Source organism: Flavobacterium sp. TAB 87, from assembly GCF_001529295.1.
Lineage (GTDB): Bacteria > Bacteroidota > Bacteroidia > Flavobacteriales > Flavobacteriaceae > Flavobacterium.
Genome location: NZ_LLWK01000035.1, coordinates 57672 through 115342 on the forward strand (window position 1 = coordinate 57672; position 57671 = coordinate 115342).

Consider the following 57671-nt stretch of genomic DNA (forward strand, 5'->3'; position numbering starts at 1 on the left):
TTATGGATAAATGGATGATGGAACATCGCAGTTGGTATGAATTTGTAATTGAAACCTATAGAAACCGTTTTGAAGAAATTTTGGAAGTAGTAGATAATATTGCATTTAGATCCATGGATGAACGATTAGAGTTTTACTTAAAAAGGCACAAAGAAGCTTGCGGCTGTAAAGAAGTTAATTTATCGCACCAAGAAATTGCAACCGAACTGAACACCTCTAGAGAAGTTGTTTCTCGATTACTCAAAAAAATGGAACAGCGCGGCTTGGTCAAACTAAATCGAAATCAGATTGAGTTGCTTACTTAAGGTTCTTCTATACTTTAAAATTAGCAATCATACCAAATAAACCCAACAATTGTGCAATGTGACTAATGTTACTGTGCATAACGCTAAAATAACCAACCTTTGTTTAAAATTAATAAAGTATGGAATATTTAGGATATTTGGCTTCTATTGTAATTGGACTTTCCTTAGGATTAATTGGAGGTGGTGGCTCGATTTTGACTATTCCTATTTTGGTTTATTTATTTAAGGTCAACCCGGAATTAGCCACGAGTTATTCCCTATTTATTGTTGGAATAACGTCAATAACCGGAAGTTTTAGCCATTACAAAATGGGAAACTTGCAACTCAAATCGGCTTTAGTATTTGCTATTCCTTCGATAGTCTCCATTTTAATTATTCGTGAAGTTATTTTTCCACAGATTGCAAATACGTTATTTACTATTGCATCGTACACAGTTTCTAAGAATCTTTTAATAATGATTGTCTTCTCGGTTTTAATGATTCTTGCTTCTATTTCGATGATCAAAAAAAGACCCGAAAAAGATTCGTTTACTGAGACTAATTTTACGCAATTGGCAATTATAGGATTTGTAGTTGGTATTGTAACTGGGTTTTTAGGCGCTGGTGGCGGATTTTTAATTATTCCAGCCTTACTTTTCTTTGCTAATTTACCGATGAAACAAGCCGTTGGAACTTCACTACTTATTATATCGATCAATTCAATTATTGGATTTGCCGGCGACGTATATATAAGTACACCAATCGATTATAAGTTTTTAATCACAATTTCAATAATGGCCTTTATCGGAATGCTAATTGGCACGCAACTTTCTAAAAAAATCGACGGTAGCAAACTCAAACCCCTATTTGGCTGGTTTGTACTAGTCATGGGAATTTATATCATAGTAAAAGAATTATTCTTTTAATAAAATTAACCACACAAGTGTAACTCTAGTTACAAACGAAACAAAATAACAAACTTATCTTTGCAGGACTTTAAACGAAATGATTATGAAAATAGAACAAATTTATACTGGCTGTTTAGCACAAGGCGCTTATTACATCACTTCAAATGGAGAAGCGGCAATCATTGATCCTTTAAGAGAAATTCAACCTTATCTCGATCGCTTAGAACGAGATGACGTAAAATTAAAATATATTTTCGAAACCCACTTTCATGCCGATTTCGTGTCGGGTCATGTAGACTTAAGTAAAGCAACTGGAGCCCCAATTATCTACGGTCCCAATGCAACTTGCGACTTTGATTGCATTTCAGGAACTGATGAACAGGAGTTTAAGTTGGGAGAAGTAACTTTTAAATTATTACATACTCCTGGGCATACAATGGAAAGTTCAACCTTTTTATTGAAAGATAAAACAGGAAAAGACCATGCTATTTTCTCTGGAGATACTTTATTTATTGGAGATGTGGGGCGACCTGATTTAGCTCAAAAAGCCGCTTCGATGACCATCGAGCAATTGGCTGGAACGTTATACCATTCACTCCGAGACAAAATTATGACTTTGGCCGATGATGTAATTGTTTATCCAGCGCATGGTGCAGGAAGTGCTTGTGGTAAAAACATGAGTAACGAAACTGTTTCTACTATTGGCAATCAAAAAGAAACCAATTATGCCTTACGTGCCGATATGAGTGAGGCTGAATTTATTACTGAAGTTACAGATGGTTTATTGCCTCCACCCGCATATTTCGGAATGAACGTAGCGATGAACAAAGGCGGTTACGAAAGCTTTGAAACAGTACTTCACAACGGAATGACGCCTATTGAAGTTAAAGATTTTGAGGCTGTAGCCGAAGAAACTGGTGCTTTAATTTTGGATACGCGCGATAATGGAACTTTCAGCAAAGGCTTTATTCCACAATCGATCAATATCGGAATTGGTGGCGATTTTGCACCTTGGGTAGGTACTTTAATTGGAGATGTAAAACAACCGATTCTTTTGGTTACCGATTCTGGTTTAGAAGAAGAAACTGTTACTCGTTTAAGTCGTGTTGGCTTTGACCATATTATTGGATTTCTAAAAGGAGGATTTGATGCTTGGAAAGAATCTGAAAATGAAATTGATACCGTGAACCGAATTACTGTAGAACAATTTGCAGCTGATTTTAAACCGAATACAGATAAAGTAATTGACATTAGAAAAGAAACCGAATACGCTGCCGAGCATATTGCCGAAGCATATAATAAACCATTAGCCTATATTAATGACTGGGTAAAAGACATTGACCCAAAAGAACCTTTTTTCTTACACTGTGCTGGAGGATACCGAAGTATGATCGCAGCATCTATTTTGCAAGCAAGAGGTTTTAGAAACTTTACTGAAATTGAAGGTGGTTTTGGTGCAATTGCTAAAACAACTGTTCCAAAATCAGATTTTGTTTGTCAGAGTAAAGTATTAAAATAAAATAAGTTAAAGAGAAACCTGAAAAATCATTGAAACTCGCTCAAAAACTTTGCGTCTAAACAAAAACATAAATCTTAAAAAATGAATATCCTAGAAATCATCAGAGAACCTTGGCCTTGGTATATTGCTGGCCCACTTATCGGCTTAACGGTTCCCGTTTTACTATTAATCGGTAATAAATCATTCGGAATTAGTTCTTCATTGCGACATGTGTGCGCGATGTGTATTCCCGCAAATATTTCGTTTTTTAAGTACGATTGGAAAAAAGAAAGCTGGAATTTATTTTTTGTTTTCGGAATCTTTCTGGGAGGAATCATTGCCACCGCATTTTTATCGAATCCTAATGAAGTAATCGTTGCACCAGAATTAGCAACCGAATTAGCAACTTACGGCATTACTGATTTTTCGAAATTATTACCGCCCGAATTATTTTCTTGGGAAAGTTTATTTACGTTACGCGGATTTATAATGATCGTCATCGGCGGATTTTTAGTTGGTTTCGGTACGCGTTATGCCGGTGGTTGCACAAGCGGTCACGCCATTATGGGAATCTCTAATTTACAATGGCCGTCATTAGTAGCAACAATTTGTTTTATGATTGGTGGTTTTATTATGGCCAATTTAATTTTACCACTTATACTTTCTCTTTAAATTTAAAAAAATGAAAAACATAAAATATTTAATAGTCGGGCTTGTATTCGGAATCATATTCATTAAGGCCGAAGTTATTAGTTGGTTTCGCATACAAGAAATGTTTCGTTTGCAATCGTTCTTTATGTATGGAGTAATTGGAAGCGCAGTTATGGTCGGAATGCTATCGGTTTTCCTCATTAAAAAATTTGACATCAAAACGCTAGATGGCGAAAAGGTAGTTATTGAGCCTAAAACATTTAGTCAAGGACAAATTTACGGTGGTTTGTTATTTGGTTTTGGTTGGGCCATTACAGGAGCTTGCCCAGGACCATTGTTCGCACAAATTGGAAGTGGTTTTACTGTAGTAGCCATAACTTTAATTAGCGCAATCCTAGGTACCTGGGTTTACGGTTATTTTAAGGACAAATTACCTCATTAAAAATAAGACATAGAATGTACTAAAAAGCACTGCCAAAAGCAGTGCTTTTTTATTTCTTAAAAATTTAACACAAACACTTGTATATACAACTATGAATTGTTTTACATTTGTACCTACAAATTTCACAATTACAACTATGACAATTGAAGATGTATTACAGAGCACCGTGAAAATGGATAATCGTCAAAAAGTTATTCTAAATATTATGTTTACCCAAAACTTGCTGCAAGACAAATTTAGTGAAGTCATAAAACCATATGATTTATCTGGTGAGCAATATAACGTGTTACGAATTTTAAGAGGTCAAAAAGGAAGTCCCGCTAATATGTGCGTGATTCAAGACCGAATGATTGCGAGAACTAGTAATACCACTCGGTTGGTTGATAAATTACTTTTAAAGAATTTAGTTACACGCAATGTTTGCTCAGACAACCGTCGAAAAATTGAAGTTTTAATTACGCAAAAAGGTTTAGACATTTTAGCAGAAATCGATCCGAAGCTTGTGGAGTATGAAACAAATTTTTCAAATAATTTAAGCAGTGACGAACTGGAACAATTAAACTTTTTAATCGAAAAGTACAGACAATAATAAATACATAACCACAAATGAATACTTTTTTAGAAAATCAAAACTGGAGATACGCAACAAAGAAATTTGATGCTTCCAAAAAAATATCAGCCGACGATTTAAATTCGCTTAAAGAAGCAATTCGACTGAGTTCTTCTTCGTACGGATTACAACCGTATAAGGTGATTATTGTTGAAAACACAGAGTTGAGAGAAAAAATAAGACCGGTCGCGTGGGGACAAGCCCAAATTACAGAGGCATCACACTTATTTATATTTGCAAACAGAACTGAAATAAGTGAGTCAGAAGTAGATTCGTTCTTTGACAACATCAGTAAAACAAGAGAGATTCCATTAGATTCATTAGCTGGATATCAATCCTTTATGAAAGGAAAAATTAATGAATTATCTACAGATGACGTGAATACTTGGAATGCTAAACAAACATATTTAGCACTTGGAAACCTACTGAACGCCGCTGCTGAGTTAAAAATTGATGTAACGCCAATGGAAGGGTTTTCACCAGCCGACGTCAATGAAATTCTAGGTTTAAATGCGCTTGGTTTAACTGCATCGCTCATTGCAACTGTTGGTTACCGCCACGAAGAAGATGCGACCCAACACTTTAAAAAAGTTCGTAAATCAGAAAAGGATTTATTTATCACACTATAATTATCAATACCCATTCAAAATTAAACAAAAATGAAAAATTTTAAGACACTAGCATTAGCATTTGTATTCGTTTTATCTGGCGCAGCAGTTTCTGCACAAACCAAAAAAATTGATGTATCTAAAAGTACGATCAACTGGGTTGGTAAAAAAGTAACAGGACAACATTCAGGAACAGTAAATTTTAAAGATGGTGCCGTAGTTTTTAGCGGAAAAAAGTTAAAAGGTGGAAGTTTTACCGTAGACATGCCCTCTCTTAATGCAACTGATTTATCTGGTGAGTATCAAACAAAATTAAACGGTCACTTAAAAGCAGATGATTTCTTTGGTACTGACAAATATCCAACAGCTACTTTGGTTTTTAAAACGATTGGCGCAAAAAGTGCTGATTTGTATACTGTAACTGCAGACTTAACAATCAAAGGAATTACTAATCCAGTAACTTTTGATGTTGCTGTTAAAGGAAATACCGCTACAACTGCTTTTAAAGTTGATAGAACAAAATACAATATCAAATACAACTCTGGAAGTTTCTTTGAAAGTCTTGGTGACAAAACTATCGATGACAATTTCGAATTAAGCATAGTTTTGAAATTCTAAATACCACGCTTACTAATTTAAAATACCCCGCTAAAATTAATTTTTTATCGGGGTATTTTTTTTTTTAAAATTACAAGGAGAGTGTCAACAATATTAGAAATTACGATAGTACTATTAAAAATTAGCCTACTCGTTAATAAGTAAAAAATGCACTATCGCTTAGTAAACATCAGATTTACTTGTAGAATCTTACTTAAAGATAATTCCCGATTTCAAGCTTTATAAGAACAGTGTTTTTTCAGAGAACTGGTAAGTTCCATCACTTTAAATTTGTTTCTCAGCCCACTAGAACCAAATAATTTAACAAAACAGTCTCTAAATATTTGATATTTTCAAAATTTTATGTTTGATAAATCAAATTACCTTTATATATTTGTCATCAGTAAAAAAGAAATATGAAAACAATTACTAACAATACATGGTGGTGGAACAATTTACGTCGATAGTCGTGAACAAAGCTCCTATGGTATAATTAGTACACTATAAATATAAAAGGCTTGTCTTCACGACAAGCCTTTTTTTATACGCCAAATTCAACAACTTATTTTAAATTAAAACAAACCAATTTTGAAAACTATAGCACTGCAAACCCAATACAAACAAATTCTGGCAGATACCATTACTCCTGTTAGTGTTTATTTTAAAATTCGAGATAAATTTCCTAACAGTCTTTTACTAGAAAGTAGCGATTACCATGGTAACGACAATAGTTTTTCTTATATCTGCTGCAATCCAATTGCGAGTATTAAAATTGAAAACGAAACCATTATCAAAACGTTTCCTGATGGAACTTCCGAAAAAATAGTCATTGACAGCACTACTAATATTCCAGAAATTATTCAAAATTTCTCTAGTTTATTTAAATCAGAAAAAAATGATTTCAAATTTATCAACAACGGACTATTTGGTTACATTTCGTACGATGCAGTTCGTTACTTTGAGAAAGTAGCTATTGCTAAAAAAGATTCGACCACTTCAATTCCTGATGTGTATTATGCGGTATATCAAAACATTATCGCCATCAATCATTTTAAAAACGAGGCTTATATTTTTTGCCATAGTTTAGATGGAAGAAATAATATTTCGGAAATTGAGCAATTGATACAATCTCGAAATATTGCCGAATATAAATTTGCCAAAGATGGAGAAGGTTTCTCTAACTTAACCGACGAAGAATTCAAGCACAATGTGGCTTTAGCCAAAAAACACTGTTATAGAGGTGATGTATTTCAGTTGGTTTTATCACGTCGTTTCACGCAAGGCTTCAAAGGAGACGAATTCAACGTGTATCGCGCTTTAAGAAGTATTAACCCATCTCCTTATTTATTCTTTTTCGACTACGGCGACTTTAAAATATTTGGTTCTTCTCCCGAAGCGCAGATTATTGTAAAAGATAGAAAAGCCGAAATTCACCCAATTGCAGGCACATTTAAACGTACCGGAAATGACGAACAAGATGCCATTTTAGCCAAACAATTATCGGAAGATAAAAAAGAAAATAGCGAACATGTCATGTTGGTCGACTTGGCTAGAAATGATTTGAGCCGCAACGGTCATGACGTTAATGTCGAAAAATATAGAGAAGTTCAGTTTTTCTCGCATGTCATTCACTTGGTTTCAAAAGTAACGGGACATTTACATGAAAAAGCTACTACGATGCAAGTGGTTGCAGACACTTTTCCTGCAGGAACTTTAAGTGGCGCACCCAAACACCGCGCCATGCAACTCATCGAAGATTACGAAAAAACGAACCGTAATTTTTACGGTGGTGCGATTGGCTTTATGGATTTTGAAGGCAACTTTAACCATGCCATTATGATTCGTACATTTTTGAGTAAAAACCACCAATTGCATTGTCAAGCTGGCGCAGGAATTGTAGCGAGTTCTAATGAAGAAAGTGAAATGGAAGAAGTCTACAACAAGCTAAGAGCGTTAAATACGGCTTTAGAAATGGCAGAGAAAATTTAAAAAAATAATTTAATATTTTAAAGATTGTTCTATTTCCAAATTCTTCAATCTTTGCATCATTCAATTTTTCAATTATGAAAATAAAAAAAATAGTAGTCATAGACAATTACGATAGTTTTACTTATAATTTAGTTCACTATTTAGAAGATTTAAATTGCGAGGTAACCGTATACCGTAACGATGAATTTGAACTGGAAGAACTAGCTTCTTTCGATAAAATTTTATTGTCACCAGGACCTGGGCTTCCAGACGAAGCTGGATTATTAAAAGAAGTAATTCGTCATTATGCCCCCAGCAAAAGCATTTTAGGCGTTTGCTTAGGACAACAAGCCATTGGAGAGGTTTTTGGCGGAACATTATCTAACTTGGATAAAGTGTATCATGGCGTAGCCACCATCGTAAAAAAGTCGGTTACTGACGAACATTTATTTGACGGTCTGGCCGATGAGTTCGAAGTAGGTCGATACCACTCTTGGGTTGTTGATGCTAATTTACCTGATGTTTTAGAAGCGACTTCTTTTGAAGAAAACGGTCAAGTGATGTCTTTGCGTCACAAAATCTACGATGTTCGCGGCGTTCAGTTTCATCCTGAAAGTGTACTGACTCCAAACGGAAAGCAAATTTTAGAAAACTGGGTAAAGAATTAAAACTGAAGACTGAATCGTAAGTATAATTTTTAAAGTAAAAGTTTAAAAGCGCTAAAACTTTAAAAACCATCGAATTGTAAAAAAATGAAAAATATATTAAATAGACTAATCAATCACGAGGTACTTTCAAAAGAAGAGGCAAAAAATGTATTGATTAACATTTCAAACGGAAGTTACAATCAAAATCAGATTTCGTCATTTTTAACGGTCTTTATGATGCGTAGCATTACTATAGACGAACTTTCTGGTTTTCGCGAAGCCTTGTTGGATCTATGTGTACGCATCGACTTATCAGAGTACAACACCATAGACTTATGCGGAACGGGCGGCGACGGAAAAGATACTTTTAATATTTCTACATTGGCTTCTTTTGTGGCAGCAGGTGCTGGAATAAAAGTGGCAAAACACGGAAATTATGGTGTTTCTTCGATCTCAGGTTCCAGTAATGTGATGGAGAAAATGGGAATTAAATTTAGTAACGATTCTGATTTCCTTAAAAATTGTATGAATAAAGCTGGAATAGCAATTTTGCACGCACCATTATTTCATCCTGCCATGAAAAATGTAGGTCCAATACGTAAAGATTTGGCTGTAAAAACATTCTTCAATATGTTAGGGCCAATGGTTAATCCATCGTTTCCTCAAAATCAATTGGTGGGCGTTTTTAATCTTGAGCTTGCGCGCATGTATGCGTATTTGTATCAAAGTACCAATATGAATTTTACCATTTTGCATTCGCTAGATGGTTACGACGAAATTTCTTTGACTGGAGCAACCAAAACTATTACCAATTCGATGGAAGCAATGTTAAAACCTGAAAGTTTTGGTGTTCGTACAGTATTGCAAAGTGAAATTGAAGGCGGAAAGACGATAGACGAATCGGCTGACTTATTTATAAAAATTATTTCTGGAAAAGGAACTGAAGCTCAAAATAACGTGGTTTGCGCCAACGCAGCGATGGCGATTTCAACTGTTACCAAATGCAGTCCGGTAGAAGGATTTGAATTGGCAAAGGAAAGTTTGCTATCGGGAAAAGGATTAAAAGCATTGACTGCTCTACAAGAATTAAGTAAATAAAAACACAAATTCCAGAAATGTATACTAATTTTTGAATAAACTTTGAAACTCTGCAACTTAAAACCTAAGAAACTAAAATTAAATGAACATCCTAGATAAAATTATAGTCGACAAACGACAAGAAGTAATTCTTAAAAAATCTATTATTCCAGTAAAACAATTGGAAGCTTCAGTTTTTTTCGGAAAGAAAACAATTTCTTTAAGTCAAAATTTAAAAAACAGCAACACCGGAATTATCGCCGAACACAAACGCCGTTCGCCTTCAAAAGCTGAGATTAATTACAGCTTTACGGTCGAAGAAGTGGTAAAAGGTTATGAAAATGCAGGTGCTTGCGGAATTTCAGTTTTAACTGATGGCAAGTATTTTGGTGGTTCCTTGGATGATTTACTGTTAGCAAGAGCATCAGTGGCAATTCCGCTTCTGCGAAAAGAATTCATTGTAGACGAATACCAAATCCTAGAGGCAAAAGCACACGGAGCCGATTTAATTTTGCTAATTGCTGCTGTTTTAACACGCGAAGAAATTAAATCTTTATCAGAATTTGCCAAAAGTTTAGGACTCGAAGTTTTGTTAGAAGTACACAATCAAGAAGAGTTAGAAAAATCAATCATGCAAAGTTTGGACATGATTGGAGTGAACAACAGAAATCTAAAAACTTTTGAAGTAAGCTTGGAGTTCAGCAAACAATTGGCCGACCAAATTCCGAATGACTTTGTGAAAGTTTCTGAAAGTGGAATTTCGAACATCGAAGCTATAAAGGAATTAAAACCATTTGGATATAAAGGATTTTTGATTGGTGAAAATTTCATGAAAACCGATAATGCTGGAAAAGCTGCAACGGAATTTATTCAAGGACTTTAATCCCTGTAACGCCAAAATTCGGAACTGTTAATTTTGAGAAAAAATAAAATGATAGAATACGATTCATCTTCTAGTGCTACTTCCTCCGCTTCTGATAAAGCTGCGGTAGGAATTAAAATTTGCGGTATGAAATATCTCGACAATATAAAAGAAATAGGTTCGCTCCTACCCGATTATATGGGTTTTATATTTTGGGGAAAATCGGCACGTTATTTTGATGGTGTGATTCCGCCTGTAGCTGAAAGTATTAAAAAAACAGGGGTTTTTGTCAACGCATCGGTTTTAGAAATTTTAGAGAAAGTAAATAAATACGACTTACAAGCCGTACAATTGCACGGTCAAGAATCAGTTGAGTTTTGCAGTGAGTTAAAAAGTAAGCTTTCTAAAAATATAGAAATAATTAAAGTTTTCTCTATTATTGACACTTTCGATTTTGACGAATTAAAACCTTTTGAAGGTGTTTGTGATTTCTTTTTGTTTGACACCAAAGGTAAATTGCCTGGAGGGAACGGAACCACTTTTGACTGGAAGGTATTGGCTGACTATCCATCGCAAAAACCATTCTTTTTGAGTGGCGGTATTGGTCTTGAAGAATTAAATGATGTCAAACAAATATTAAAATTAAAATTACCCATTTATGCCATCGATCTAAACAGTAAATTTGAAATCGAAGCGGGATTAAAAGATAAAAATATATTGAGCGAGTTTCAGCAAAAACTGAAGCTTTAAACTTTAAACAAAAATACAATGAATTTTAATGTAGACGAAAAAGGATATTATGGCGAATTTGGAGGAGCATACATTCCTGAAATGTTGTATCCAAATGTAGAAGAATTACGTACTCAATATTTAGACATTATGGCTGAGCCCGAGTTTAAAGCCGAGTTCAACCAATTGCTAAAAGATTATGTTGGTAGACCAAGTCCGTTATATTTAGCCAAACGATTATCAGAAAAATACAATACCAAAATTTACCTAAAACGAGAAGACCTCAATCATACTGGCGCTCATAAAATCAACAATACGATTGGTCAAATTTTAGTAGCTAAAAAGTTGGGTAAAAAACGCATCATTGCCGAAACAGGCGCAGGACAACATGGTGTTGCGACCGCTACGGTTTGTGCTTTAATGGGCCTAGAATGCATTGTTTACATGGGCGAAATTGACATTGCGCGTCAAGCACCCAATGTGGCGCGTATGAAAATGCTAGGAGCCGAAGTACGACCAGCACTTTCTGGTTCTCGCACTTTAAAAGATGCAACCAATGAAGCCATTCGCGATTGGATTAACAATCCCGTAGACACGCATTACATCATCGGTTCGGCTATTGGGCCGCATCCTTATCCTGACATGGTAACCCGTTTTCAAAGTATCATTTCCGAAGAAATAAAAACACAATTACAAGAAAAAGAAGGCCGTGAAAATCCCGATTATGTAGTCGCTTGTATTGGTGGTGGTAGTAATGCGGCAGGAACTTTTTATCATTTCTTACATGAACCAGAAGTTGGCATAATCGCGGTTGAAGCAGCTGGAAAAGGCGTAAATTCGGGTCTAAGTGCAGCAACAAGTCAACTAGGTAAAGTGGGGGTTATTCACGGGTGTAAAACTTTATTAATGCAAACTCCAGACGGTCAAATTACAGAACCATATTCGATCTCGGCTGGTTTAGACTATCCTGGTGTTGGTCCCATGCATGCGCATCTAGCAACCTCGGGACGTGCCGAGTTTTTCTCAATTACCGATGACGCGGCAATGATAGCAGGTTTAGAGTTGACTAAACTCGAAGGGATCATTCCGGCTATAGAATCCTCGCATGCATTGGCTCTTTTCAACGAAAAAACGTTTAAACCAACCGATGTTGTTGTCGTTTGTCTTTCGGGTCGTGGCGACAAAGATTTAAATACGTACATTGATTATTTTAAATTATAAGAGAAAAATAATTTGGGCGTTACCCAAGGGCCGGGCTGTACACTAAATCTTTTTTGTGGAAGAGAAAACCACAAAAAAGGATACCGCTTCCATCCCTAACGCTCCTAAATAACGAATAAAATACAAATCATGGAACAGTTATTCTCCTACGGAACATTGCAATCAGAAGAAATTCAAATACAAGTTTTTAATAAATTACTAACCGGAACAGCAGATCAACTTTTGGGTTACAAATTAAAAGATCTAAAAATAGAAGAAGAATTTGGAATGGAAGACTATTTTGTCGCAATTCCGAGCGAGAATCCACAAGATGCCATTAAAGGTATACTGTTTGACATCTCAACTGAAGATTTAGACAAGGCAGATTTATTTGAATCTAAATCGTACAAACGAGTTGAAATCATACTAAAATCGGGAACAACTGCTTGGATTTTCATCGAAAGATAATACTCCGATACAAGAGATTTATTTAAAACGATTGCATCAGACAAAAAAATGTACCGTTCATTCAGTGTCGTTTGCAATCATTTTTAAATCAATCAAAATAAACACACGCGAGCCTACTACTTTTTATAAAAGGTGGAAGAAAAAAACCATAATAACATTACAATGAACCGAATAAATCAGAAATTACAAGAAGATAAAAAAATATTCTCCATTTACTTTACTGCAGGTTATCCTAATGTAAATGACACGGCAAAAATCATTCAAGATTTAGAAAAAAATGGCGTTGACATGATCGAAATTGGATTGCCCTTTAGCGATCCTCTGGCTGATGGACCAACTATTCAGGCGAGTTCTACTAAAGCACTTAGAGACGGAATGACTACCGAAATTTTGTTCAATCAGTTAAAAGACATTCGTAAAAGCGTACAAATTCCGCTTGTAATTATGGGTTATTTTAACCCAATGTTGCAATACGGTATTGAAGCTTTTTGTGCAAAATGTGCCGAAGTTGGCGTAGATGGTCTTATAATTCCAGATTTACCTGTTGATGTTTATGCTGATCAGTACAAAACAACATTTGATAAATACGGCCTTAAAAACATCTCTTTAATCACGCCACAAACATCCGAACAACGAATTCGTTTTATTGACAGCGTTTCTGACGGCTTTATTTATATGGTTAGTTCGGCCAGCGTTACTGGTTCACAATCGGGTTTTGGAAATGAGCAAGAAGAGTACTTTCAACGCATTGGAGCTATGAATTTAAAAAACCCACAAATAGTAGGATTCGGAATATCCAATAAAGAAACATTTCAGCAAGCCACTAAATTTGCCAAAGGCGCAATTATAGGGAGTGCTTTTATAAAACATCTAACTGATACAGGCACCGAAAAAATTTCAGAATTTGTAAGTGCTATTCGTTAAAATATAAAATTTAAAAAATGGGATTATTTTCAGCTTTATTAGGCAATGCAGGCGCAGTAAGCCAAGACGAATTGCAAAAAAAATACGGACAGTTATTGACCGACACCGAAACAATTGAGTTGGGTTTTAAACTCATTCGCGATACTTTTATTTTTACCAACAAACGATTGATTTTGGTAGACAAACAAGGAATTACAGGAAGTAAGACCGAATATAAATCGATCTCGTACAAGAGTATTTCTCGCTTTAGTATAGAAACTGCCGGGACATTTGAACTGGATGCCGAACTAAAAATTTGGGTATCGAGCGAATTACAACCTAGCATTCGCAAACAGTTTAATAAATCGGTAAATGTCTACGAAGTTCAAAAAATATTGGCACATCACGTTTTATAGACATCTTCAATTGTAATGGGACAAATAAAAGTATACGGTTTACGTTCAAACTTACATCCGATACGAGAAAAAGTATCGGAGATTATTCACGAATGTATGGTTTTAGCTTTTTCTTATCCTAAGGAAAAGAAAGCCCATCGTTTTATTTACATAGACGATGATAGCTATTTTTATTTTTCGGAAAGAACTCCAAAACACATCCTCATAGAAATGCTTGTTTTTGAGGAGAAGCATTGTAGCCAAAAAAAAGTTATACCAGTTCTTAGTTGAGTGCTTTCAAGAAGAGTTGCAAATTAACCCAATTGATCTTGAAATTACACTTATAGAAACGCCACTGCACAATTGGGGAATAAGAGGTAAAAGTGGAGATTATCTGCAGTTAAATTATTCCATCTCGGCTTAACTATTTTTAACCATACTATACAACCGCGAATTTTCATTTATTGAATTTTCGCGGTTTTTTGATGTTTTAATTTCAATAAAAAGAAAGACTATTCTTGCTTAATTATGTTAAAAATAAGTTAAAAATAAAATCAAACAACTGTTTAATTTAAACAAGCGTTTAATTTTGCAGTCAATCTCAACGATATGATTGTACTACCAGAACTAAACGAAAAGAAAATCAAAATTCTTGATGAGGCAGAAAAACTTTTCGCCGAAAAAGGATACGAAGGAACTTCCATTCGAGACATTTCGAAGGAAGCCAAAATAAACGTGGCTATGGTGTCGTATTATTTTGGTTCTAAAGAACGTTTGCTAGAGTCTTTGATCTTATATAAAATTTCTGATTTAAAAAATCAGTTGGAAAATTTATCAAAAGAAAACCTACAACCTATTGAAAAAGTTAATAAATTAATCGAACTTTACATAGCCCGAATCAACTGTAACAGAGGCATTTTCAGGATTATGCACTTCGAAATGACGTCGAAAAAGAATAACAAGCGCTTAAAAATATTTGCAGAAATTAAGAGAGAAAACTTAGCATCTGTCGATCAGATTATTAAGGAAGGCCAAGAAAAAGGAGTTTTTAGAAAAGATATTATCATTCCCTTACTGACTACGACAATTGTAGGAACTTTTTTTCAATTTCATATGAATAAACTTTTTTATCAAGAATTATTTAACCTACACAATGAATCCGATTACAATCAGTATATCAAAAACAGTTTAACAAAACACATTCAACAAACCATAAAAGCACTTCTTGTATATGAAAATTAATCCATTACTGCTCTTCAGTATTTTTCTTGCAGGGTTAACATCTGCTGCTGCTCAAGAAAAGACAAGTTTATCATTGGAAGAAGCCGTTCAAATTGCATGGAAAAAAAGTAACGAATCTGCTTTAGCAACTGCAAAAGTAAACTCCAAACAATACGAACTACAAACGGTAAAGAACAAGCAATATCCTGATGTAAAATTATCTTCACAGTACCAATATCTACCAACAGGAAATATTACCATTTTACTTCCACAAGATCCTAATGCTCCCGGATCGGCTCAGCCTCCAGCTGTAAATCAAATCTTTTTTGCACAAACTGCAGTTTCTATGCCGATATTTTCGGGATTTAAAATTCAGCGTAGTATCAATTTGTACTCCACTTTATATGAAGCAGAAAGTGCTACAGCATTAAAAACGAAGGAAGACATAGCCTTGCGCGTCGTAAAATATTATACCAATTTATACAAAGCACAAAAAACAGTAGAACTTTTAGGAGAGAATCAAAAAAGTGCACAACAACGTGTTAACGATTTTGTTGAATTGGAAAGTAACGGAATCATTCCTAAAAATGATTTACTAAAAGCGCAGTTGCAAGTATCAAAAATTCAACTGTCTGTTGATGAAGCCAAAAACAATCAGAACATTGTAAATTATTATTTGGTAACCTTATTAAAAATGGACCCAAATACTAAAATTACGATTACAGAAAGCGACTTGAGCAAATTTGAACCTCGTATTTTACAATCGGATACCGATCTAGCGTTAAGCAACAGAAAAGATCTAGAAGCGCTTCGCCTACAAGGAAAAGCGAGCGAAGAGAACGTTAAAATTGCCAAGAGCAATTATTATCCTTCGATAGCAATTATTGGCGGTTATGCCCTAATCGATATTAAAAATGCATTGGAAGCAACTAATTTGACCAATGTTGGTGTTGGACTTTCTTATGACTTATCCGGGTTAATAAAAAACAGCACTACTGTTAAAATGGCTCAAAGCAAAGCAGACGAAGCCAAGCACTCTGAAGAAATTCTAATCGATTATATCAAAGTGCAAGTACAACAAGCTGCAGAAGAGTACGACTTGGCTGTCAATCAAGATGTTGTTTACGAACAAGCATTAGCGCAAGCTTCTGAAAATTATCGAATAGTAAAAGATAAATATGATAATGATTTATCAGATACGAACGATTTACTTGAAGCCGACGTGGATCAATTAAGTGCGCAAATCAACAAAGCGGTATCAAAAGCCAATATAATTCAGAAATATTACGAATTACTTTCGGCTACAGGACAAATTTCTCAATCTTTCAATCTTTCAAAAATATAATCATAACTATCATGGAAAAGAAAAAATCAAATACCAAATTTATAATAATATTAGTTCTCTTGGTAGTTATAGGTGGAGGATACGGAACATACAAATACATGCACTCGTTAGGTCATGAAGAAACCGATGATGCACAAATTGAGAAAAACATGAACCCAATTATTCCGAGAGTCCCGGGATATATTAGCAAAGTGTATGTAAAAGACAACCAATTTGTAAAAACTGGCGATACCTTATTCTCTATTGATAAAAGAGATTATCAGTTAAAAATTGAAGATGCAAAAGCAGCTTTATTGGGAGCTGAAGGACAATATGCTGCCGCAAAAGCTGATATTGGAAGTGCTTATGCAAGCGTATCTGTATCTGATGCTAATATGAAGTCGGCTAGTGGAAACATTGAAACTGCAAAGATACGATTGACTCAAATTACAAATGACTACAACCGTTACAGTAATTTGTACAAAAATCACACAATCACCAAGCAGCAATATGAAAAAGCTTTGACAGCTAAACAAGAAGCTGAAAGTCAAATTCGCAATTTAGAGGCGCAACAAAAAGCAAGTTCTTTTCAGAAAAATGCAATTGAAGCAAAGTCTAAAGCATCGGACAAACAGACTGAAGTGGCTGCTGCAAATATTGAAAGAGCCAAAACAATGTTGGAAGTTGCCGAATTAAATTTAACGTATACCGTAGTTACTGCTGCTATCGATGGTCAACTTTCAAAAGTAGATATTCAGCCAGGACAGCTAGTACAACCAGGACAATCGTTGTTCTACATTATTAATAATGCCGAAGCTTGGGTTGTGGCTAATTTTAAAGAAACACAATTAAATAAAATGATTGTAGGTCAAAAAGTGACGATTAAAGTAGATGCGTATCCTGGTTATGAATTTAAAGGGACAGTGGGATCATTTTCTCCAGCTACTGGATCTCGATTTTCATTATTACCACCAGACAATGCGACAGGTAACTTTGTAAAAACGATTCAGCGTTTACCCGTTCGCATCACATTAGACGAATCGAATGATCCTGAAAAAATTAAATTACTTCGTTCAGGAATGAATGTTGACGTAGATGTACATTTAAAATAAATTTTAATCGCTGGCTGCTATCAAAACTGGTAGTAGGCAGTGTCACAATACTATCAAAAGATGGCGCAAACGGGACAAGATGATTTAGTAGAATATGGTTTTAGACGGGTTATTATAACCATTACTGCCGTACTCTGTGCCTTATTAGAAATTGTCGATACAACAATTGTGAATGTTGCATTAAATGATATGCGTGGGAGCCTTGGCGCTACACTTACAGATGTTGCGTGGGTTATTACTGCTTATGCAATTGCTAACGTAATTGTAATTCCGATGACCAGTTGGCTTTCCCAGCAATTTGGACGACGTAATTATTTTGCTGTTTCGATTGTCATCTTTACAGTTTCCTCGTTTTTATGCGGAAACGCGACCAATATTTGGGAACTAGTAGCCTTTAGATTCGTGCAAGGTCTAGGAGGTGGAGCACTTTTAGTTACGGCACAAACCATCATCACCGAAAGTTATCCCGTTGCAAAACGTGGAATGGCACAAGCAATTTACGGAATGGGTGTGATTGTTGGACCAACACTTGGACCACCTTTAGGAGGCTATTTGGTTGATAATTATAGTTGGCCTTATATATTTTATATTAATATTCCCTTGGGAATTATCGCTACGTTACTGACGCTTTCTTTTGTGAAAAGTCCGAAATACGGTGGAAAATTAAAAGCCAGCCAAGTCGATTGGTGGGGAATTGTATTTCTCGCTACTTTTATTGGTTCGCTTCAATTTATATTAGAACACGGGCAACAAGACGACTGGTTTAATGACGGTTTAATTGTAACCTTGACGGTAACAACTGTTTTTGGTTTACTCTTTTTCATTTGGCGAGAACTCACCTTTGAGCATCCTATTGTCAATTTACGAGTATTGAAAGATACCAATCTACGAGTCGGAACAATTTTAACCTTTATTTTAGGTTTCGGACTGTATGGCTCTACTTTTATAATTCCGATTTATACGCAATCTGTTTTGGGATGGACTGCTTTTCAAGCTGGAATGTTCTTGATACCAAGTTCACTAACCACAGCGTTCATGATGCCCATTATTGGAAAAATGATTCAGAAGGGATTGCCGCAATCGTACATGATTGCAGCTGGTTTCTTAACGTTCTTTTTCTTTTCATTTATTATGCGCAACGTGTTAACAGGTGATACAGGAACTGAACACATGTTTTGGCCGTTAATTATGAGAGGTTTGGGTCTTGGATTGTTATTTGTACCAATAACCACATTATCACTCTCTACACTATCAGGAAAAAGTATTGGTGAAGGTGCGGCATTTACAGGAATGACACGTCAATTAGGAGGTTCTTTTGGTATTGCTTTAATAACAACATTTATTACCCGCCAAACACAGACACATCGCGTTGATTTAGTTGCCAACTTAGATCCCACCAATTTCAACGTGCAGCAAACTATTCAGCAATTGCAAATGGGTTTCATGTCTAAAGGGTTTTCGATAAACGAATCACTTGCCAAAGCCTATCAAGTATTAGATCATAAAGTCACGACGCAAGCGACAATCTTGTCATTTCAAGATATATTCTGGTATTTAGCGATCTTATTTTTAGTATGTATTCCTTTTATGTTTTTAATTAAAAAAGGAAAAAATACCATTGATCCCGCTGATGCCATGCACTAAATAATAATATAGTTAAACAAAAAATCCGAATTCATTAAAAGTATGAATTCGGATTTTTTTTATTCAAATTTAGTCTAGACAAAGTTGTATCTAAACAATTTAGATGCATGCTAAATTCTATAGTACCTTTATTAAAAACTCTTGAACTTTGAAGATCTGAATCTCTGAACCTTCAAAAAAACTTATCGCGTAAAAATCAAATGATTGTCTTTGGATAAATTAGCGTCAAATTGATACCCATCATAATTGAAACCTTTCAAATCAGCAACTGTTTCGGCATTAGTATCAATAATGTAGCGCACCATCATTCCGCGTGCTTTTTTAGCATAAAAGCTAATTATCTTTAATTTACCCTCTTTATAGTCTTTAAAATCTGGTGTAATTACAGGCACTTTTAACCGTTTTTCGTCCACGGCCGAAAAATATTCTTTACTCGCTAAATTAACAAATAGCTCGTCTTTTTTTAATTCTTTATTTAAGGCGTTGGTGACAATTGGTTTCCAAAACTCATGAATATTTTTTGCATCATCAATAGGCAATTTAATTCCCATTTCTAAACGGTATGCTTGCATCAAGTCCAGTGGCTTTAAAATACCGTACAGGCCGGATAAAATACGAAGTTTATCTTGCAACGCATCTATTTTGTCAACCGGAATCGTGTAAGCATCTAATCCTGTGTATACATCTCCATCAAAAGTATAAATTGCCGGGCGCGCATTTTTAGTAGTAAAAGGGGTTTTCCAATCTTGGTTGCGTTGCCAATTTAAATCAGCCAACTTATCTGAAATTGACATCAATTCCGACAAATCTTTTGGAGTTTTAGTTTTTATAACCGCATGCACTTTTTTAGCTTCACTTAATAAAATAGAAGTGGTATGTCGCGTTGTTGGTAAATCTGATTCGAAATTTAAGGACTTGGCAGGTGATATAACAATTTTCATTTGTATACATTTTCGATTTACTCAAAAGTACAAATTACGTTTAAAAATTCCGCCGATTTGAATTGATTTGTTTGATAGTTCTATCTTAAAAATTGTCGAACGTTACTTAAAAAAAAAATTGATAATTGGCGTGAAGTGGAATTAAGCTATATAAACTATCTAAATTCAAAAAACGACTGTTAGAAATTTCTTAAATGTGGAAAAAAACAGCATTCTAATTGTAAAACGAGTTTAGTATGTTGTAAATTTGCGGTCGGTAATTTTGCATCCAAAGAACTATTTTTTTTTGAAAGAAAACCGATTACAATAGTATAATAATTTTACAATTGTATTGAATTAAAATCAGAATTTCAAACCAGATAAATGAATTACAAGTCGGCTTTACATCATAAAATTTTCGAAATCATTTCGCAAGCTTCTCAAGAACTTAACCTTTCGAGTTATGTAATTGGTGGTTTTGTTAGAGATTTACTTTTGCAACGTGATTTTAAAAAAGACATTGATATTGTAGCGGTTGGTAGCGGAATTGAACTGGCTTTGAAAGTCTCCGATTTACTTCCTAAAAAACCAAAAGTACAGGTTTTTAAAAATTATGGAACCGCAATGCTCCGTTTTGAAGAGACCGATATTGAGTTTGTTGGGGCCCGAAAAGAATCGTATAATTTTGACAGTCGCAATCCACTTGTAGAAGACGGAACGCTAGAAGACGACCAAAACAGACGCGACTTCACCATTAATGCTTTGGCTTTATCTTTAAATCCAGACACTTTTGGAGATCTATTAGATCCTTTTGACGGTTTGGCTGATTTGGATAATAAAATTATCAAAACACCATTAACGCCACACATCACTTATTCTGACGATCCGCTGCGCATGTTGCGTGCGATTCGTTTTGCCAATCAATTGAATTTTGAAATTGAAGCAAATTCTTTAGCGGCAATTACCAAAAATGCAAACCGCATCAAAATTATTTCGGGAGAGCGAATTGTTGACGAACTGAATAAAATACTTTCGACACCAAAACCTTCAACTGGTTTTTTACTGTTGTTTCAAACGGGACTTTTAGAAATCATTCTTCCAGAATTGACTGCTTTAAATCAAGTCGAAGAAATAGACGGACATACACACAAAAATAATTTTTATCACACTTTAGAAGTGGTTGATAATATTTGTGCCAATACTGATGATGTTTGGTTGCGTTGGGCGGCTCTATTACACGATATCGGTAAAGCTCCAACCAAACGCTTTAATAAAAGACAAGGCTGGACATTTCATGGTCATGAATTTTTAGGCGGGAAAATGGTCAAAAAAATATTTGAGCGCTTGCACATGCCTTTGAATCAAAAAATGAAATTTGTTCAAAAAATGGTTATTATGAGTTCGCGACCAATTGTTTTGTCACAAGATATGGTAACGGACAGCGCAGTTCGGCGTTTGGTTTTTGATGCTGGCGAAGATGTAGAAAATTTAATGATTTTATGTGAAGCAGACATCACCACAAAAAACCCTAACAAGTTTAAAAAATACCACAAGAATTTTGAAGTTGTTCGAAACAAATTGGTTGAGGTAGAAGAGCGCGATCATGTTCGTAATTTTCAGCCACCAATTTCGGGCGAAGAAATAATGGAAATCTATAATTTGGAACCTTCCCGTGAAATCGGATTGATTAAAGAAGCCATAAAAGAAGCTATTTTGGAAGGTGAAATTCCAAATGAATATGATGCTGCCTATGCCTTTATGCAAAAAAAAGCAGCAAAATTAGGATTAAAGCAAGAATTAAAGTAGTGTAAAAACTTAATACCGCGTTTAAATTGAATCCAACTTATCAAATGAAAAAAGAGAATAAATCAGTAACGATTTGGTTACTTTCAGGTTGTTTTTTATTGTTTATAATGGTCGTTGTAGGCGGAATTACGCGCTTGACCAATTCTGGCTTATCGATGACCGATTGGCATTTGGTAACCGATACCTTCCCTCCTCTTAGCGAAGCTAAATGGCAAGAGGCATTTGACGAATACAAGAAATTTCCCGAATACCAAAAAGTGAATATTCACAACGATTTTCAGCTTGCTGATTATCAATTTATTTATTTTTGGGAATGGTTTCACCGTTTTATCGGACGTATTATTGGTTTAGTTTTCTTGATTCCCTTTATTTACTTTTTAATTAAAAAGAAATTAGATACCTCAACTATAAAAAAGTGTTTGGTACTTCTAGCAATGGGAGGTTTTCAAGGATTTTTAGGTTGGTTTATGGTTCGTAGCGGTTTGATTGATAATCCAGATGTGAGTCATTTTAGACTGTCCTTACACCTTACTTTTGCTTTTATAACCTTTGCTTATACACTTTGGGTAGCGTTAGATTTAATTTATCCAGAACGCAATGTGACGCGAATTATTCCGCTTAGAAATATTGCAAGAGCTACCTTAATTTTCTTATTAATTCAGATTATATATGGTGGTTTTGTAGCAGGTTTAAATGCTGGATTAGTGCATAATCATTGGCCTTTAATGAGCGATGGACAATTGATACATGACTCAGTTTTTATTGAACAACCGACCCTATTTTTAAACTTAGTAGAAGGCAAAAGTGGTGTTCAATTCGTACACCGAACTTTTGCTTATGTGGTGGTCGCATTGATACTTTTCTTGTATTTTAAAAGCACCAAATACAACCTTTCTAAAACACAACTTGGCGGAATAAAAATCTTGGTTATTTTTGTATTTGTACAATTTATTTTGGGTGTATTTACACTTTTATATCGTGTTCCATTGGCTTTAGGATTAATTCACCAAATCATGGCTTTCTTCCTTTTAAGCGCAATGACTTATACCTTGCATCGATTGAGTAAATAATTAGCCAATCCAAGTTTTAAAATCAGTAACTTTTTCCCGACTTACAATTACCTCATCGTCTTTGTAAGTCGGTAACATAATCTTTAAACGGGAATTACTGTAGACTACAATTTCTTTGATGGCTTTCATCGGAATAAGATATTTTCGACTCACTCTAAAAAATTGTTTGGGATGGAGTTCTTGTTCTAAAACTTCTAAAGTAGAGTCGACTAAATAATTACGATTTTCGATGGTATGAATGTAAGTACCTTTGTTTTCGCTAAACAAACATTCAATTTCCTCCACAGGAATTACTTTAAGATGTTGTCCTATCTTTACTGTAAATCGTTCTTTGTATATTTTTTCGAACGGATTAGAAAGCATTCTTTTTACTTCTTCAAAATCAATGGCGAGAGTTTTATTTTCGACTGCTGGCTTTGGAATTCTAGTTCTAAATTTTGAAATAGCTATTTCTAAATCATCCTCATCAATTGGTTTCAATAAGTAATCAATACTATTTAATTTGAATGCTTTTAAGGCGTATTCATCATAAGCTGTTGTAAAAATAATAGCGCTCTGAATGTCTACCTTCTCAAAAATCTCAAACGAAAGTCCGTCAGAAAGCTGAATGTCTAAAAATATTAAATCGGGATGTTCGTTATTAGAAAACCAATCTATTGCTTCTTCAACAGAATGCAGCATTTCCGAAACTGCAACATTTAATTTTCCTAATTTTCGTTGCAACAAACGTGCAGCTGGCTTTTCGTCTTCAATAATAATTGTTGTCATCTAAATACGTTGGTTTTGGTTGTTATTTTATTACTGCCATTTCTGATTGGATTCTTCTTCCATGAATTCTTTCATTTTACGTTCTTCCCATCCCATACCAAAAAATATATTGTGACCAAAAACAGACACGCCATGTGCAACTAATCCTATTCCCCAAAATAAAGCAGTAGAAAACGTTTCCCAGTTCCAAAATTCAGAACTGCCAATCGTATTTCTATTAGTATTTGCAATAATAATAAATGCATTTACAAGAATATAGACCAAGAGATGGGTATAAAACCCTTTAATGCGTTTTACTCTTTCGTATGCCATTTGATAGCGTTCATCTGGATTGTTTTGTTCGTCTTGCAATGTTTCTAATCTTCTTCTAAATCTTCCCATGATTTCTTGATTTAACTATTATTGCCATTTATTTTTTTGTTCGTTTTCTAAATATTCATTTATCTTTCTTTGCTCCCATTCTTTGCCAAAAAACGGAATAAAATTAAACGTCTTCAAGCCGTGTATTACAAGGCCTAAACCCCACCATAGTAAAGGCCAATAAAACCATAAATGTCTGGGTGAAGTTGCCAAATTAATTCCTAATAAAAGTAAATTAACCATAGCAAAAGAAGCCAGATGACTGTAAAATCCTTTGATTTCTTGGACTCTTTTTCGCGCTTTAGCATAGCGTTCTTCTTCCGTAGCTATTCTTTCCATGATTACTTCCAATTTTGGTTGTGATTCTCTCTATTTAAAATTTCCTGAATTTTTCTCTCTTCCCACTTAGAACTGTATCCAAAAACCTTGAATGCGTGCAAGGACAATCCAATTCCCCAACCGAGCGCAGAAAACCAAAACCACTGAAATCCTGGTGAAAATCGCAAATTGATAAAGATCAAAACCGGAATCACGCAGCAGTACGAAATTAAATTTCCGTAAAAACCTTTCAGTTCGCGCACTCTTTTCTTGGCTCTGTAATATGAGCTATTTTCATTATAGGTTACAGCTGTTTCCATTACTTTAACTTGTTTGGTTAAGATCGGTATTTTAACTGCAAATATTTTTTCGTTCTCTTCAATTAATACTTTCCGGTCTGTGACAATACCGTAGCGGTTGACAATATTTTGTAAACCAACACCTTGACCTTCTTGCAGTACTCCTTTTTTCTGAAAGTCGTTCTCTACTACCAGATAATTATTTTTGATAAAAATTCGAATGTGTAGCGGCTTTTGCTCGCTAACTACATTGTGTTTTACGGTATTCTCTAACAACAATTGCAATGATAGCGGCACTACTTTAGCGTCAGTACTAATTTCTTCGGATGGTAATTCATAAAACAAACTGTTCTCAAAACGCATCTTCAATAAATTCATGTACGTTTTTGCAAAGCGTAATTCCTCTTCTACCGACACCAATTCTTTATCTTTTTGTGCCAGAACATATCGGTAAATTGTAGATAAAGAAGTGGTAAATCGTTGCGCATTGTCTGGATTTTCTTCGATTAATGAACTCAACACATTTAAACTATTAAATAAAAAATGTGGATCAATTTGATTTTTAAGACTTTCAAATTTTGCATTGGCTGTTCCTGCCAAAATTTTGTGCTCGATAATCTCTTTCTTCGATGCTTGCTTCCAGTTGATCATGAAACTTCGAGCATGAATAAACGTAGAAACGCCCAAGGATAAAATAATGTAAAACAGATGTACCCATACCATTCGGTCATTAAAAAATTCAGAAGTAGGTAAATCTTGAAAAACTGAAAAAGTTAAATAATCAATCCCTAAAACAACTGGAATAGTATACAGAATGGTAGCTATTATTCCAAAATAAACTCTCAAATTAGTTTGCTCGAGCCAATCCCATTTTTTATCTAGAAATAAGTTAATCATTCCGTTTCCAAAACCAATTCCAAAAGAATAAAGTGCGCTTACAATAAAGGTATTCAGGACACTATTTACTGCAAAGTTCATTTGAAGCACAGAAAACACTAATGTAAAAATCAAACTAATTTTTAAACAAATAGTAAAACCTTTATTAAATTCTGTAAACGTTTTAATTTTTTGATTTTCCACTCTATTGTTTTATTTTTTACAATTCTTTTGCGTTTCCAAAGCTCTTTCTAAACCCCAACTAGGAGCAAAAGGACTTTCTGGTTTAAAAGTAGCAAAAAGTTCAATAGCCTTGTCGACTTCTGCACATAAAGGTTTGGTGTCTATGCCTGTCCATTTGGCTCCACCCATTTGAAAATCGGCTTTACCAAAAACGACTCTCGGATTGTTAGGCGCCAATGCTTCTGCTTTTTCATATTGCTCCATTACTTTGGCAGAATATTTCATTCCGTTTATCATCGGATCAGATACAATCCACGCTGTATAAATCATTGCCTGCACTACGTATAACTCTGCGTTATTTTGATCTTTGATCATTTCGATATCTAAAGCTGTTTGCGCTTTGTTCAACAATAAATTTAATTGCGTTTTATCTGTAGTTTGAAAAGCCGCTGTCGTATTTACTAAAGCTACATAATAATCAGGCAACCAATTGGTTTTTTCGGCAGCTGCAATTCTTTCAAATAAAGCCGAGGCTTCGGTATTTTTTCCTTCTTTCCATAATCCGAATGCTTTTTGCATTCCGGTTTCGTACTGGCTTTGCGCGGTTAATAAACTACAAACAAATAACGTAATTGCGGTGATGATTTTTGTCATGATTTTACTTTTAAGGTTTAAATTAATAGTGGTTAAGAGTGATAGCATTCTTTTTTTTCTTTTATTTCGTTACGACTCAAAAATGTTCTATCTAAGCCGCTGTCTCCAATTCTAATTCAAATGTATTTCAGCATTATTCAAATTAAAATTTAAAACTACTCAACTGTTGAATTTTTAGGATGAATTGTTTGTTTTAAAATTCTATAAAATAAAAACGGACTGACTTTTTTATTTAAGTCAATCCGCAGTTTCTAATTACACCATTTTATCTTGTGACGTCTTACTTTTTACTTTTTAAGTGCTTGCCTAGAAAAGTTTCCATAGCACCATAAAAATCATACATATTATCTTGATTGTGAAAACCGTGACCTTCATCCTTTTTAACCATATATTCAACCTCTACTCCTTGTTTTTTTAGCGCTGCAACCATCTGATCGCTTTCGTCTTTATTAACTCTTGGATCATTTGCTCCTTGTGCGATGAACAAGGGCGTTTTTATTTTATCAGCATGTAAAGCTGGAGAAATAGAGGCTAAAAACAAACTGTCTTTTACAGGATCACCAACCATTTCGTGAAACTGATCAAGGTATGGTTTCCAATAGGGAGGAATGGTATTCATAAAACTAAACATATTGCTTACCCCAACATAATCTACTGCGGCTGCATACAAATCTGGTGTAAACGCAACTCCTGCCAAGGTTGCGTAGCCGCCGTAACTCCCTCCGTAAATGGCAATTCGGTCTTTGTCTGCAATTCCTTCTTTTTTCATCCATTCTACTCCATCGGTGATGTCATCTTGCATTGTTTTTCCCCATTGTTTAAACGACGACTGCCAGAAATCTTTACCGTAACCAGTGCTTCCTCTAAAATTCATTTGCAACACAGCATATCCTCGGTTCGCTAAAAACTGAACTTCATTGTTAAATCCCCAGCTGTCTCTTGCCCACGGACCTCCATGAGGATTAACCACTAATGGTAGATTTTTAGGTTCGACGCCAATAGGAATTGTTAGATAACCGTGAATAACCATACCATCTCTGGCAGTGTAAGTAATAGGCTTCATGTAACTCATCTGACTTTCTATAATCCACGGAAATGGATTTGCAGCTAATTTGGAATCTCTTGTTTTAAAGTCATATAAATAATATTTCCCGGGAGTTCGGTCGTTGCCGATCCAAACAATAGCTTTTGTTCTCGCGTCATCATACGAAAGCACTTCTACTTCGTAATTTTTAAATTTCGATTTTAGATTACCATCAATTTCTTTCCATTCTTTATCAAAAAAATGTTTTTCCATTTTAGCTTCTTCCCAAGTTACATTAACTAATTTTTGCTTTTTTCGATCGTAAAAAACATCACTTAGATCATAATCTTTAACTCCATAAATTTCTTTCAACTCTTTCTTAACAATTGGATCGTAGGAAACCAATACAATTTTATCTCTGTTAATATTAGACATGGCATAAATATCCTTGTTTAGGCTGTCAAATGATTTTGGATAAAAAGCTTCTTTAAAGGAAGTCGTGAGGAGTTCAGAAAAAGGTTCTGCGGCTGAATTTCTGTAATTCCAAGTAATATTTACACCATCCGTTTTAGATGCTAATCGTATAACACCTTCATTATCGGTAATCCACTCATCGTAATTTTCTTTATTATCGTATAATAAAGTCAGTACTCCAGTATCTATATTAAGTAAATAGGGATCAAAATATTCTCTAGTTCGCTTATTTAAACCCACAATCATTTCAGAATTTTTTCCTTTAACATCTTTTAAATCATCAATAATAACTGCTCTCACTCCAGCAAAGGGAGTCAATGCTTTTTTATCACTACCATCTGGTTTTACAGAGAATAATTGAAAGTTTTCATCTCCGCCAAAATCTTGTGAAAATACTATGCGATTTCCTTTCCAAAAATAACTTCCAATACTTCTAAGCGTATCTTCGGTTACGCGAATTGCTTTTTGGTCATTTCCTTTTTGAACAAATACATTCATTTTTCCTTTATAATCGGCTCTGTAGCTGAAATAATTTCCATCGGGAGAAATCCGAAAAGTTGTCTTTTCTCCATTTCTAAAAAACGTTTTTAAATCAAGCAATGGTGCTAGACTTTCTTTTTCTTTCTTTTCAAAAGATTGAAAAAAAACAACACTCAAAATCAGTAGGGCACTAATAACAACATACTTTTTCATATTGATAATTTTTAATATTAGTCGTTAAGGCCGAAATAAAACTTCTACTTTAACTAAACTAAATTACAAAAATAAATTTTAAACAACTGAAAAACTGATAGTTAAATTAAAAATCACGTAAAAACACGCATCAAGATTTAAATTTAAAATACGTCGGTAACCTCTAGTTTTCCACTATAAATTCTTCAACTGATTGTCATTTTTATTTTTGCTGATCGTCCAAAAGAATCCAACAAAGAAAAAACGATCGGCTGTTGGTGTTACAGCTTGTCGGTTATAAAGACCATTTGCCTCTGGATTTTTAGCATAGTCGTAGCCAAAAACATTTTGAGCGCCCAAAATATTAGAAACAGAGAAATACAAAATCTTCTGCGTCGTTAGCAAATACGCCCAATTGAAACTCAAGCTATTGTATGATTTGGTTTTGCCATTCATAAATTGAGCTTCATTCGGGTTGTTATACGGACGACCCGAACTAAAACTATTCGTAAAACCTATTTGCGATTTCCAATCGGTTATAAAATATTTGGTTACTACCGATACACTGTGATTGGCAATAAAACTAGGAGTTGCCATAGTTGGAAAATTTTTATAATTGCGTTCAGAATCAATATAAGAATAGGAAATCCAGTATTCTAAATTTTTAATCAAATTGCTGTCTCTCCAAAACAAATCCAAACCTTTGGCATAACCCGACCCGTTATTAGTAAAACCCGAGTTGTACTGAATATCTTGCGTGTCGTACTGCACTAAATTGCTGTACTTTTTATAGTAGGCTTCTGCACGAAGGGTCTGTCCAGGTTTGGTATACAGATAATTAAGGATATAATGTTGCGCTTTTTCGCTTTCAAATTGATGATATTTGGAATATTTGATATACTCCGCAACCGGACTTTGACTAAAATCTCCATAAGCCAAAGCAAATTGTCCCTTTCTGGATGGTTTGTATGCTACTGAAATTCTAGGAGCCACGGTAGTTTCGTTTAGTAGATCGTTATTGGAAATTCGAAAACCAACTTTTGCCGCTAGTTTTTTAGAAAATAAAACTTCGCCTTCAGTAAAAAAAGCGGCAACATTCGCATTGTACCTATTCTTTAATGCTAACGAATTTGCAAAACTAGTATCTTCGGAAAACTGCGTTATAAAATAATCGCTACCAAAAGACAATTTAAAACGATTGGAAATATTTTTTCGCAATTTCAACTTCAAATGTGCCGCATTTTCATCATTGTCATTCTCTACATTATTAAATTGCTGCTGATTTTTATTGTATCCATAACTCAACCCGGTAGTCAATTGCCAACCGGTACCAAAATTACCTTTGTAGGATGCGTTTATATACAGGTTATTATTTAATAAACTCACGTGAATTGGTTGCGCAAAATTGACATTTTTCTGATTGATATCTAAAATCGAATTATCAAAAGCAGCGTATAACTTAACTATTCCATTGGTAAAATGATAGCGGTATACAGTTGCACCAGCAATTGACTGATACGGTTTATTCCATTCTATATTCTGGGGAACTAATGCAATGTACGGTTGTAAATTAATGTAAGATGCATTTACACTTAAGGAGCTTTTTTCCCATTTTTGGGTGTTTCCTAAACCTAAGCCTACGGTCATTACCGCCAGTTCCGTTTTGTTTTGATCGGGTTCATCTTGCGTTTCTAACAACAAAACACTCGATAAAGCCTCTCCATACTCTGCAGAGTAACCACCTGTAGAGAATGACATTCCGCTAAATAGAAAAGGCGAAAAGCGCCCGCGTGTAGGTAAATTTTGAACGGAAGCGCCGTACGGTTGCGAAACGCGAATACCATCTACGTAGGTTTGCGTCTCACTGGCTTCTCCTCCGCGAACAAAAAGTCGCCCGTCTTCTGCCACATTTTGAGTTCCAGGCAGAGTTTGTAATGCCGCAATAATATTGCCGACAGAACCAGCTGTAGTCACAATATCCAAAGGTTTTAAAACAGAAACTCTTGCTTTATCTCCCGATTCCATCGTTCCTGCAGTGATAACGACCGCATCTAATGAATTGACATTCTCGCGAAGTTTAAATACTTGATTTTTACAATTGCTAACAGCAACAGCTACTTCGAGTGTTTCATATTCCAAAGAACTAATGACTAACGTCTTTGTTCCTAGCTCTATAGTTTCAAACGAAAAATCTCCATTTTGCTCAGTTGAAGCGCCATCATACGTGCCATCGAGATACACATTAGCTCCGGCAATAGCGCGTCCTTTCTCATCAGTAACTTTACCAGAAATGGTGTGCTGTCCATAAAAAAAATTGGTGCCAAATAAAAATAGAACGATCCATACTATATTTAACGGGTTTTTTGATTGTCTTTTGGTTTCCATTATATTGTTTTTGATGTATCAAAAGTATTTTGATTGTATCAACAATAAAATTTAATAAAACTCAACTGCTGAAATTTGAGGATGAACTGTAAATGTTTACTTTTACTTGACTGAAAAGGAACTTTATGAAATCAGAAAAAGAAAAAATGATTGCGGGCGATTATTACTTAGCAGGTGATGCTATTTTGGTAAAAGACCGTCGTCGTGCCAAACTTTTACTGCATCGATTGAATGTTATCGAATATAGAATGACCAAAAAAGCCAAAGAAATTTTAGCCGAATTGGTTCCGAATGTGGGCGCTAACTTTTATATTGAACCTCCTTTTCATTGTGATTACGGATACAATATCTCTTGTGGCGAAAACGTATATTTTAACGTTAATTGTGTGGTCTTAGACTGCGCTCCTGTTACTTTAGGAAACAATGTCTTTATTGCTCCCAATGTTCAAATTTACACCGCTTCTCATCCACTTGACGCTGAATTAAGACGAAGTTTAGAAAATGCTTTACCCGTAACAATTGGTGATGATTGCTGGATTGGTGGCAACTCGGTTATTTGTCCGGGCGTAACTATTGGTAAAGGTTGTGTTATCGGAGCGGGTTCGGTGGTGACCAAAGATATTCCCGACCATTCTTTAGCTGTCGGTAATCCTGCAAAAGTCATTCGGAAATTGAACCAAGATTGATCTTTTATTTCCAACTAAATTCACTTTAATGACGGTAGTTCACCCTATAATATTCGATTTAAATTTGGAATAATTATTTTAAATACGTTTTCTTAAAGTGCGTTAATTATAGGATTTATCAGTAAGTATTCCTTAAATTTGCAAACCGCGATACTATTTACGCGGTTATTAACTAAATTTTCTGATGAATAAAACGGCGCAAATCAAAAAAAATCATCAATTAATCAAAGCTCAAAAATTAATAATTGTTTCGGTGTTGATTGGTTTTCTATCTGCTTTCTTAGGCATAACTTTAAAGAAACTAACAGAATATTACGAAGAAATCTTCTTCCACCATGCCAACGTAAATCCAATTTTTTACATTATTTTTCCGGTATTCGGTCTGTCGATAATTTACTTTTTACGACTGTACATGTTCAAAGAAAAAGAGAATAAAGGAATTAAGGAAGTTTTTGAAAGTACACAAAGCAAGAATAAAAATTTACCTTCTTATAAAATTCCATCCCATTCTATCAACGGATTATTTACAGTTATATTCGGTGGTTCTACCGGAATTGAAGTATCTACCGTTGTGGCAGCAGCAACAATTGGATCGGTAGCACAACAAAAACACAATTTATTTCGTCAATATAAAACAGAGCTTATTTGCGCTGGAGTCGCAGCGGGAATCACTGCTTTATTTAGTAGTCCGTTAGCCGGAATTTTATTTTCTTTCGAAGTCATTTCAAAGAAAATGAGCCGTGCCTTTATACTGACCAATTTAGTAGCAGTGGGTATTGCTTATGCATTATTGGCTATTTTAAAAGAAGAGCCTTTGTTTGCCGTATCGATAACGACTTGGCATGTAAGAGCAATTCCGTACTTTATTTTATTAGGAATACTAGCTGGAATTAATTCAGTTTATTTAACTAAATGCGTGATGTTCTTTAAAGCGAAATTTGCTAAAATAGAAGTTCATTATTATAAAATTATTATTGGATCTGCCGTGCTAAGTATTTCATTTTTCATTTTCCCACAATTATACGGCGAAGGATATCATGCCATAAAAACGCTTGTTGGAACAAGCCATACTGAAATTCCGCTTACCATAACTTTGGCTATGACTTTTATCGGAATTATACTTTTAAAACCAATAGTTACTTCGATTACATTAGCCTCTGGTGGTGACGGTGGCGTTTTTGCTCCTAGTTTATTTATTGGAGCGTTTTTAGGTTTGCTATTAGCCTCTGTTTTAAATACCTACTTTAACACTCAAGTTATTCCGTTAAATTTTATGGTTATTGGAATGGCTGCTGTATTAAGTGCTAGCATACATGCGCCATTTACATCTATCTTTTTAGTATGTGGATTAACCAATAATTACACTTTATTTTTTCCAATTCTTGCTGTTTGCCTCATTTCAAAATATACAGCAAAAATGATTTATCCTAATACTGTCTATACCTTTTTACCAAAGCTTTCAAACTAAAAACTTATGCCAACTCCTAAAATAAAGCGTGGGTATCGCAAAACTCGCTACATTCTTTATAAAGAGACATTAATTGATTACAAAGAACAATTTTGGTCCTTTTTGGGTTCTTTTGTCGGTATCGGAATTTTAGCCTATATGCAAAACAAGCACTTTACCGGCACAGATGCTGTTTTCTTAATTGCTTCGTTTGGCGCATCTAGCGTGTTGGTTTACGGCATTATTCACAGTCCGTTTTCGCAACCGCGCAATCTTATTGGCGGCCATTTGGTTTCTGGTTTTATTGGCGTAACCGTTAATTTACTCCTTCCAGACATTATGTGGATCGCGGCAGCCTTATCAGTCTCTTTAGCAATTGTTCTTATGCAAATTACTAAAACATTACATCCTCCAGGTGGCGCAACGGCCTTAATTGCTGTTGTTGGCGGCGATCAGATTAAAGATTTGGGTTACTGGTATTTGGTTTCTCCTATCTTAATTGGTGTAATCGTTTTATTTCTAGTTGCCTTGGTGTTTAATAATATGACCACTAGCAGAGTCTATCCAAGTCACAGTACCTACCATAAACATTACCACAGAATCAGAAAAAGATTGGCTCAAAAATAGACGACTCAGTATCAGCTAGAAGTATTTTTTTTGATAAAAAAATTATTTTGTCATTGGGTTTAAAAAGGATTAAATGTACCTTTGAACTTTCATAAAAATAACGATTATGGTTTATAAATTTAGAGTAATCTTAGACGCAGAAGAAGACATTTTTAGAGATATTGCTATTCTAAAAGAGGACACTTTAGAGGATTTGCATAATGCCATTTTCAATTCTTTCGGATTTGACGGAATGGAAGTTGGTTCTTTTTATACTTGCGATGAGACGTGGAATCAGGAAGAGGAAATTTCGTTATTTGATACAGGAGATGTTATTGGAGAGCAAAAAATCATGAGTGATTATGTTTTGGAAGACTTACTTGACGACCAAAACACAAAGATTATTTACGTGTACGACTTTATCAATATGTGGACATTTTTGGTAGAATTGGCAGCAATTGAAGAACAAGTTGTTGGAAATACGTACCCAGAAACACTTTTCTCTCACGGAGAAATGCCAGCTGAATCGGGAGAAAAAAACTTTGAAGCCGATGATATGCACAACGATATTTACGGTGAATTTGAAGATGACTTAGACGAAGATGATTTGGATATGTTTAGCGGTGACGATAGCTTCGAAGATTTTGGATTTGAAGAGAATTGGAATTAATTTTTTTTAGGTTCAAAGGTTCTAAGAGAGAAAGAGTAAAAGATGTAAGTTAAAATCTTGCGTTTTCAAACTGTACTACTATTCTTGTTTTTTATATTTACTTTTTCAAAATATAAATTGCAGTACTTTTAGAAATCTTTTGATCTCGCAAAAATCTATGATCTTATGAACTAATCACTTTATTTCCTATAGAAAAAATTTATGGGTTCAGATCACAAATAAGAAGAAGTTCTATATCCATTCTGAGCGATATTACAGAAGGTTATGGCAGAGATGGGAATAATGATTAGTAAATTTTTAAATATCTCTATTTCCTTACTATTTAAAGTCCAATCTCAACTTGAAATTTCATTCAATTTAAAATATATAAACGAAAATCAATTTAATAAAATAAATGAAGAAAGCAGGGAAATCGAACGAATGCTTGGTGCATTTATTCGAAAAGTCAAGAGAACGAATGTAAACCTTTTTGTTCTTTTAACCTCTGCCACTCTAAACCTTAAAAAAAAAATGATCAACCTTTTCAACACTCACATCGAAACGCTGGCTATTCACCGAGTAGGGAATAAAAGCAGAAATGAAGCTATCTTTTTATCAGAGCAGACTTTCAACTTAAACGATGAAATTGCTCCTCTAGTTAAAGAGTATTTTTTTAAGCCTTTTAGAGAAAAAGAAGAAAACTACTATCAGTTTGCACATGAAGTAGATTTAGATTACAACGACATGTATAAATTTGCTTCAGAGATTTTTGATAATCCTACCAATTTACATAGTATTTCAAAAAAAATCACCGAGCATTTATACGAGCAGTCCAGTCATCCGCACATTAAAAATGGAGAAGTTTATGTGGCTTACCTGACCAATTTAAGTATTGATAACAATGTAGTTGATGCCATCGGAATTTTTAAAAGTGAGTTGCAAGCTGACTTTTTACAATTTGAAGAAAACGGTAGCAATTTAGAAATGATTTTACAACACGGAATCAATTTGAGTAAATTGGATAAAGGTTGTTTGATTTTTAATTACAAAAAAGAAGAAGGTTACAAAATCTTAACTGTCGACAGTAATCGTTACGATGCACGTTATTGGCTGGAGCATTTCTTGTCTGTAGATGCGTTTGAAGACGAGAATTTTATCACCAAAAAATACATTAAATTTTGCCAGGGATTTGCAAAAGATGTAGTTTTACCGGCAGAAGATAAAAAGGAAGAAGTGATGTTTATGAACCGTTCGGTAAATTATTTTGCCAAAAATGATCAGTTCGACGAAACCAATTTCTTAAACGAAGTTTTAGATAATCCCGACTTAATTCCAGAATTTAAGAATTATAAAATAGATAAAGGAGAGAAATATAGTATAGAAGACGTAACTTCGTTTCCGATTGCCAATGCGGCAGTTTCTGATGCCCGCAAGTCAATTAAAAACGTGATCAGCTTAGATACAAACATACAGATCAAAATGGATTTTATAAATCCCGAAAGTGCTGAAAAATATGTTGAAAAAGGATGGGACGAAGAAAAGCAAATGTATTATTATTTAGTATATTTCAATAAAGAACAAAAAAGTTAAAAATAGTATTAGTTATAATTTTCAATTTACTTTTACGCTAAAAATCCTCAACATCTTGTTGAGGATTTTTTATTTTTACTACGTGCAGAACTTCAAAAAAGCTAGTATAAAGCGAGACTTTTATTTAAAACAGCATACAAATAAGACACTTATTGAGTAGTTTTGTATTCTAATACTTCATGTTATGAATTATAGTTTTTTTAATGAAAGTCCTTTTCAAACCATAATTTCTTTTCAAAAAGCAATTGAAACTTTAGAAAATATTGCTGTCTCTGATGTTTCCTACCGTGCCACTTATGCGAAGTCTCTTTTAAAAGAAATTGCTACTGCTCCAGAATTACAAACTGGAATGCAGAACTACGACGACATTAAAAAAAATGAAGTTTTAATTGACCATTTATTGGCCGATTTATTTCCAACTGCATTAACTAACAATGAAATTAAGGCAGTTACTATTCCGTATCAAAATTTCACTTTCAATTACACCGAGAGATTTAAAAAGATAATTGCCGACGCCGGATCTGCTTTTGAAATGGTCATTAGAGATTTTGACGATCATCAATTTTACATTAACAGTTGTTGCCTAATTTTAAAGAGCTACTACAAGCAAAATGTCGATTTCATTCGTCCATTCTTTTCCGATATTCCAGATCGAGATGGCGTGCTGCATCATTATCGTATTTTATACAACGCTGATTTTCTAGAAATAATTCCCACCGAAAATGCTATTGCGTTAACGCAAGAAGATATTGATCTACTTATTGATAATTACAAAAACATTGATTTATGGAAAGAGAAATTTCCTAAAGGAAGTTGGATTCTTAAAGGTTTCGGAATTGTAAGCTTATTTGATGCAACGACAGAAAACGCGATTTCAACTCTTAAAACAAATTTACTAAAAGACAACACTAAGGATATTGCTAAAGGCGGAGTAGTTGAGAACATCTTTAGATCCATTTTTAAAATTAAAGATTTGCGCATTGGTTTTGCAATTTACAGAGCCGACGAAGAAAAATTTATTCGACCAAGTCAGTACAACTCCGAAATGAAAAGTTTTCTAATTCTTGACAATCAAGAACTCGATTGCAAAAGTGCGTTTTTCGCTTGTTCCTTTAAAAATTTACTTGAAAACAAAGAAGCTTTTACAATCTCCAACGTCGAAACTATGGCAAGTATAGCAGGTTTCGAGAAATTGGCGGCGCATTTACTAGCGCAAAACATTAAAAGTTGCGTTTTTGCTCCTATTGTAAAGGAAGGCAAATTACTAGGAATTGTTGAGTTAGTTTCAGGAAAAGCGAGAGAACTAAATTCAATTAACGCTACAAAACTAGATTTAGTACTACCGTATTTAATAGATACTATTGAGCGCTACAATAATGACAAAGAGCATCAAATTGAAGCGATAATTCAAAGAGAATACACGACCATTCACCCAAGCGTCTACTGGAAATTTAAACTGGAATCTGAAAAGTATTTTGAAACTATAAATCGCACCAAAGATTATATTTTTAAAGAAATTGTTTTTAAAGAAGTGTATCCTCTTTTTGGGCAAATTGATGTTAAAAGCTCGTCAAATTTCAGAAACGAAACCGTAAAAGAAGATTTAATAAAACAACTCTCAATACTGGTACAAATCGTTAACACCGAAAACCAAAGCAGTAATTTGATGCTGTTAGAGCAACGTAAATTCGAACTACAATCGCAACTTGAGGAGCTCAAACAACCTTTGAGAGCAGATACCGAACAACAAATTCAACGGTATATTGAAACTGAAATTCATCCGTTATTACGCAATCCTAAGAGCAGTATAGCAACACAAAAACTTGAGAAACTGTATTTTGAAAAGTTAGACGAAAAATCGGGGATGTTTTACCACGAACGCAAAAAATTTGACAACGCCATGTCAATTATCAATAAAAAGCTAGCTAATATTTTAGATCAAAAGCAAATGAAAGCGCAGCAACTTTATCCTCATTACTACGAGCGTTTTAAGACTGATGGCGTGGAACATAATTTATATATCGGAGCCAGTATTGCACCCAACAAACCTTTTGATATTATGTACTTGCACAACTTAAGATTGTGGCAACTGCAGACTTTATGTGAAATGGAATTGGAACACCATTATTTAAAATCGTCTCTTCCGTACGAATTAGATGTAACCTCTTTGATTTTGGTTTTCAGTTCGCCTATTTCGATTCGTTTTCGAATGGACGAAAAACGTTTTGATGTTGATGGAACATACAATGCGCGTTACGAAGTTGTAAAAAAACGAATTGACAAGGCCAATATAAAAGGAACTTTAGACCGCATTACCGAAAAAGAAAAAATAACAATTGTGTATTCACACACGCAAGAAGAAGTTGAATATTTAAAATACATCAAATATTTACAATTCAAGAATATACTAGAAAGTGCAATTGAAAAATTCGAAATTGAAGACTTACAAGGTGTTTCTGGTTTAAAAGGAATTCGTGTAAAGGTAAAAAATAACCAAAAAACACCACTTCAAAAAGTAAGTTATCAAGATTTACTCAATGAATTAAACTAGACGCTCATCACTCTAAAAGCGACAACAAAGGCAATAACCGAAATGATGATTCCGATCATAAAAAGATTATAAGCAATGCGCAATAAACGGTATTTCTTTTCGAGAACGAGTCCTAAATAATACAAGTCTTTGATCATGGTAGAGTACAAATAATCCCTGTCTTTAAGCATTTCGTTCATCGCCCATTCGTACTCTTCTATTGGCATTTTATAAAAATTACCAAAGAAAAGTAAATTGACCTTTTTACCTTCAATATCAGCTCGGCTAAAAACACCTTTCGTCACTTTTGGTCGAGTAGAAAGTATGGCGAAAATTATAGTAACAACACTAGACATTAGCATTATAAAAGTCGGAATTACCAAGTGTGCATTTCTCGCACTGTCTAATTTTGGTATTAAGGTTGATAAAGCAATTGAGATAATAATTGCATTTACTGATAATAAAATATTCGCCTTGCTGTCTGCAATGCCACTCAAGCGCGTGTGATTTCCAAGCGTTACACGAAAAACAGTATCAACTCCTCTTTCTGGTCGCTCACTTTTTTTCTTTTTTTTCTTGACTATATCTTCGGTGGTATCCAAATCCATTACGAGTGCTAGTTGCCTTAATTTTTCCTTTAATTTTTGAATATTCTTTTCTTTCAGCGGTTGCCAAACACGTTTTGCATAGTCTGAATAAAACTGGTGCTTATTACTTAAAAAATCGATGTTCTCTTTATTCCAATCAATATTAGTAAATGTTTTATTTTCGGTTTGCTCCCACTCACTTCGTAGTTTTTCACAGCTTGAAAAATATTCGTCTGTAATTAAATGAATATAGTCAGCGTCTTTTATAATCTGCTCCAAATGATTTTTAGGCTGATAAAACTTATCTGTTGCTAATATTAAACTAGAAACTTGTGCAATATAAGATTCACTTTGATTGTGTTGTTGCAAAAATTCAGTAGCAATTGCAACACTTTCTTGCTCATGGTTTTCGAAATTTTTCACATATCCGGTATCGTGAAACCAAGCAGCAACTAGAAGCAATTCTTTCTCAATTTCGCTACTGTTTTCGTTGTCACAAAGCTCTGTGACAGCAGCAACAACTGCCTCTGTATGGTTAAAATTATGGTAAGAATATGAGTTAGAAAGTTTATCTTTGATTAAACTACTAACAAAATTTCGGGATTCTTGTACTAGACTCATAAATTATTTTATTCTACTAAATTATGAAATTGTTTTCGAAAACACATTTTGAAACTATAATTAAAATCAATTCCTTTTTAATTCTACTTCCATTTCTAGTAACTTCTTGTGCTACACATCATCCACAATTTGGTAAAAGTGCAAAAGAAGCAAATGCTATAAATCAAGTTGATACTTCAAGTATCGCACATACTTTTTATTTGGTGGGCGATGCAGGAAATGCAGATCAAGATGAGGCCAAAGAAACACTAGAAATGTTGCACCAAAAACTACGCAATTCAAGTAAAAATGCTTCGTTACTTTTTTTGGGAGATAATATTTATCCTGTTGGATTTTCTTCAGAAAGCGACTCACTTTCCAAATTAAAATTAAACAACCAATTAGCGCTTACTAACGGTTTTAAAGGAAATACCATTTTTATTCCTGGCAATCATGATTGGTACAGTGGCATAAAAGGTCTAGAACTTCAGGCTGATTTTGTAACTACGTATTTAAACGATAAAAAATCTTTTTTACCTCGTAAAGGTTGTGCCATCGAACAGTTGAAGATAAACAATGATCTTACTTTACTCACGATTGATAGTGAATGGTTTTTACAAAATTGGGATAAACATCCGACCATAAACGACAATTGTGAAATAAAAACGAGAGATGATTTTTTTAGTGAATTAGAAAGTTTACTCAATAAAAATCAGTCCAAAACTGTGGTAATTGCAATGCATCATCCTCTACTAACGAATGGAACCCACGGTGGACAATTTTCGGTTCAAAAGCAATTGTTTCCGTTAGAAAGTAAAATTCCACTACCGTTCATTGGTTCAATTATTAACTTTCTGAGACAAACTTCAGGCGCTAGTCCGCAAGATCTTCAGAATAAAGAATATGCAAAACTTGCCAATCGCATTAAAACACTTATTCAAGGTCAAAAAAATATCGTAGTAGTTTCGGGTCACGATCATAATTTACAATTCATTCAAAAAGAAAATATTACACAAGTAATTAGTGGTGCAGAAAGTAAATCTGAAGCGGCAAAAGCAGTTGGTAAAAATGATTTCTCGTACGGAGGAAATGGGTATGCTACGTTACAAGTTTATAAAAATGGTTCTGCTAAAATTGCTTTTTACGGAATTGAAAATAATTCGGAAAAATTATTATTTGCCCAAAATATAATTAAAGAAAAAGATACGATTGCAGTACAGAAGTATGCTTTGTCTTTTCCCACAACGACATTAGCTTCAATTTATTCTAAAAAATCAACTGAAAAAGGAGCGATTTATAGCTTTCTATTCGGAAAGCACTATCGAGCAACGTACAGTTTGCCAATTGAAACGAAAACAGGCATCTTAGACACCTTATTTGGTGGAGTTACACCAACTCGGGAAGGTGGCGGCCATCAATCCAAATCACTTCGTATTGTAGATCAACAAGGACGCGAATATGTAATGCGTGCCATGAAAAAAAGCGCTACACAATTTCTGCAATCTGTAGCTTTTAAGGATCAATATATTGTCGATGATTTTACGGACACCTATTCTGAAGAATTTTTATTTGATTTTTACACCACTGCTTATCCTTATGCCCCTTTCGCAATTGGTAGTATGGCTGATAAAATTGGAGTCGCACATACCAATCCTTTTTTATATTACATTCCGAAACAAAACCAATTGGGTACATTTAATTCCAATTTTGGTGATGAATTGTACTTGGTCGAAGAGCGCGTTGCAGATAATCAAAAAGAAGTAGAGTCTTTTGGAGAAAACAATGCAGTAGATATTATTAGCACCACTGACATGATGAAAAACCTGCAGAAGGACGAAAAATATTCAGTTGATCAGACAGAATATATTAAGGCCAGATTGTTTGATATGTTGATTGGCGATTGGGACAGACACGATGATCAATGGCGATGGGCGGCTTACCAAATTGGTGGCAAAGTGATTTACAAACCAATTCCGAGAGATCGAGACCAAGCTTTTCCTAAGTTTGATGGCGCTGCTTTTTTGGTAATTATGAACATTCCTGCGCTCAGACACATGCGCAGTTTTGATAAGGAAATTGATAATATAAAATGGTTTAATCGAGAACCTTATCCTTTAGACTTGGCTTTTTTAAAAACCGCTTCTCAGCAAGATTGGATTTCGCAAGCTTCGCAGATCAAAGAAAATCTCAATGACAACGATATAGAAGAAGCTTTTGCAAATTTACCAAAAGAAGTACAAGGTAAAACCTTGGTCCAAATCAAGCAAAATTTAAAAACTCGCAGAGACGATTTAGAAAAATATGCCGCTCAGTATTACGCAGTGCTGCAGCATACTGTTTTGATAGTTGGGACAAATAAAAAAGATAAGTTTATTGTACATCATAAAGCAAAAAACACAATTGAAGTTAGTTTGTATCGCATCAAAAAAGATGGCGACGAATTTCAATATTCCAAAGAATACAAAAGTCCGCTCACTAAAAATTTGTGGATTTACGGTTTAGACGATGACGACGTTTATGAAGTTAATGGCAGCGAAAAATCTTCGATTAAAATCAGATTAATTGGTGGTCAAAACAATGATGTTTATACCGTATCCAACGGTGAAAAAGTTAAGATTTATGATTATAAATCAAAGAAAAACACTTTCAATATCGATTCAAAAACAACAAAAAGACTAACAGATGATTACGCTTTAAATTTGTATAATTACCAAAAACCAAAATACAACGTGTTTTCTGGCATGCCGACAATTGGCTATAACCCTGATGACAATTTTAAGCTTGGTTTTACTGTTAACTATACCGTAAATCAGTTTAAACAAAGTCCTTTTACTCAAAAACACGTTTTAAAAGGAAATTATTATTTTGGAACACAAGGAATTGAATTGATGTATAATAGTTATTTTCCTGAAGTTATTGGCAAATGGGGATTAGATATTGCTGCGGAATTTACCACACCCAATTTTACTATGAACTTTTTTGGCTATGGTAATGAAACTAAAAATAACGATGAAGAATTTGGTATGAATTACAATCGTGTTCGAATTCAGAAAATCAAATTTGCTCCCGCTTTGAAAAAGAGTGGGCGCTTTGGAAGTGAACTTAGTTTTCAGCCCCAGTTTGAGTTGTATGAAGTAGAATCTACCACAAATAGATACATTAACATTCCCGGAATTATTAATCCAAAGGTATTCTTGAATCAAGTTTTTGGCGGTGCAAAAATCAAGTATAGTTTTATAAATGCAGACGTTTTAACAATGCCAACTATGGGAATTAATTTTTCGATTGCTGCCACTTGGACGAGCAATTTAGAAGACAGTAAAAGAAATTTTCCTGCATTGGACGGAAATCTAAGCTTTAGTCACAAAATCGATTCGAACGGTAAATTTGTTTTTGCTACAAACTTTAAAGCAAAAAAAATATTTAATAATAACTTCGAATTTTATCAAGGTGCACTTTTAGGAGGTGACTTCGATTTGAGAGGTTTTAGAGATGATCGTTTCTTAGGAAATAGTTACTATTCACAAAGCACCGACGTGCGATGGAATATAGGTAAAATTCAAAAGAGAATTGTTCCGCTTACTTATGGTGTTCTAGCTGGTTTTGATTACGGAAGAGTTTGGCTAGATGGCGTACAATCAGACCAATGGCACAGTGATTATGGTGGTGGATTATGGATTAATGCTGTGCACTTTTTAACCGCCAGAGCTACTTATTTTAAAGCACCACATGAAAAAAGACGTTTCTCTTTTGGGGTTGGTTTTAACTTTTAATTTTTTAGCGACAGCTCGTAGACCTTTCCTCCTAGTTTATCGGCCTTTTCGTCTGCGATTAATACCGTTTGATTGTCTTTAAAAACCAAGGCCTCCTTCTGAGAAAAATGATTCAGGTCGATATCTCTTCTTTTTCCTTGCGTAAAAGCATCTCCTTTAAAATTCTCAAATAAGATAATTTTATCATGAGTTAAAAGTGCTATTTTCTTTTCATTCGGACTAATAGCTGCGCTTGTTACCGCACAATGATTGTAGTTCGAACAGGTTTTAAAAGTACCGACTAAAACGGCTTTCTGCTGGCCTGCTTTGTTGGCAATCTTATAAATTAATGAGGTCCCGTCGAAAATTTTGCTTCTGTTCTTAGTAAATAAATAAAAGTGATTTTTAAATTCAAAAAAACCTTCTACATCAAACATCATTTTGGATTTTTTAGGAGGGAATTCCGTTTGCTCCGGATACGAAAATTGTATCTGGTAGGTTGCACGTGCCTTGCTTTTTTTTAGTTCTTTTTGGTCTACTCTGTAAATGGATAAATCTGTTCGTATATTGTTATTATTACCAAAATCACCAATATATATTGCGCCATCTTTACCTTTGGTTATGTCTTCCCAATCCGTATTTACTGCATTATCTAAGGTTATTTTTTTAAGTAATTTTCCTTCTGCATTGAGCGCATAAATAACATTTGCATTTCCTTTGTCTTCCAAAGCCCAAATGGTATTTGTTGCTTTATCATACGTAATTCCAGAAACTTCCTTTAACTTTTTAGGAAAAGTAAAAACAGTCTTTAATTGTGTTGACCCTTGCTGACAAGACAATAAAATTAAAGCTAAAATAAAGTATAAATTATTTTTCATAGGTCGTTCTTGTTTTTTAAAGGACTCAATATTAAAGTACATTGGTGTTTTTAAAGTTTCTTGCGATAAAAGCAAATGCTGCTCCCATAACATGCCCCATCGACTGTGCATTTTTAAAATTCATATCGTTGGTGTAACGGTACAACTCCATTTTTAACTGACCCAAATTTTCGTCCGAAGATACCGTATCATGACGCATAATGTGCAATAATTTGCGAATTCGGCTTTCGGCAGAATGGATTCGTTTGGCCAGTATCGCACGCTCTTCATCCTTATATTGAAAAATAGAACGCTCTTCTAACTTTTCTTTAATCAACTTAATCATCGGTCCGTTCTCCTTAAAAAATTGAGGACGGTAAACTTTAAAATTTCCTTCGTAACATTGCTGATCGAAGTCAATTGGACGAATTTTGTATACTACTTGGTCAAAATCGTGAATAGGAACAATTACGTAGTTGTAAGCACGCATGTCGCCGAGCAAACGAATCATGCAACGCTCGTTGAACTTCACAAATTCTTTGGCAATTTGTGACTTCTCCATTTCCGTACATTTTGGCAACAAGGTTTCCATGAAAACATCACCCGGAATACCGATTATGTGCTCTTCGATCAACGTATCTTTGTAGACCAAAAAGTTAATTTTGTCTGGCGATAAAATTTCCTCGAACTCCAATCCGTAAATTCGAGAAGCATCGGCTTTCTTTATATAAAAATGAACATAGTTGTCGTTTAAAATATTGCGGACTTTAATGCGGAACGGTTTGGAGTTACCGAACGTACAATAATCAATTGCATCTACATTCAAGTACTGCAAAATCTCACTATTTCCATCAGAGTGTAATAATGAATATATCTTTTTAAGATTCAAATCAATCTCATTGCGATCAAATTCACTATAATAAACCCGAATCCAAAGTGTGTCTTTGTCATTTTTATCATATACATTGATGGCTCCTGCAAAACGCAATAAATCATCATAAAAAACAGGGACTTTTGACATTCTCTCGTAGCGTTCTAAGTATTCGACTAGCGGATCAATTATTGGATACGACGGTTTTTTATAAAACATTAAATTCTCACTCATTACTTAAAATATTTACTACAAATTTACATTAAATATAAATGCTCTTTCTGTAGTTTCATTGTTTATACCGCATTTGGAAAAGGAAAAAGTCTTTAACATCACAAATTCTTACAAAACGAACTTTTATATTATATTTGTTAGTTATGAGACACTATCAAAGCATCTTCATTATCGTATTTTTATTTTTAAGTATTCCTGAAGTTCAGTCACAATACATCACAATTGATGACCAACTTACGGCTTCAAAATTAGTGACAGATGTATTAGTAAATAGCCCATGCGTTAGCATTTCTGGATCGACTGCTGTGGGTGATACTCTTTCGGGAATCAGCAAAAGTTTTGCTTATTTTAATGCTAACGGAACTACTTTCCCTTTTAAAGAAGGCGTAGTTTTAAGTACTGCTCGGGCTGTAAATTCTTCTGGACCGTATACTCCGAACAATCGCGGTGAAGGCGACAAAAAGTGGAAAGGCGATGCCGATCTTGATGTGGCGCTAGGAATTAGTTCTATAAATGCGACAGTTTTGGAATTTGATTTTATTGCATTAACCAACACGGTTAGTTTCAACTATTTATTTGCTTCTAATGAATACCAATCGTATTTTCCCTGCTCTTTTTCGGATGGCTTTGCTTTTTTAATTAAAGAAGTTGGCAGTACCGATCCTTATAAAAACTTAGCTGTTTTACCCAATTCGAACACCATAGTTTCCTCTCAAAATGTGCGTCCGCTAATCAAACCTGTTTCGACCACGCAAGGTGTTTTTCCCGGATGTCCTGCCTTAAATGAAAATTATTTTTCAGGTTTTAATTCTCAAAATAATCCCATCAATTATGCGGGACAAACGGTTGTTTTAAATGCGAGCACCAATGTAATTGCTGGAAAAACCTACCATATAAAACTTGTAATTGCCGACGATCGCGAACAGTTTTTTGACTCTGCCGTATTTGTAGAAGCTGGAAGTTTTAAAGTATCGATCGATTTAGGACAAGATTATTCGTTAGCAAACAATAATCCTGTTTGCTTTGGCGAAAAAGTAGTTTTAGATACCAAATTGTCTCCAACCAGTACATTTAAATGGTCTAAAGACGGTATTGTTATTCCTGGTGCCAATCAATATTTTTACGAAGTTAGCAGTTCTGGGAACTATAAAGTAAGTACCGTGCTTGGGTCTTCTAGTTGTGAAGCATCCGATGAAATAAAAGTAGAGTTTTCAATTCCTCTCACGGTTAACGATCAAAACTTAGTACAATGTGACGACAACGGTGATGGTATTTCCATTTTTAATTTAACAAAAATTGAAAATGAACTCCAACAGAACGACACTTCTATCGCAACAGTAAGTTATTACGAAAATTTAGCTGATGCAGAAGCAAAAACAAATGCTATTAGTAACCCAAATAGTTACATCAATAAGGCACCCGCTCCGCTTTTGTACTTTAGAACCGAAAATAAATTTGCCTGTTATGCTGTTCGTCAATTACAGCTATTGATTTCAAATACTTTAATTTCTGCACAAGCAGTTGTACAAATCTGTGACAGCGATGCAGTGCAGGATGGCTTTTCTAGTTTTGATTTGAATGCTCAAGTTTCTCCACAATTGCTGTCTGGCTTACCTAGCAATTTAGAAGTTGGTTACTATTTAACTGAAAATGATGCCATTATTGAACGAAATGCACTGCCAAATAATTTCATAAATACTGTCGAAAATAAGCAGAGTATTTTTGCTCGAATTATAAATGGTAGTGATTGCTACGATATTACTCCCATCCAATTACTTGTCAATACCTTTGATCCAGTAAATTTCGAACAAGAAACAAAATACATATGCAGCGGAAGTAGCATTGATTTAAGCGTCGCTGACGGATTCGCTTCCTATTTATGGAACACAGGAGCAACGCAAGCAAAAAATGCCGTAACAGCACCTGGAACGTACTCGGTAACGGTCACAAATTTAAATGGCTGTAGTAAAAGCAAAACATTTATTGTACAACCTAGTCAAGTTGCTACGCTAACGAATATTACCATTAAAGATTTTGCAGGTAGTTCTAACAATGTTACAGTTGAATATTCTGGTAGCGGTTCTTATGACTTTTCTTTGGACGGTGATTTATACCAAGACGAAGCTACGTTTACTAATCTAACGCCCAACAAATACATTGCTTACGTTCGAGATAAAAACGGATGTGGAACAAGTGTAAGCAATACTTTTTACGTATTAGATTACCCGCGATTTTTCACTCCCAATGGAGATGGATATAATGACGTTTGGCGAATTGAAAATGATAATTACTTACCCGATTACCATTTATCAGTTTTTGATCGCTATGGCAAATTATTGAAGCAAATGCCTAAAAATAATTTGGGTTGGAATGGCCTTTTTGCTGGAAAGCAATTACCCGCAGATGATTATTGGTTTACTTTACAATTGAACGATGGAAGAATGATCAAAGGACATTTTAGCTTGAAGCGATGATATTGCATAAATGACAGATACAAAAAAAGGCCATTCATAAATGAATGGCCTTTTTATATGCTTAAGTTTAAAACTTATATTTTAAATCTTTTTCTATCTGTTTCAGTTAAATAGATTTTTCTCAAACGAATAGATTTTGGAGTAACCTCAACATATTCATCTTTTTGAATGTATTCCAAAGCTTCCTCTAAGGAGAAAATAATTGGTGGAATAATTCTTGCTTTCTCATCATTTCCAGAAGAACGTACGTTAGATTGTTTTTTCTCCTTCGTTACGTTTACACACATATCATCTGCACGAGAGTTTTCTCCAATTACCTGTCCTTCGTAAATTTCAGCATTTGGTTCAACAAAAAACTTACCACGATCTTGTAATTTATCGATAGAATAAGGAATTGCTTTTCCTTTTTCCATAGAGATTAAAGAACCTTTGTTACGTCCAGAAATTTCTCCTTTGTAAGGCTCATATCCTATGAAACGGTGTGCCATAATAGCCTCACCAGCAGTAGCAGTAAGCAATTGATTACGCAATCCGATAATTCCACGAGATGGAATATTGAATTTTACAATCATACGCTCTCCTTTAGTTTCCATACTCAACATTTCACCTTTACGCATCGTAACAAACTCTACCGCTCTTCCTGAAAGTGCTTCTGGTAAATCGATTGTTAACTCTTCAATTGGCTCACATTTTTTACCATCAATTTCTTTGATAATAACTTGTGGTTGACCGATTTGCATTTCATACCCTTCTCTTCTCATTGTTTCAATAAGAACAGATAAGTGCAATACACCACGACCAAAAACCATAAACTTATCAGCAGAATCAGTTTCACCTAACTTCATTGCTAAGTTTTTCTCTAATTCTTTTGTCAAACGCTCTCTAATATGACGAGAAGTTACAAATTTACCCTCTTTTCCAAAGAAAGGAGAATCATTAATTGTAAACAACATACTCATAGTTGGTTCGTCAATAGCAATAGATGCTAATCCTTCAGGGTTTTCATAATCAGCGATAGTATCACCAATTTCAAAACCTTCAACACCAACGATTGCACAAATATCTCCAGCAATTACTTCTTGTACTTTTTTACGTCCAAGACCTTCAAAAGTATGTAATTCTTTAATTCTAGATTTTATTACTGTACCATCTCTTTTTACTAATGAGATTGGCATTCCTTCTTTTAAAACTCCTCTTTCTAAACGACCAATAGCGATACGACCTGTAAAAGCAGAGAAATCTAAAGATGTGATTAACATTTGTGGTGTTCCTTCTGATACTTTAGGAGCTGGAACATTAGCAAGAACCATATCTAATAATGGCTCGATGTTTTCAGTTTGAACTTTCCAGTCATCAGACATCCAGTTATTTTTAGCTGAACCGTAAACCGTAGGAAAATCCAACTGCTCTTCAGTAGCACCTAATTCAAACATTAAGTCAAAAACTTTCTCATGAACTTCTTCAGGAGTACAGTTTTCTTTATCAACTTTATTGATAACAACGCATGGTTTCAAACCAAGATCTAATGCTTTTTGCAATACAAAACGCGTTTGTGGCATCGGTCCTTCAAAAGCATCTACAAGTAGACAAACTCCGTCAGCCATGTTCAAAACACGCTCTACCTCTCCACCAAAATCGGCGTGACCAGGAGTGTCAATAATATTAATTTTTGTTCCTTTGTACTGTACAGAAACATTTTTAGAAGTAATGGTAATACCTCTTTCACGCTCTAAGTCGTTGTTATCTAGTATTAAATCACCTGAATTTTCGTTGTCACGAAATAATTGGCAGTGATACATAATTTTATCAACCACCGTTGTTTTACCGTGATCGACGTGAGCAATAATTGCAATATTTCTTATAGATTCCATCTGTTGTTTTTAATGGGCGCAAAGCTACAATTTTTTTTTTTATAATTAACGATTCAGAAACAGTTAAAATTTCAATGAATCTACTATCGTAAAAATCAGTGTATGAACTAGGTACATCATTTGCCCTATTTTAAGTTGTAATTGTCATAACTAAATTATTATATTTGAGTAATGAAAAACAAAACCAACCAAATCATATTAATCTACCTTGTTATTTCACTGTTCTTGGCAATCTTATGTCATAAACTACTACTCTATACTTTCAACGATAATCAGTACCATTATTACAGCTTTGTTAAAGATCTTTTTTTCATTATTAGCATTGCTTTTTTATTCAAATATATTTTGGCAAAAAATGAAGAACGCAACCAAGATAATTTTGATGAGTTAAAAAAAATAAATGAAGAGATAAACGAATCGAACGAAAAATACGACATTGTTTCTAAAGCAACTAGTGACACTATTTGGGATTGGAAGATTCAAGAAAATTGTATTAGTTGGAATCAAGGCATCGAAAATATATTTGGTTACCGACCAGGTGAAGCTGGCACAACCTCTGAATGGTGGTTCAATAACATTCATCCCGAAGACAGCATTAAAATGTCTGTTAAGCTGTACTCTTTTTTAGAGCAAAAAACCGAAAAATGGCAAGATCAGTATCGTTTTAAGTGTGCCGATGGAACGTACAAATATGTTTTAGATCGCGGTTTTTTACTTACAGATACTGGCGGAAAAGCTGCTAGAATGATTGGCGCCATTCAAGACATTAGCAAGCAAAAAGAAGAAGAACAGCGTTTGCGATTATTAGAAACGGTAATCACTGAATCCAGAGATTCTGTAATTATTACGCGTGCCAGTTCTGAAGACCATGCTTTCCCGGTAATTGTATACGCCAATCCTGCTTTTACGATGATGTCGGGTTATACATCTGAAGATCTAATTGGTAAATCACCTATTATTTTTAAAGGGCCAAAATCGGATATTAGTGAACTAAAAAAATTAGTAAATGCTATAAAAAATAAGGAAGAATCTTTTATAGAAACAATTAGCTACAAAAAAAACAGAGAAGAATATTGGGTACGACTTTCTATGATACCTATATATAATAGCGAAAATGTACTGTCACACTGGGTTTCAATACAGCGAGACATTACAGAAGAAAAAAAATCAGGCAAAGAAAAAGAGCATTTAATTCGGGAACTAACGCAAAATAACAAAGACCTCAAACAGTTTTCGTATATTACTTCTCATAATCTACGGGCACCACTTTCTAACTTAACTGGTTTGCTTCGACTTATCGACGATATTAAAATTGAAGATGAAGAACTAGAGGAATTGTTGAATGGCTTTAACAAATCAACTCAGTTACTCAATGAAACGATCAATGACTTGGTAAAAGTTATCGTAATCAAAGACAATCCCTCCATTCAAAAAGAACGTCTCGTTTTAAGTGAAGTTTTTGAGAAAGTTTTTTCTCAATTGAACTTTCAAATTGAGTCTAACAATCCGATATTGAAATTAAAATTTGATCCTGAGTTTACTTTACATACCAATAAAGCGTATCTTGAAAGTATTCTTCTTAACTTACTTTTAAATGCAATAAAATATAAAGAGCATAGCCGAAAATTAAAAATTACTATTACTGCTGAATTTTCTGAAGGTCGTACAAAACTAACCTTCAAAGACAATGGAATTGGAATTGATCTCGAACGAAATAAAGACAAAGTTTTTGGTCTTTACCAACGTTTTCATAATTATCCTGACAGCAAAGGTCTTGGTTTATATTTGGTCAAATCGCAAGTAGATACAATGGGAGGAACGATTTCCATAAAAAGCGAAGTGAACAAAGGAACTGAATTTACAATACTTTTTTAATTTATATAATTTATGTACGACACTATATTATGCATAGACGACGACCCAATTGCATTGTTATTGTGCAAAAAAGTAATTACTCGCTTTGATTTTTCAAAAGAGATTGTAACTGCTCAAAATGGCGAAGAAGCACTTCAATATTTTAATGGTATTAAGTATGCAACTGCTGCCATTAAAAAGAAACCTCAGCTAATTTTTCTGGATTTAAATATGCCAGTGATGGGCGGTTGGGAATTTTTAGATCATTTTATAGAAAGGGACTACAATCAGTTCAATACGATTCCGGTTGTTGTTCTTTCGTCTACGATCGATCCGCAAGATGTAGAAAAATCAAAAGAATATCCAATAATTATTGATTTTTTATCCAAACCAATAACAATAGACATCCTTAATTATCTTTCTGAAAAAATTCTAAAAAACAAGTAATCGCAATTTTTAATGAATTATATTAAAAAAGACAAACCTCATAGTAGTATACTTCTATGAGGTTTGTCTTTTAGCTTTTCATTATACACTTACAAATCTATTTGTCGTGTTTGACCCAAATTAAATCAGACGTTATAAATCCGATTTCTTCTGCTTTTTTAAGGTAACTCATTTTAATGTTCTCTGGAATAGTTGTCTCTCTAGAAAGAATCCATAAATATTTTAAACTCTCTCCTGCCACTAAGGCGTATTTGTAATCAGCATCAATAGCGATTACATTATAGCCTGCATAAAAAGGTCCGAAAAAAGAAACTTTAAGCATAGCAACTTTATCATCACCAACAAATTTGGCTTTACCAATACTCTCCGACCATTTGTCTTTTTTTACATTATAGCCCTTATTATCCACTTTGATCATTCCGTTATCCTTCAATGAATATTCGGCGGTAGTATTATCCAAGCCTTTTTCGAATTTAAAATCGAGTCTTGCAATTTCGTACCATTTTCCCAAGTATTTATTTTTATCAAAATTATGAACTGCAGTTGCTTCTTCTGGAATTGTGGTGCTGGAACAAGAGGTTAGTAACAAGCCAACTCCTGCAAGTAAAAGCGCGCTACCTAAATATCTTTTTTTCATGCTTTCTATAATTTATAGTTGCAGGTAAAAATACAAATATAGTAACCGATCTATTTTATAGAATTCAGTATCAGATTTATATGATTCTATTTGAAAACAACACATAAAAAAACCGCCAATAGTATTGACGGTTTAGTTGTATTTTGATTAACGTAAAATTACACGTGTAAAGCTCTGTTGTCCGTTGCTGCTAATGCTGCTTCTTTAATTGCTTCAGCAAAAGTTGGGTGCGCATGACTCATTCTTGAAATATCTTCCGCAGATGCTCTAAATTCCATAGCAGTAACTGCTTCTGCAATCAAATCGGCAGTTCTAGCTCCAATCATGTGAACGCCTAAAACTTCATCTGTTTTCTCATCGGCAAGAATTTTTACAAATCCGTCCAAATCACCACTAGCTCTTGCACGACCTAATGCTTTAAAAGGAAAACTTCCCACTTTATATTTAGTTCCAGCTTCTTTCAATTGCTCTTCTGTTTTTCCAACAGCAGCTACTTCTGGCCAAGTATAAACTACGCCAGGAATTAAGTTATAATCGATATGTGGTTTTTGACCTGCTAGAATTTCCGCAACCATAGTTCCTTCTTCTTCAGCTTTGTGCGCCAACATTGCGCCACGAACTACGTCACCAATAGCATAAATATTTGAAGCAGTCGTTTGCAAATGATCATTTACTTCTACTTGTCCTCTATCTGAGATTGTAACCCCAGCTTTATCTGCATTTAAACCCTCTGTGTACGGACGACGACCTACAGAAACTAATGCATAATCTCCTTCTAAAGTAATAGTTTGTCCTTTTGCATTTTCTGCTTGAACAGTAACTAGATCTCCATTTCTTTCAACCGATTGTACTTTGTGAGAAACATAGAATTTCATTCCTTGCTTCTTCAATACCTTAGTTAATTCTTTAGACAATGAACTATCCATTCCTGGAATAATTCGGTCCATAAATTCTACTACAGACACTTGAGCCCCTAAGCGTAAATACACTTGACCCAATTCAATTCCGATTACACCACCACCAATAATAACTAAATGTTTGGGTACTTCTTTTAAAGATAAAGCTTCGGTAGAAGTTATAATTCTCTCCTTATCAATTTTGATAAATGGCAAAGAAGAGGGTTTTGAACCCGTTGCAATAATTGTATATTTTGCCTCAATAGTTTCAGAAGTTCCGTCTTGTTTTGTAACGGCAACATGTGTTGCATCTACAAAAGAACCTACACCATTAAGAACCGTAATTTTATTTTTATCCATTAAATAATTGATTCCGCCAACGGTTTGATCAACAACTCCTTGTTTGCGAGCAATCATTTTTTCTAAGTTCACTTTTACCTCACCAGAAAGTTCAATTCCGTGATCTGCAAAATGTTTAATTTCTGCATAATGATGTGAAGATGCTAACAATGCTTTTGATGGAATGCAACCAACATTAAGGCAAGTACCTCCTAAGGCGTTGTATTTTTCGATAATTGCTGTCTTAAAACCCAATTGCGCGCAACGAATTGCTGCTACATATCCTCCAGGACCTGAACCTATAATGACTACGTCAAATGAACTCATAGTATTGTTTTTTTGTTTTGAAGTACAAAACTAAGAAATTAAGTTATGTTAAATGTTTAAAGTTTGGCTTTTTTGCAAGGAGTTTTCAAGTTTGAATTTAAGAAGAGAAATTTATCCGATTTCTATGGAAAAAGTAGAGAGTTCAAACCGACAAAGACACCAAGGTTACTAGTTTAAAACGTACAGAAAAATTGAGGTTCAAAGCCTTTTTCTGCTTTTCAATATTTTTGATTTTATCAAATTTTAATAAAAAGTAAATTTTAATTCTAGAAAAGTCGTAATCGTAAAGATTACAACCCTTTAAAGCGAATTTAAAATCTTTAACACTCTACAACATTTTCTAACTCAGCAGCTTTCAACCTCTCTAAATTTTTATAAACTCTGCCACTGTAAGACTCTTAACCTAGTCAAATCTGTATCTCTGCACCTTCTAAAAAGAAACCACAGTCGTATTTTTAACTTCACTAATCATAAAAGTGCTTTGCGTACTGCCTATATGTTGCAATGTGGTTAATTTGGTAACCAAAAACTCGCGGTATTCGGTCATGTCTTTAACCATGACTTTTAAAATATAATCGTAATCGCCGCTCACATGATGGCATTCTAAAACTTCGCTGAGTTGAATGACTTCTTTTTCGAACTGTGTTAAAAACTCTTTCGTGTGTTGCACCAATTTAAGATGACAAAAAACCACAAAGCCTTTATCGACTTTAGTGGTATCAATTAAAGCAACGTATTTTTTAATGATTCCTTCTCGTTCCAGTTTTTTAATACGTTCGTACACTGCCGTTACAGAAAGGTTCAGCTTTACCGACAATTCTTTATTGGTCTGTTTGGAATTACTTTGTAGTAAGGCGACTAATTTTTTATCAACAGTGTCTAATGTCATGTTCGTTGTTATTTTGCTTTTCTTGAGAAAAAAGAGTTGAATCGTTACTCTCTTATTTACACTAAATACGAGCTTATTCTATTTGAAAAATAATCTACAGCACTACTGTCTAAAGCAAAAATAAAGATTTAAAAACTAAAATATATAGAATACTTAGTTTTAAAACCTAAATAGCATTGTAAGTATTGAAATATAATCTATAATACTATTACTTTGATTATAAATTCAATTAAAAACCAAACCCTAGCCCCGATAGCAGCGGCATCCTTTTGTCCCGATTTTTTCGGACAAAAGATACAGCGAATAGCGGGAATAGCTTCCAGAAAAAAAATCATTATGAAAAATTTTAATCCAGCCGACAACATTCAAGATTTGCAATATTTTGGCGAATTTGGAGGTGTAAATCCTTCGATTTCTGACTCCTCTACCTACACTTTTTTATCAGCAAAAACCATGTTTGATACTTTTGAAGGCAATATGGAAGGCTGTTACCTGTACTCGCGTCACTCCTCGCCTAGCAATTTATACTTAGATCAAGCGTTGGCTGCTATGGAAGGAACCGAAAGTGCGAATGTGTCTGCTTCGGGAATGGGTGCGATTACGCCCACTTTATTGCAGTTGTGTGGTGCTGGCGAACATATCGTTTCGAGCCGAACTATTTATGGCGGAACGTATGCGTTTTTAAAGAATTTTACACCGAGAATGGGAATCAAAACGACTTTTGTTGACATTACAAACTAGCATTTGGTAGAAGCTGCGATTACAAAAGACACCAAAGTTTTATATTGTGAGACGGTGAGCAATCCGCTCTTGGAGGTTGCCGATATTGTGAGTTTGTCTAAAATTGCTAAAAAACATAATTTAAAGTTGGTGGTTGATAATACGTTTTCGCCACTTTCGGTTTCCCCTGCTCGATTAGGTGCTGATGTTGTGATTCATAGTTTGACCAAATACATCAATGGAAGTAGCGATACAGTTGGAGGCGTAACCTGCGCTTCTAGCGAATTTATTAATGATTTGAAAAATGTCAATTCGGGAGCAAGTATGCTTTTAGGCCCAACAATGGACAGTTTGCGTTCGGCTAGTGTCATGAAGAATCTAAGAACCTTACACATTAGAATCAAGCAGCACAGTTTGAATGCACAGAATTTGGCAACTGAATTTGAAAAAGACGGATTGAAAACGGTCTATCCCGGTTTAGCAAGTCACCCCAGTCACGAGTTGTACAAAAGCATGATTAATACCGAATATGGTTTTGGCGGAATGTTGACCATTGATGTGGGTTCCTTAGCAAAAGCGAACCAATTGATGGAATTGATGCAAGAGCGAAACTTGGGTTATTTGGCGGTTAGTTTGGGTTTTTATAAAACATTATTTAGTGCGCCAGGTACTTCGACTTCAAGTGAGATTCCGCTCGATGAGCAAAAAGAAATGGGCTTAACAGACGGATTGATTCGGTTTTCTATCGGTTTAGACAACGACATTAAACGCACTTACGAAATGATGAAAAAATGCATGCAAGAAATAGGTGTCTTGTAAAAAAAAACAGATTTATTAAATTAAAAAAGCCATTTTGAACAGTATCAAAATGGCTTTTTTTATGAGTAGAATTAATCTTAATTTTTATTAAAAATCATACATTTACCTGATTTCATATGAATTTTATTTTTGAGGATTACTTCTCAAAAGCTGTGCGTTGTCTTTTTTAACTAAAACACTATGGTGTGAAAGTCTGCAAGATTAAATTACGAAAAAAAGTAAAAGTTAGTCACTGACTAATATGTGACAAAAAAATTAGAAGCTAAAGCGAAATGTATACAGTTTTAAACTCTATTTTCAATAAATCAAAAATACTACTCATAAGAAATGATACAGAAGTATTCAATTGTTTTTATGCCTTCGAAAGTTATTATTGCAGAGATAAAAGCTCTAAAACTACAATTGGCCGAAACAATTGGTTGGTTTAATAGTAAAAATTATTTGGCTCATATTACCATTTGTGAATTTGAAGTTGATGACAATCAATCCGCACGCATGGCAACAGAAATTATTAATGCTTGCAAGTATTTACAATCTAAAGCTCTGGTTTTTGATCATTTTGATTGTTTCGAAAAAAATGGTGCTTATTTTATTGCGCCAAATTCTGAATCCGAAGATTTCTTAAAAAAAGCGATGCAAACCATCAACAAAAAAATCAGTTTTAAAGGTAAAAAAACAAGTTCAGTTCCTCATTTAACTATTGCACGAAAACTTTCAATAGAAAACCAAGCTGTCGCCAATAAATTATTTCAAGAAATTAATCTTTCTTTTTTATGCAAAAGTGTGTTTTTATGTCGGTTTGATACCGAAAAGAAACAATACGAGGTACTTTCTGAATTTCCGTTTACCGATCAATTTCGTTTTGAAAATGCGCAACAAACTTTATTTTGAAAAGTGCTTTTTATTCCACAAAAAAATCATCTTTAAAACCAATTAAATACAATTTATTTTTGGCACGTGTCATCGCTGTATACAACCATCTTATGTAATCGCGATCAATACCATTGGGTAAATATGGTTGTTCAATAAAAA

The 57671-nt window shown here is 34.4% G+C and carries 52 protein-coding genes and 1 pseudogene (2 of these 53 cut by a window edge); 37 read left to right on the forward strand and 16 right to left on the reverse strand.

Going from position 1 to position 57671, the window contains the following annotated elements; genetic code table 11:
- The 22 genes from AP058_RS07075 to AP058_RS07180 form a co-directional block, all read left to right on the forward strand.
- Positions 1-305 carry the end of a Crp/Fnr family transcriptional regulator gene (locus tag AP058_RS07075; protein WP_066308479.1) on the forward strand. The gene continues 322 nt to the left of window position 1, outside the view, so the window shows 305 of its 627 coding nt (coding positions 323-627); its start codon lies off the left edge, out of view; it ends in the stop codon at positions 303-305.
- Between the two features lie 119 nt (positions 306-424).
- On the forward strand, positions 425-1210 hold the full coding sequence (locus tag AP058_RS07080) for a sulfite exporter TauE/SafE family protein (RefSeq protein ID WP_066308481.1): 786 nt from the start codon (positions 425-427) through the stop codon (positions 1208-1210).
- A gap of 85 nt (positions 1211-1295) precedes the next feature.
- The gene (locus AP058_RS07085; protein WP_066308484.1) at positions 1296-2711 is read left to right on the forward strand and encodes a rhodanese-like domain-containing protein; all 1416 of its coding nucleotides are present in this window, start codon (positions 1296-1298) and stop codon (positions 2709-2711) included.
- Between the two features lie 81 nt (positions 2712-2792).
- The gene (locus AP058_RS07090) at positions 2793-3362 is read left to right on the forward strand and encodes a YeeE/YedE family protein (protein WP_369815137.1); all 570 of its coding nucleotides are present in this window, start codon (positions 2793-2795) and stop codon (positions 3360-3362) included.
- A 10-nt stretch (positions 3363-3372) separates the two neighbouring features.
- On the forward strand, positions 3373-3783 hold the full coding sequence (locus AP058_RS07095) for a DUF6691 family protein (protein WP_082706601.1): 411 nt from the start codon (positions 3373-3375) through the stop codon (positions 3781-3783).
- Between the two features lie 136 nt (positions 3784-3919).
- Complete coding sequence (locus AP058_RS07100) at positions 3920-4372, forward strand: MarR family winged helix-turn-helix transcriptional regulator (RefSeq protein WP_066308489.1); 453 nt, start codon at positions 3920-3922, stop codon at positions 4370-4372.
- 17 nt (positions 4373-4389) lie between these two features.
- The gene (locus tag AP058_RS07105; protein ID WP_066308491.1) at positions 4390-5022 is read left to right on the forward strand and encodes an NAD(P)H-dependent oxidoreductase; all 633 of its coding nucleotides are present in this window, start codon (positions 4390-4392) and stop codon (positions 5020-5022) included.
- A 30-nt stretch (positions 5023-5052) separates the two neighbouring features.
- Positions 5053-5619, forward strand: a complete 567-nt coding sequence (locus AP058_RS07110) for a YceI family protein (protein ID WP_066308493.1) — start codon at positions 5053-5055, stop codon at positions 5617-5619.
- A 567-nt stretch (positions 5620-6186) separates the two neighbouring features.
- Positions 6187-7587, forward strand: a complete 1401-nt coding sequence (locus AP058_RS07115) for an anthranilate synthase component I family protein (RefSeq protein ID WP_066308498.1) — start codon at positions 6187-6189, stop codon at positions 7585-7587.
- Positions 7588-7667: 80 nt separating this feature from the next.
- Positions 7668-8234: an aminodeoxychorismate/anthranilate synthase component II gene (locus AP058_RS07120; protein ID WP_066308903.1), complete on the forward strand. Its 567-nt coding sequence runs from the start codon at positions 7668-7670 to the stop codon at positions 8232-8234.
- An 84-nt stretch (positions 8235-8318) separates the two neighbouring features.
- Positions 8319-9311 (forward strand): anthranilate phosphoribosyltransferase, encoded by a 993-nt coding sequence (trpD, locus tag AP058_RS07125; RefSeq protein WP_066308501.1) that lies wholly within the window; start codon positions 8319-8321, stop codon positions 9309-9311.
- An 82-nt stretch (positions 9312-9393) separates the two neighbouring features.
- A complete protein-coding gene (gene trpC, locus AP058_RS07130; protein ID WP_066308503.1) occupies positions 9394-10173 on the forward strand; it encodes an indole-3-glycerol phosphate synthase TrpC in 780 nt (259 codons plus the stop codon).
- Between the two features lie 126 nt (positions 10174-10299).
- On the forward strand, positions 10300-10902 hold the full coding sequence (locus AP058_RS07135) for a phosphoribosylanthranilate isomerase (RefSeq protein WP_066308908.1): 603 nt from the start codon (positions 10300-10302) through the stop codon (positions 10900-10902).
- Between the two features lie 18 nt (positions 10903-10920).
- Complete coding sequence (gene trpB, locus AP058_RS07140; protein WP_066308504.1) at positions 10921-12102, forward strand: tryptophan synthase subunit beta; 1182 nt, start codon at positions 10921-10923, stop codon at positions 12100-12102.
- Positions 12103-12231: 129 nt separating this feature from the next.
- Positions 12232-12549, forward strand: a complete 318-nt coding sequence (locus AP058_RS07145; protein ID WP_066308508.1) for a gamma-glutamylcyclotransferase family protein — start codon at positions 12232-12234, stop codon at positions 12547-12549.
- A 162-nt stretch (positions 12550-12711) separates the two neighbouring features.
- On the forward strand, positions 12712-13473 hold the full coding sequence (gene trpA, locus AP058_RS07150; protein ID WP_066308510.1) for a tryptophan synthase subunit alpha: 762 nt from the start codon (positions 12712-12714) through the stop codon (positions 13471-13473).
- Between the two features lie 17 nt (positions 13474-13490).
- Complete coding sequence (locus AP058_RS07155; protein ID WP_066308513.1) at positions 13491-13868, forward strand: PH domain-containing protein; 378 nt, start codon at positions 13491-13493, stop codon at positions 13866-13868.
- Between the two features lie 220 nt (positions 13869-14088).
- Complete coding sequence (locus tag AP058_RS16980) at positions 14089-14271, forward strand: tautomerase family protein (protein ID WP_197413387.1); 183 nt, start codon at positions 14089-14091, stop codon at positions 14269-14271.
- 185 nt (positions 14272-14456) lie between these two features.
- Positions 14457-15089: a TetR/AcrR family transcriptional regulator gene (locus tag AP058_RS07165; RefSeq protein WP_066308515.1), complete on the forward strand. Its 633-nt coding sequence runs from the start codon at positions 14457-14459 to the stop codon at positions 15087-15089.
- Complete coding sequence (locus AP058_RS07170; RefSeq protein WP_066308517.1) at positions 15079-16413, forward strand: TolC family protein; 1335 nt, start codon at positions 15079-15081, stop codon at positions 16411-16413. The genes AP058_RS07165 and AP058_RS07170 overlap by 11 nt, the downstream gene beginning before the upstream one ends.
- An 11-nt stretch (positions 16414-16424) precedes the next feature.
- Entirely contained in the window at positions 16425-17504 is a 1080-nt protein-coding gene (locus AP058_RS07175; protein ID WP_066308519.1) for an HlyD family secretion protein, read from the forward strand.
- A 60-nt stretch (positions 17505-17564) separates the two neighbouring features.
- The gene (locus AP058_RS07180) at positions 17565-19148 is read left to right on the forward strand and encodes a DHA2 family efflux MFS transporter permease subunit (RefSeq protein ID WP_066308521.1); all 1584 of its coding nucleotides are present in this window, start codon (positions 17565-17567) and stop codon (positions 19146-19148) included.
- A 182-nt stretch (positions 19149-19330) separates the two neighbouring features.
- Here AP058_RS07180 and yaaA read toward each other — a convergent pair whose 3' ends face one another.
- Positions 19331-20089, reverse strand: a complete 759-nt coding sequence (yaaA, locus tag AP058_RS07185) for a peroxide stress protein YaaA (protein ID WP_066308526.1) — start codon at positions 20087-20089, stop codon at positions 19331-19333.
- A 363-nt stretch (positions 20090-20452) separates the two neighbouring features.
- Here yaaA and AP058_RS07190 point away from each other — a divergent pair, with 363 nt between their 5' ends.
- On the forward strand, positions 20453-21874 hold the full coding sequence (locus AP058_RS07190) for a CCA tRNA nucleotidyltransferase (protein WP_066308528.1): 1422 nt from the start codon (positions 20453-20455) through the stop codon (positions 21872-21874).
- A 44-nt stretch (positions 21875-21918) separates the two neighbouring features.
- On the forward strand, positions 21919-22944 hold the full coding sequence (locus AP058_RS07195) for a COX15/CtaA family protein (RefSeq protein WP_066308529.1): 1026 nt from the start codon (positions 21919-21921) through the stop codon (positions 22942-22944).
- On the opposite strand, the gene AP058_RS07200 is transcribed toward AP058_RS07195, so the two are convergent.
- From AP058_RS07200 to AP058_RS07230, 7 genes are all read right to left on the reverse strand, one after another.
- Positions 22945-23712, reverse strand: coding sequence for a LytTR family DNA-binding domain-containing protein (locus AP058_RS07200; protein ID WP_066308536.1), 768 nt, complete (start codon positions 23710-23712; stop codon positions 22945-22947). It abuts the gene before it with no gap.
- A 30-nt stretch (positions 23713-23742) separates the two neighbouring features.
- Positions 23743-24093 carry a 2TM domain-containing protein gene (locus AP058_RS07205; protein WP_066308539.1) on the reverse strand — a complete coding sequence of 117 codons (351 nt, stop codon included), beginning with the start codon at positions 24091-24093 and terminating at the stop codon, positions 23743-23745.
- Positions 24094-24111: 18 nt separating this feature from the next.
- Positions 24112-24411 carry a 2TM domain-containing protein gene (locus tag AP058_RS07210; RefSeq protein WP_066308542.1) on the reverse strand — a complete coding sequence of 100 codons (300 nt, stop codon included), beginning with the start codon at positions 24409-24411 and terminating at the stop codon, positions 24112-24114.
- A 2-nt stretch (positions 24412-24413) separates the two neighbouring features.
- Positions 24414-25769, reverse strand: coding sequence for a 2TM domain-containing protein (locus tag AP058_RS07215; protein WP_066308547.1), 1356 nt, complete (start codon positions 25767-25769; stop codon positions 24414-24416).
- Positions 25770-25778: 9 nt separating this feature from the next.
- On the reverse strand, positions 25779-26402 hold the full coding sequence (locus AP058_RS07220) for a hypothetical protein (RefSeq protein ID WP_066308549.1): 624 nt from the start codon (positions 26400-26402) through the stop codon (positions 25779-25781).
- Between the two features lie 280 nt (positions 26403-26682).
- Complete coding sequence (locus tag AP058_RS07225) at positions 26683-28593, reverse strand: S9 family peptidase (RefSeq protein WP_066308552.1); 1911 nt, start codon at positions 28591-28593, stop codon at positions 26683-26685.
- Positions 28594-28767: 174 nt separating this feature from the next.
- Positions 28768-30957 carry a TonB-dependent receptor gene (locus AP058_RS07230; protein WP_066308557.1) on the reverse strand — a complete coding sequence of 730 codons (2190 nt, stop codon included), beginning with the start codon at positions 30955-30957 and terminating at the stop codon, positions 28768-28770.
- A 125-nt stretch (positions 30958-31082) separates the two neighbouring features.
- On the opposite strand from AP058_RS07230, the gene AP058_RS07235 reads away from it, so the two are divergent.
- The 7 genes from AP058_RS07235 (at position 31083) to AP058_RS07260 (ending at position 38486) form a co-directional block, all read left to right on the forward strand.
- On the forward strand, positions 31083-31643 hold the full coding sequence (locus AP058_RS07235; RefSeq protein WP_066308560.1) for a sugar O-acetyltransferase: 561 nt from the start codon (positions 31083-31085) through the stop codon (positions 31641-31643).
- 184 nt (positions 31644-31827) lie between these two features.
- A complete protein-coding gene (locus AP058_RS07240; RefSeq protein WP_082706602.1) occupies positions 31828-33111 on the forward strand; it encodes a chloride channel protein in 1284 nt (427 codons plus the stop codon).
- A gap of 6 nt (positions 33112-33117) precedes the next feature.
- Positions 33118-33717, forward strand: coding sequence for an HPP family protein (locus AP058_RS07245; RefSeq protein ID WP_066308562.1), 600 nt, complete (start codon positions 33118-33120; stop codon positions 33715-33717).
- A 106-nt stretch (positions 33718-33823) separates the two neighbouring features.
- Positions 33824-34366, forward strand: coding sequence for a hypothetical protein (locus AP058_RS07250; protein WP_066308565.1), 543 nt, complete (start codon positions 33824-33826; stop codon positions 34364-34366).
- Between the two features lie 218 nt (positions 34367-34584).
- A complete protein-coding gene (locus AP058_RS17210; RefSeq protein ID WP_255357084.1) occupies positions 34585-34656 on the forward strand; it encodes a hypothetical protein in 72 nt (23 codons plus the stop codon).
- Complete coding sequence (locus AP058_RS07255; RefSeq protein WP_255357081.1) at positions 34631-35935, forward strand: four helix bundle protein; 1305 nt, start codon at positions 34631-34633, stop codon at positions 35933-35935. Before AP058_RS17210 ends, AP058_RS07255 begins: the two co-directional genes overlap by 26 nt.
- A gap of 184 nt (positions 35936-36119) precedes the next feature.
- Positions 36120-38486 carry a GAF domain-containing protein gene (locus tag AP058_RS07260; RefSeq protein WP_066308568.1) on the forward strand — a complete coding sequence of 789 codons (2367 nt, stop codon included), beginning with the start codon at positions 36120-36122 and terminating at the stop codon, positions 38484-38486.
- Here the strand turns inward: AP058_RS07260 and AP058_RS07265 are convergent.
- Positions 38483-39673, reverse strand: coding sequence for a Pycsar system effector family protein (locus AP058_RS07265; RefSeq protein WP_066308570.1), 1191 nt, complete (start codon positions 39671-39673; stop codon positions 38483-38485). The two genes, AP058_RS07260 and AP058_RS07265, sit on opposite strands and share 4 nt — an antisense overlap.
- A gap of 23 nt (positions 39674-39696) precedes the next feature.
- Between AP058_RS07265 and AP058_RS07270 the strand changes: the two genes are divergently transcribed.
- Positions 39697-43425 carry a metallophosphoesterase gene (locus tag AP058_RS07270; RefSeq protein ID WP_066308571.1) on the forward strand — a complete coding sequence of 1243 codons (3729 nt, stop codon included), beginning with the start codon at positions 39697-39699 and terminating at the stop codon, positions 43423-43425.
- On the opposite strand, the gene AP058_RS07275 is transcribed toward AP058_RS07270, so the two are convergent.
- The gene (locus AP058_RS07275; protein ID WP_066308915.1) at positions 43422-44282 is read right to left on the reverse strand and encodes an SdiA-regulated domain-containing protein; all 861 of its coding nucleotides are present in this window, start codon (positions 44280-44282) and stop codon (positions 43422-43424) included. The genes AP058_RS07270 and AP058_RS07275 overlap by 4 nt on opposite strands.
- Before the next feature lie 31 nt (positions 44283-44313).
- The gene (locus AP058_RS07280) at positions 44314-45366 is read right to left on the reverse strand and encodes a hypothetical protein (protein ID WP_066308572.1); all 1053 of its coding nucleotides are present in this window, start codon (positions 45364-45366) and stop codon (positions 44314-44316) included.
- Between the two features lie 143 nt (positions 45367-45509).
- Between AP058_RS07280 and AP058_RS07285 the strand changes: the two genes are divergently transcribed.
- Complete coding sequence (locus tag AP058_RS07285; protein WP_066308574.1) at positions 45510-47840, forward strand: T9SS type B sorting domain-containing protein; 2331 nt, start codon at positions 45510-45512, stop codon at positions 47838-47840.
- 74 nt (positions 47841-47914) lie between these two features.
- Here AP058_RS07285 and typA read toward each other — a convergent pair whose 3' ends face one another.
- On the reverse strand, positions 47915-49711 hold the full coding sequence (typA, locus tag AP058_RS07290; RefSeq protein ID WP_066308577.1) for a translational GTPase TypA: 1797 nt from the start codon (positions 49709-49711) through the stop codon (positions 47915-47917).
- Between the two features lie 345 nt (positions 49712-50056).
- Here typA and AP058_RS07295 point away from each other — a divergent pair, with 345 nt between their 5' ends.
- Together AP058_RS07295 and AP058_RS07300 are read left to right on the forward strand one after the other, a co-directional pair.
- Positions 50057-51586: a PAS domain-containing protein gene (locus AP058_RS07295; protein ID WP_231739591.1), complete on the forward strand. Its 1530-nt coding sequence runs from the start codon at positions 50057-50059 to the stop codon at positions 51584-51586.
- Positions 51587-51598: 12 nt separating this feature from the next.
- Positions 51599-52012 (forward strand): response regulator, encoded by a 414-nt coding sequence (locus AP058_RS07300; protein ID WP_066308581.1) that lies wholly within the window; start codon positions 51599-51601, stop codon positions 52010-52012.
- 97 nt (positions 52013-52109) lie between these two features.
- Here the strand turns inward: AP058_RS07300 and AP058_RS07305 are convergent, their stop codons facing one another.
- From AP058_RS07305 to AP058_RS07315, 3 genes are all read right to left on the reverse strand, one after another.
- Positions 52110-52649 carry a lipocalin family protein gene (locus tag AP058_RS07305; RefSeq protein WP_066308585.1) on the reverse strand — a complete coding sequence of 180 codons (540 nt, stop codon included), beginning with the start codon at positions 52647-52649 and terminating at the stop codon, positions 52110-52112.
- A gap of 158 nt (positions 52650-52807) precedes the next feature.
- A complete protein-coding gene (gene lpdA, locus AP058_RS07310) occupies positions 52808-54211 on the reverse strand; it encodes a dihydrolipoyl dehydrogenase (RefSeq protein WP_066308587.1) in 1404 nt (467 codons plus the stop codon).
- 430 nt (positions 54212-54641) lie between these two features.
- The gene (locus AP058_RS07315) at positions 54642-55100 is read right to left on the reverse strand and encodes an Lrp/AsnC family transcriptional regulator (protein ID WP_066308588.1); all 459 of its coding nucleotides are present in this window, start codon (positions 55098-55100) and stop codon (positions 54642-54644) included.
- A 336-nt stretch (positions 55101-55436) separates the two neighbouring features.
- On the opposite strand from AP058_RS07315, the pseudogene AP058_RS07320 reads away from it, so the two are divergent.
- Positions 55437-56639, forward strand: a pseudogene (locus tag AP058_RS07320) (aminotransferase class I/II-fold pyridoxal phosphate-dependent enzyme).
- A gap of 327 nt (positions 56640-56966) precedes the next feature.
- Positions 56967-57530 (forward strand): 2'-5' RNA ligase family protein, encoded by a 564-nt coding sequence (locus AP058_RS07325; protein ID WP_066308591.1) that lies wholly within the window; start codon positions 56967-56969, stop codon positions 57528-57530.
- Between the two features lie 10 nt (positions 57531-57540).
- Here the strand turns inward: AP058_RS07325 and AP058_RS07330 are convergent, their stop codons facing one another.
- A protein-coding gene (locus AP058_RS07330; protein ID WP_066308593.1) for an ATP-dependent RecD-like DNA helicase crosses the window boundary here: on the reverse strand, positions 57541-57671 show its 3' portion. Its footprint extends 1294 nt past the window's final position; 131 of the gene's 1425 nt are visible here — the last part of the coding sequence; its start codon lies off the right edge, out of view; it ends in the stop codon at positions 57541-57543.

Bases quoted from the DNA above. Each gene is read 5' to 3' on its own strand.
- AP058_RS07080 (WP_066308481.1), top strand. From the start codon at position 425: ATGGAATATTTAGGATATTTGGCTTCTATTGTAATTGGACTTTCCTTA.
- AP058_RS07085 (WP_066308484.1), top strand. From the start codon at position 1,296: ATGAAAATAGAACAAATTTATACTGGCTGTTTAGCACAAGGCGCTTAT.
- AP058_RS07090 (WP_369815137.1), top strand. From the start codon at position 2,793: ATGAATATCCTAGAAATCATCAGAGAACCTTGGCCTTGGTATATTGCT.
- AP058_RS07095 (WP_082706601.1), top strand. From the start codon at position 3,373: ATGAAAAACATAAAATATTTAATAGTCGGGCTTGTATTCGGAATCATA.
- AP058_RS07100 (WP_066308489.1), top strand. From the start codon at position 3,920: ATGACAATTGAAGATGTATTACAGAGCACCGTGAAAATGGATAATCGT.
- AP058_RS07105 (WP_066308491.1), top strand. From the start codon at position 4,390: ATGAATACTTTTTTAGAAAATCAAAACTGGAGATACGCAACAAAGAAA.
- AP058_RS07110 (WP_066308493.1), top strand. From the start codon at position 5,053: ATGAAAAATTTTAAGACACTAGCATTAGCATTTGTATTCGTTTTATCT.
- trpD (WP_066308501.1), top strand. From the start codon at position 8,319: ATGAAAAATATATTAAATAGACTAATCAATCACGAGGTACTTTCAAAA.
- trpC (WP_066308503.1), top strand. From the start codon at position 9,394: ATGAACATCCTAGATAAAATTATAGTCGACAAACGACAAGAAGTAATT.
- AP058_RS07135 (WP_066308908.1), top strand. From the start codon at position 10,300: ATGAAATATCTCGACAATATAAAAGAAATAGGTTCGCTCCTACCCGAT.
- trpB (WP_066308504.1), top strand. From the start codon at position 10,921: ATGAATTTTAATGTAGACGAAAAAGGATATTATGGCGAATTTGGAGGA.
- AP058_RS07145 (WP_066308508.1), top strand. From the start codon at position 12,232: ATGGAACAGTTATTCTCCTACGGAACATTGCAATCAGAAGAAATTCAA.
- trpA (WP_066308510.1), top strand. From the start codon at position 12,712: ATGAACCGAATAAATCAGAAATTACAAGAAGATAAAAAAATATTCTCC.
- AP058_RS07155 (WP_066308513.1), top strand. From the start codon at position 13,491: ATGGGATTATTTTCAGCTTTATTAGGCAATGCAGGCGCAGTAAGCCAA.
- AP058_RS07165 (WP_066308515.1), top strand. From the start codon at position 14,457: ATGATTGTACTACCAGAACTAAACGAAAAGAAAATCAAAATTCTTGAT.
- AP058_RS07170 (WP_066308517.1), top strand. From the start codon at position 15,079: ATGAAAATTAATCCATTACTGCTCTTCAGTATTTTTCTTGCAGGGTTA.
- AP058_RS07175 (WP_066308519.1), top strand. From the start codon at position 16,425: ATGGAAAAGAAAAAATCAAATACCAAATTTATAATAATATTAGTTCTC.
- AP058_RS07180 (WP_066308521.1), top strand. From the start codon at position 17,565: ATGGCGCAAACGGGACAAGATGATTTAGTAGAATATGGTTTTAGACGG.
- yaaA (WP_066308526.1), bottom strand. From the start codon at position 20,089: ATGAAAATTGTTATATCACCTGCCAAGTCCTTAAATTTCGAATCAGAT.
- AP058_RS07190 (WP_066308528.1), top strand. From the start codon at position 20,453: ATGAATTACAAGTCGGCTTTACATCATAAAATTTTCGAAATCATTTCG.
- AP058_RS07195 (WP_066308529.1), top strand. From the start codon at position 21,919: ATGAAAAAAGAGAATAAATCAGTAACGATTTGGTTACTTTCAGGTTGT.
- AP058_RS07200 (WP_066308536.1), bottom strand. From the start codon at position 23,712: ATGACAACAATTATTATTGAAGACGAAAAGCCAGCTGCACGTTTGTTG.
- AP058_RS07205 (WP_066308539.1), bottom strand. From the start codon at position 24,093: ATGGGAAGATTTAGAAGAAGATTAGAAACATTGCAAGACGAACAAAAC.
- AP058_RS07210 (WP_066308542.1), bottom strand. From the start codon at position 24,411: ATGGAAAGAATAGCTACGGAAGAAGAACGCTATGCTAAAGCGCGAAAA.
- AP058_RS07220 (WP_066308549.1), bottom strand. From the start codon at position 26,402: ATGACAAAAATCATCACCGCAATTACGTTATTTGTTTGTAGTTTATTA.
- AP058_RS07225 (WP_066308552.1), bottom strand. From the start codon at position 28,593: ATGAAAAAGTATGTTGTTATTAGTGCCCTACTGATTTTGAGTGTTGTT.
- AP058_RS07230 (WP_066308557.1), bottom strand. From the start codon at position 30,957: ATGGAAACCAAAAGACAATCAAAAAACCCGTTAAATATAGTATGGATC.
- AP058_RS07235 (WP_066308560.1), top strand. From the start codon at position 31,083: ATGAAATCAGAAAAAGAAAAAATGATTGCGGGCGATTATTACTTAGCA.
- AP058_RS07240 (WP_082706602.1), top strand. From the start codon at position 31,828: ATGAATAAAACGGCGCAAATCAAAAAAAATCATCAATTAATCAAAGCT.
- AP058_RS07245 (WP_066308562.1), top strand. From the start codon at position 33,118: ATGCCAACTCCTAAAATAAAGCGTGGGTATCGCAAAACTCGCTACATT.
- AP058_RS07250 (WP_066308565.1), top strand. From the start codon at position 33,824: ATGGTTTATAAATTTAGAGTAATCTTAGACGCAGAAGAAGACATTTTT.
- AP058_RS07255 (WP_255357081.1), top strand. From the start codon at position 34,631: ATGGCAGAGATGGGAATAATGATTAGTAAATTTTTAAATATCTCTATT.
- AP058_RS07260 (WP_066308568.1), top strand. From the start codon at position 36,120: ATGAATTATAGTTTTTTTAATGAAAGTCCTTTTCAAACCATAATTTCT.
- AP058_RS07265 (WP_066308570.1), bottom strand. From the start codon at position 39,673: ATGAGTCTAGTACAAGAATCCCGAAATTTTGTTAGTAGTTTAATCAAA.
- AP058_RS07270 (WP_066308571.1), top strand. From the start codon at position 39,697: ATGAAATTGTTTTCGAAAACACATTTTGAAACTATAATTAAAATCAAT.
- AP058_RS07275 (WP_066308915.1), bottom strand. From the start codon at position 44,282: ATGAAAAATAATTTATACTTTATTTTAGCTTTAATTTTATTGTCTTGT.
- AP058_RS07280 (WP_066308572.1), bottom strand. From the start codon at position 45,366: ATGAGTGAGAATTTAATGTTTTATAAAAAACCGTCGTATCCAATAATT.
- AP058_RS07285 (WP_066308574.1), top strand. From the start codon at position 45,510: ATGAGACACTATCAAAGCATCTTCATTATCGTATTTTTATTTTTAAGT.
- typA (WP_066308577.1), bottom strand. From the start codon at position 49,711: ATGGAATCTATAAGAAATATTGCAATTATTGCTCACGTCGATCACGGT.
- AP058_RS07300 (WP_066308581.1), top strand. From the start codon at position 51,599: ATGTACGACACTATATTATGCATAGACGACGACCCAATTGCATTGTTA.
- AP058_RS07305 (WP_066308585.1), bottom strand. From the start codon at position 52,649: ATGAAAAAAAGATATTTAGGTAGCGCGCTTTTACTTGCAGGAGTTGGC.
- lpdA (WP_066308587.1), bottom strand. From the start codon at position 54,211: ATGAGTTCATTTGACGTAGTCATTATAGGTTCAGGTCCTGGAGGATAT.
- AP058_RS07315 (WP_066308588.1), bottom strand. From the start codon at position 55,100: ATGACATTAGACACTGTTGATAAAAAATTAGTCGCCTTACTACAAAGT.
- AP058_RS07325 (WP_066308591.1), top strand. From the start codon at position 56,967: ATGATACAGAAGTATTCAATTGTTTTTATGCCTTCGAAAGTTATTATT.